Origin of the sequence: Aeromonas sp. MR19 (assembly GCF_963899305.1) — a bacterium.
In the GTDB taxonomy this organism is placed as follows: Bacteria; Pseudomonadota; Gammaproteobacteria; order Enterobacterales; family Aeromonadaceae; genus Aeromonas; species Aeromonas bestiarum.
In genome coordinates this window covers 230686-272101 of the sequence record NZ_CAWQWZ010000043.1, presented here as the reverse complement: position 1 = coordinate 272101, position 41416 = coordinate 230686, and the positions used below count along the sequence as shown (strand labels likewise).

Here is a 41416-nt window from a genome sequence, read left to right as displayed (position 1 = left end):
TGCGGGGGCCAGATTTGAACTGACGACCTTCGGGTTATGAGCCCGACGAGCTACCGAGCTGCTCCACCCCGCGTCCGAATTGTACTGCCTTCATCACCACACACTACCGAGCAGAAGTAGCGTGCTGTCTTTACGTTCACCGCTTGGCATCAGCCTCGCCATGAACACAAATAGTTGGTTGCGGGGGCCAGATTTGAACTGACGACCTTCGGGTTATGAGCCCGACGAGCTACCGAGCTGCTCCACCCCGCGTCCGTATTTTTTCCGAAGTGGCCGAGCAGTAGCCAGTTCGAATTCTCTTTATCTTCAATGCCTTAATTGGCGTTGTCGACTAGGAAACTCAGATGGTTGCGGGGGCCGGATTTGAACCGACGACCTTCGGGTTATGAGCCCGACGAGCTACCGAGCTGCTCCACCCCGCGTCTGAGGTCGCCAATAATAGGCGCCAGCGCTCAGATTGCAAGTAAATATCCTAAAAAAACTTCATTCGTAGGTTAAAGCGGCACAAATTGAAGGAATTTGCAACAGGGCGCTGTTTTTTCAGACAAGCAGGTTTGGGGCCAGCTTGGCGCACTACACTGAATTGGATTGTCACTCCTCGTTTTGGGTAGGTTTATCATGCGCATATCCGCCGGTCATTGCCGTCAATTGGGGGCCACACCCGAGCACGACGGCGTCAACTTTGCCATCTGGGCCCGCCTGGCCAGTCGGGTCGAACTGCTGCTGTTCGCCAGTGCCGACGATACCACCCCTGAGGTGATCCCTTTGTCACCCCGTCTCAACCGCACCGCTTACTACTGGCACATCCATATAGAAGGCCTGCCACTGGGTCAGCGCTACGCCTATCGCATTCAGGGCCCCTGGCGCCCCTACTACGGCACCCGCTTCGATGCGGACAAGGTGCTGCTGGATCCCTATGGTCGCAGCATTGAGCTGGGGCCGACTTACGACCGCTGGGCCGCGGCCCGCCCCGGCAGCAACCTGGCTGTATGTGCCAAGAACCGGGTGGTGGATACCCGCGACTACGACTGGGAAGGGGACAAACTGCCCGCCCACTCACTCTCCCGCTCGGTGATCTACGAGCTGCATCTGGGGGGATTTACCAAGTCGCCAAGCTCAGGGGTGGATCCCGCCCTGCGCGGCACCTATCTTGGCCTCATCGACAAGATCCCCTATCTGCAATCCCTCGGCGTCACCGCCGTCGAGCTGCTGCCGGTGTTCCAGTTCGATCCCCAGGATGCCCCCAAGAGGCTCTCCAACTACTGGGGTTACAGCCCCATGTCGTTTTTTGCCCCCCACGCCCAATATGCCAGCGGCCCCGATCCGCTCACCGAGTTTCGCGACATGGTCAAGGCGCTGCACAGGGCCAATATCGAGGTGATCCTGGACGTGGTTTACAACCACACCGCCGAGGGGGGCGATGATGGCCCCACCTTCTCGTTTCGCGGCATAGACAACGAGGCCTACTACATACTCGACAGCAACCAGAAGGACACCAACTACTCGGGCTGCGGCAACACCTTCAACGGCGCCCATCCGGTGGTGCTGCGCATGATCATGGACAGCCTCCACTTCTGGCGCCAGGAGATGCACGTGGACGGCTTTCGATTCGATCTGGCCGCCATCTTGTCGCGGGACGAGTCCGGCATGCCCCAGGCCAATGCACCGACCCTGCGCACCATAGACACGGATCCCCGCATCGCCGACATCAAGCTCATCGCCGAGGCCTGGGATGCCGGGGGCCTCTATCAGGTGGGCAGCCTGGCCGGCGCGCGCTGGCGTGAATGGAACGGCCAGTTCAGGGACGATGTGCGCCACTTCCTGCGCGGGGATGACAACGCAGTCGCCACCTTCGTGGAGCGACTGTGCGGCAGCCCGGACATCTACCACTATCACCACGCCGATCCGGAGAAGAGCATCAACTTCGTCACCTGCCACGACGGCTTCACCCTGTGGGACTGGGCCAGCCATGATCACAAGCACAACGAGGCCAACGGTGAAGAGAACCGGGACGGCTGCGATCACAACTTCAGCTGGAACCATGGCCAGGAGGGGCCGACCGAGGATCCCCAGATCAATGCCCTGCGGGTGCGTCAGGCCAAGAACATGATGGTGGCGACCCTGCTGTCGGTGGGATCTCCCATGCTGCTGATGGGGGACGAGGTGCTGCGCACCCAGCACGGCAACAACAACGGCTACTGCCAGGACAACGAGACCTGCTGGATGAACTGGCAGCCCAGCGTCATGGGGCAGGAGATGTTCCGCTTCATGAAGGAGCTGATCCAGTATCGCAAGCACCTGTTCCAGCGACCCGAGCAGGAGAGCATGCCGCTGTCGCTGACCGAGATCCTGCGTCACAGCGAGATCTGCTGGCACGGGGTCAATGCCGCCCAGCCGGACTTCAGCCCCCACTCCCACGCCATCGCCATGTCGGCGCTCTCCAGCGAAACCAAACTGGCGCTCTATGTGCTGTTCAACGCCTACTGGGAGCCGCTCACCTTCAACCTGCCAAGCCCGCCCAAGGGGGTCGGCGGCTACTGGCGCCGGATCCTGGATACCGCCCTGCCCTCACCCCATGACATCTGTACCTTCGGCATGCCGCTGGAGGGGCTGACCCGGGAATACCTGGCCCAGCCACGCAGCAGCTGCCTCTTTATCTGCGGGGCCGACGACTTCTACTAGGCCCGGGTTGCGGCCAGCAAAAAGCCCACCCCGGGCAACCGGGGTGGGCTTTTTCATGACGCAAGTCGATCAGGCCAGCTGGTGCAGCACGCTGGTCGCCGCTATCTGGGCGATGATGAGGCCGCACAGGGCGGTGGAGACCACCACGGGCGCCGTCTCCCGCTGTTGATAGATGGGGCTGAACCAGAGCAGCAGGGCCGCAATCAGCAAGCTGGCCTGGGTCAGCACGCCGGGGATCAGGGCATCCAGCTCAGCGCCACTGCCCTGCCAGCCCACCAGCACCGCCAGCCAGAGCAGGCTCAGGATGGCAGCCACCAGCCCGGCCACCGGCAGCAACAGATTGAAGGCCTGCAGGCGGTGACGCGCCCGCAGCAGCATCAGGTGCGCGAAGGCCGCCCCCAGCAAGGTCATCTGCAGCAGGCCGCTCAGCCAGCCCTGGATTTGCAGCAAGCCGACGCCATAGACCAGCAGCGGCATGGCAGGCAACCAGAGCAGGGTGGACGGGATGGCCCGCTTGCCCTCCAGCCGGGACTGGGCCAGCGACAGCACTATCCCCAGGATCAGGGCGGCCCCCCCGCTCCAGATCAACCAGCTCGCCACCCTGGCCTCCACCGCCAGCATCAGGGAGAGGCCGGTGATCACCCAGATGGAGAAGAGCTGGGCCGTGATCCGCGAGCGCTGGCCCGGGCAGATGTCACCGCGCCACAGCACTATGCCGAGGGCGATGAGCGCCCCCAGCGCCATCAATCCGGTCAGGGGAAAGAGCCAAAAAGGGAGTTGGACGAACATGACGCCTCCAGCAGCAAGGATTCGGGATGCGCCTATGGGGCGCCAAGAAGGGGCCGAGTATACCCAAACCGACTCCCAACCCCAATCCCTGCCACCGGCGAGGGAGTGGGTGGCCGGCGCCCCGTCAGCCTGCCGGGACAACAGGGGCGATTCCCCTGGCCTGCATTCTCCTGCGTCAGGGTGCAGACGGGCGGATCAGCCCTGACCGCGCGCCAGCGCCACCACCTTGGCAAACATCTGGCGGATCACAGGCGGAATGTGCTCACCGCCGAGGCGCTCCGCCTCCTCCACCACCGCCAGCGCCATGCCCGGCTTGCTGCGGTGATGAATCGCCTTGTTGATGATGCGCCCGGCATTGAGGGTCGAGCGGCCACCGACGCCGGCCTCGCGCCTGAACACCGCCTCGAAGCCATTGTGATAGAGGTAGTGCTCTATGTCCGCCGCCGGCAGCTGGGTCAACCGATCCCGCTCCCGCTCCCCCTTGAGCAACGCCCGGGCCGAGGTGGCGTATTTGATCCCCGCCTCGTCGCCATCGGTGAGCAGATGCCACTCTATGCCAAAGTCGCGCGCCACCTTGATGAGGGGCGACTGGCCGCACTGGGCGAACTCTATGATACGCACCCCTTCCGCCCGCAGGCTGTAACCGCAGATCTGGGCCAGCTCGGAGAGCAGCCAGATCTCTGTCTCCCCCTCCACCAGCAACCAGCAGCGGGCAAACATCGACATGGGGCGGTTGATGCGCACGTGAAAGGCAATCTTGCGCAAGTCATCGCTGCTGTAACGCTCGCCACCGAGCTGATGGCAGACGATGTCCTGCTGGCGACGCACCAGACGGCGCACCTGATTCAGGGGCAGGGAGGAGAGCAAGTCTCCCGAGTTGGTGGTGAGCAATTTCTGGCCAGGCAATTGTTCGAGCAGGCCCCAGGCCAGAGCCAGCATGGTGGGGTGCAGACGACTCTCGGGATCTTCCAGGATCATGATGGGGCGCGCGCCCTGCTCCAGCTCGCGGTTGCCACGGGCGTTGAGCAGGGTGGCTGCCATGCCCGCCATCGCCAGCTGCAGCGCCCGGTTGTCGGCATTGCGCAGCAGTGCCTGCAGATTGCCGGGGTTGCGCAGCGTCATGGGGCGATTGACTATGTCCCGCTGGCTGCGGGGCTTGTTCTTGATGGGGGCAAGGGCATTGAAGTAGTGATCCATCAGCTGGCGCACCGCCTGCAATGCCTCTTTGAGCTCGGGCTCGCCGATGCGCTGGGGCTCGTCGATCAGCTTGTTGGCCAGCTGGCTCAGCCGGTTCTGCGACAGATCGCTCCACTTAAGCACCTCCACCCCGCTGCGGGCGGTGCGGGCATCCCGCAGCCGGAATACCGGGTTCATGGTGATCAGCAGGCAGACCAGTTCATGGGCATTGTCGATGGGCAGGCTCTTGCCGATGCCGTCGAGAAAGTCATGGGTGGTGGTCACGGAGCCGTCGGCCTCCAGCTCGGCGCTGGCGCGATAGTGGATGCGGTGGAATTTGTCTTTGTGCTTGACCCAGGAGGCGCCCAGCCGGGCCAGACGATGGGAGTGCAGGCACATCTGGGGTCTGTGCTCACTGAAGGTGAGCACCAGTTGCAGATTGCGGGCGGGTGCGAGTTCGGGGTCTTCCGGCTGGTGAAAATCGTCGGCCTCGAACTGATAGGGTTCGGCATCCTGCCCCAACAGGCACCAGAGGGCGCGCAGCAGACTGGACTTGCCCCAGGCGTTCTCACCGATGAGAACCGTGGTGTTATCCAGCCCGAGCGAGAGGCGATTTATCCCGCGAAAACCTTTGACTTCAATGCGTTCCAGAAACATGCGGCCATATCCAGTCCATCCTGATGGCGCAATAGTGGCAAAGTTGCCGGAAAAATCCTATCGGGTCGTGTCGATTTTCAGCGGGAACTGTGAGGCACTACGGGTTCGGGAGGGGTGGGAATACAGGTGCGATCTTGGGGGGCATTCCAGTGGCTGAACCACAGGTGGCGGGTACGGGTCTGACGTTTGCGATAATTCAATGGGCATTCCTTTCAATGGGTAAGTGGTAGATGGTACACCTGTTTTACCCAGAGTCTCAGCGTTATCTGTGACGATAGGATGACAATTGCGCGCGCCACTGGCCCGGCGTGAGGCCAAATGCCTCGCGAAAACGGTTGCCAAAGTGGGCCTGGGAAGAGAATCCGCACAAGATGGCGATGCTGGCCAGGGGCTCGGGGCCCGCCAGCAGCTGCTTGGCCCGTTTGAGGCGCAGCCCCTGCAGGTAGCGATGGGGCGGACACCCCAGACTCTGGCCGAACATGCGGGCGAAGTGGTATTCGCTCAGACCCGCCTCCTGCGCCAGCTGGGCCAGGGTGACGGGCTCGGCCAGATGGGCCAGCAGGTACTCCTGCACCCGCCGGATCACCCCGGGTGCCAGGCCGCCACGCACCTCGGGCAGGCTCGGCGCCTCCCGGGTGTGGTGGCGATAGGCGTGCAGCATCAGCATCCAGGCGCCGTGGGAGAGCGCCATGCGATCGACGCCGTGCTGCCACTCCAGCTTCATCAGCTGGGCCTGCACCAGTGCCGCCTGCGGGTCGTCGATGAAGGTCTTGTCTTCCAGCAGCAGATGGCGCCCCTCCTTGTCGCAGGCCTGTTCGGCGATGCGGGTGAGGTGGGCCGGAGTAAAATAGAGGTGGAAGAAGCGGAACTCTTCGCGCACCAGCCATTCAGATCTGTGGTGATCCGGCATGATGCACACCTTGCCGGTGCCGCCATGACCGCCGGGGCCATCGAGGCGCTCGGTCTGCTCGCCCCCCTGCAGATAGACGCTCAGGGTGTGGTGGCCCGGCTTGTGGTAGCGGGTCTGATCGTAGCGGTTGCGCCAGCTGGCCACCCCAAGGCCGGGCTCCAGCCAGCAGGAGTCTTCCAGCCGCGCCCCCGTGCTGACCAGTGCATCGAATACCCCTGCCCCTCTCATCTGCTGCACCCTTTATGCCCCGCCCTTCATGCCTGATGGCCATCTTACCGCGCCGCTGGACCAAACGCTGCGGCCCTGCGGAAAAAACCGCAAGATGGTGCAAGCCAGTCGCTCCGGCCCGCGCCATGCTGATCCTCATGCCCTCTTCACGTCAACGGATCCCTCATGAACCTACTGCTCTACCTTGCCACCGTCCTTATCTGGGGCAGCACCTGGATCGCCATCGCCTGGCAGCTCGGCCCCATTCCCATCGAGGTCTCAGTGCTCTATCGCTTCCTGCTGGCGGCGCTGGCGCTGTTTGCCCTGCTCACCGTCAGCGGCCGTTTCCCGCGTCTGCCCTGGGCGGGCCAGCGCTACGCAGCCCTGCTCGGCGCCCTGCTCTTTTCCACCAACTTCCTCTGCTTCTATCACGCCACCCTCTATATCCCGAGTGGCCTGTCGGCGGTGATCTTCGCCAGTGCCAGCATCTTCAACGGTCTCAATCTCTGGCTGTTCGAGGGCAAACGCCCCAACCTGCGCTGGCTGCAAGGATCCTTGCTGGGACTGCTTGGCACCCTGTTGCTGTTCTGGCCCGTGCTGGCGGATGCGCAACTGGGTGCAAACGGCTGGAAGGGGTTGCTGCTGGCCTGTGGCGGAACCCTTTGCTTCTCGCTCGGCAATCTGGTCTCTGCCCGTGGCCAGCGCCACGGCTATCACGTGCTGCAACTGGTGCCCTGGGGCATGGTGTACGGGGTCGTGCTGTTGCTGGGCTGGGTCACCCTGCTAGGCCAGTCCCTCACCATACCGACCGACGGTCACTATCTGGCGGCCATGGTCTATCTCGCCCTGTTCGGCTCTGTCATCGCCTTCACCGCCTACCTCACACTGGTGGGCCGGATTGGTGCCAGCAAGGCCTCCTACGCCACTGTGCTGTTTCCCCTGGTGGCCCTCAGCCTCTCCACCCTGTATGAGGGATTCGTCTGGCAGACTGTCTCTGTGGTGGGGGTGGTGATCAGCCTGCTCGGCAACCTGGTGATCTTCGCCCCGCCCGTGCGGGATTGGCGCTGGTGGCCAGCCAAGGCAGCGAACGACACTTGCTCCTGAGGCCGTCAGCCCCTAAGGTAGCGCCATTCGATCTGCGTGATGGCAACACTAGGGGGCAGGATGTTACTGGAAGGGCTGGAGACACTCAGTCTGCTGGCAAGCGAAGGCACCATGGCCAAGGTGGCCAGTCGCCTCTACATCAGCCAGTCGGCGGTGAGCAAGCGCATTGCCCAGCTGGAGCAGCGCCTCGGCAAGAAGTTGATCGAGCCGGATGGCCGCCAGATCCGGCTCACCCCGCAGGCGCAGGAGCTGCTCGACCGGGTGGCCCCGAGCCTCGCCGAGATGAAGGGGGTGCTGGCCGACAGCCAGACCCTCACCGATCTGACTCCCCTGCCCGTCGCCTGCTCCGAAACCCTGTTGGCGGGCTACCTCGCCCGCTTCATGCACGACTACCTCGGCCGCGATCCTCATATTGCCCTCTCTACCCATCACACCCCGGTGATCCTGGCGCGGGTGCGCAGTGGCGACGCCCTGCTCGGCATCTGTGCCGGACGCCTGCCTCCCGGCCATGGCCTGGGAGCCGAGCTGCTGCTGGAGGAGCCTTTCTATCTGGTGGGAAACGATCAGGATGAGGGGGTGCCGGCAGATCAGCGGCCGTTCGAGCAGGGGCACAGGCGCAAGATCCTGACCATGGATCTGGATAACCCCTCCAACCGCTACCTGCGTGAACCCCTGGCGCAATTGGGCATGGTGCCCGCCATGGAGCTGGACTCCTATCTGGCATTGATCGAACTGGCCAAGGCGGGCATAGGGCCGGTGCTGCTGCCGGCCGGTCTGCTGGCACTGGTGGGGGAACAGGGAGAGAAGGCGCGTCCCTTGCCCGGGCTCGCCCGCCCGCTGCACCTGGTCTACCGGCCAAACAGCCTCAAGCGCGCACGGATTGCCCATCTGGTGCAGGCCCTGCAGGCCCATTTCCGCCAGCTGACCGTATGAGCGCCACCAAGCAACAGGGCCCGATCCAGCGGATCGGGCCCTGTTGGCTGACTCATGCCACGAAGCGGCCGTTACACCAGCCAGGCAAACAGCTCAGGATATTGGCTCCACACCAGAATGCTGTAACAGACATCAGCAGGTGACATCACCTAGCCGACCCAGGCAAACAGCTCGGGATACTGGCTCCACACCAGCTTGGCGGACATCAGCAGGGAGACGGTCACCAGCAGCGGCTTGATGAGCTTGACCCCTTTCTTCAACACCAGCTTGGAGCCAGCACGAGCGCCGATAAACTGGCCCAGCGCCATGCAGAATCCCACGCTCCACACCACCTTGCCGCCGAGGGCGAAGAACAGCAGGGAGGCGATGTTGGAGGTCAAGTTGAGCAACTTGGTGTGAGCCGTGGCCCGCGCCATGCCAAAGCCCGCCAGGGCCACAAAGCCGATGGCAAAGAACGACCCTGTGCCCGGCCCGAAGAAGCCGTCATAAAAGCCCACCCCGCCGCCCACCAGCAAGGCGAACAGCATGGGGGTGAGGCGGCGCTGGCTCTCGGCATCGCTTACCCGGGGGGAGAAGAAGAAGTAGCAGGCAAACGCCATCAGCAGGAAGGGCAGCAGCCGCTCCAGAATGGCGGCATCTATGGTCTGCACCGCCAGGGTGCCGATGGCCGCCCCGATGAAGGTGCAGATCACCGCTGGCCAGATCATGTCCCACTCCAGCAGCCCCTTGCGGGCATAGAACCAGGTGGCGGAGAAGGAGCCAAAACTGCTCTGCAGCTTGTTGGTGCCGAGCACCAGGGCCGGCGGCATGCCGGTAGCCAGCAGGGCCGGCACCGTCAGGAGGCCGCCGCCGCCGGCGATGGCGTCGATAAAGCCGGCGATGAGCGCCACCCCGAACAGGGCGACAAGCGTGTACAGTTCCAATTCCATCCATAGACCTCGTGTGATTGTGGTGCCCGCCGCACCCGCGCCGGGAACCTGAATGAGTCAAGCTGGTCGCTATCCTAGCGGGCTCTCGCTCATGAGGCTAACGAAACGATGGCAGCCAATTGATTCCTGATTTTCATCAGTTTTGTTGATCTCTCCTCGTCAGTCCCTTACCCCCATTAGGCGGCGCTATCGGCCAACGCCTCAGCGAGTATGTCTTCCTTTATCGCCGCCAGCGCCTGTTGCAGTTGCACTTCATCCTCACCGGGCGCCCGGCTTACGCGACCGGCCATGTAGCGGCAGCTGAACAGATTGAACCAGAGCTGCAACGCCTGGCCTGCCTGCAGCTCGCCAGCCACCTCCAGCACGCAGGCCGCCACCTCGGCGGTGCAGAGGTGCTCGTCGCAGTTGGCGACCCGCATACCGTAGGTGGAGAGCGCATCCGGCTTGACCGCCAGCACGGGGAAGCCATCCAGATAAGGGCTCATGTTGAACATCTTGCGCGCCTCGGGCCAGGTGCCGTCCAGCAGGATGAAGAGCGGCTTCTTGCCGGGGGCGAGCGTGACCCGTTCGGTCACGCGTGCAGGGTTTTTCTCGCAGGCGGGAAAGACCACATAGGGCTGCCAGGCAGGATCGGCCAGCAGTGCCAACAACTCGGGATGGGGCTGGGTGCGCTTCCAGAGGAAGGCCCAGGTGGTATCAGGCAAGACGTCGGCGATCAGGCGGCCCGTGTTGGAAGGCTTCATCGGCTCGCTGTCATACATCAGCAGGCAGAAGCCGGCCTCGGCCTTGAGCTCGGGGCGCCATTCGCAGGCGCACCAGTCGCGGCGCAGTTGGCACGCCTCGCAGCGTGGCACTGTGCCACCACGGGCGAGAAAAGGACGGGTGGAGATGCTCTTGCGCCATACGCGCAGGCGATTGACGGCGTGATCTGGGATTGGCTTCATGGGGCGCGGCTCTGGCGGTGCACGTTGCGGGAAAAAAGGGGGCAGATTGTAACGAGCCGTCCGCCGCGCAGCAAGGCCCCCCATCCGGGGCAAGCCGGGGCACCACGCCTCTCTATACTTGGTCGTCAACCCATGCACCCACGCATGGGACACAGGAGGACGACGATGGCAGAACAAGACATTGCCCGCGAGCACGCCCTGGCCGAAGGCACTACCTTCACCTGGCACGAGCTCTATCTCCCCGACGCCGAGGCCGGGATCCGTTTCTACACTGAGGTGCTCGGCTGGGAGAGCCAGACCATGGCGATGGAAGGCGGCAACTACCCCATGCTGGTTGCCAATGGCAGGCCAATCGCCGGCGTGCAGGCCACCCGGGGCAATCCCGAGATGGCCGGCGTACCGCCCCACTGGGCAACCTATATCGCAGTGGATGACGTGGATGCCAGGGTACTCAGGGTCAATCAGCACGGCGGCACCCTGGTGGTGCCTGCCATGAATATCCCGGGGGTCGGGCGCATGGCCCTGATTGCAGATCCACAAGGGGCGCATATCTGGCTGTTCACCCCTGAATCCATGTGACATCGCCAATCGCAAAAACAACAGAGGGGCCCGCGGGCCCCTCTGTTGTTTTCGGCAAACCGTCAGGCGGGCTTGCGCAGGATCTGCTCGAGGTAGCGGGCAAAGCTGTGGCCGTGATGCTCCAGCAGTTTCGGGAACATGGAGATGGAGGTCATGCCGGGGAAGGTATTGATCTCGTTCAGCAGGATCTCGCCCTCTTCGGTCAGGAAGAAGTCGATGCGCGACAGGTGGGTCAGTTTGAGCTGACGGAACGCCTTGAGGGCATACTCGTGGATCGCATCGGCCTGCGCCTGGGTCAGGCCTTCGGCCTTGAGGCTGGTCGCCGTGTGGCTGGCGCTGCTGTACTTCTCTTCATAGGTGTAGAACTTGTCCTGCGGCACGCAGATCTCGCCAGGATAGGTGGCAATCAGCTCGTCACCGTACTGGTAGACAGCCACTTCCAGCTCGCGGGGCTTGACCGCTTTTTCGATCAACACCTGCTCGGAGTAACCGAAGGCATCCTTGATGCCCTGCACCAGGTCGGCTTCGTTGCTGGCGGAGTAGCAGCCCACGGAGGAGCCCTGGGAGGCGGCCTTGATGAAGACCTTGCCCCACTTGGCCAGGGCGGCTTTTGCCTCGGTCAGGGCGGCGTCGTTCTGTTCGGTCAGGAACAGATAGGGGGTGTTGGGAATGCCGATGGCGGAGAGCCACAGCTTGGTGCTGATCTTGTTGAAGCAGATCTTGCTCGCCTCGGCATCGCAACCGAGATAAGGCAGGCCCGCCAGCTCGAGGAAGGATTGCAGATCGCCGGTCTCACCCGGGTAGCCGTGGATGCAGGGCACCACGTAGTCCACCGGACGGGCCACGCTGTCAAACGAGAGCAGCTTGTCCAGCCCCAGCTTGCACTCGCGGCCGTCGGCAGAGAGCCAGCGATCGGCGAACATCTCGACCCGGGTCACTTCGACGCCGGGCAGGAAACCGAGTTGTTGCTCGAGGAAATTGGCGCTGCGCAGAGAGACTTCGTGTTCTGAGCCACCGCCGCCGCACAGCAGCAAGACATGCATGTTCTTCATTAGATGTGATCCCTTGGGAAAAGCGGCCTCGTCATGACCATCTGATAATCCAACCGTACTGAAAAACCGGACGAAGCCAAGTGCGGGCCAGTGTAGCAAGGGAAATCAAGCCTTGTCAGCCGATGGGAGCCCCATCCGCCGACAACAGCCTGAAAAATTCCTGCCTGTGTCAGAAATTGGACGAAAAGGCGTCAGCGGGGCGGATCCAGCCGTCCCACGCCGTTGCCATTGACCCTAAACCAGCCGGCTATGCTGTAACGCTCCCGATTGGCGGGCAGCACCTCGTGGGGAAACTCCTCCGACAGGAACAATACCAGCCGCCCCCCTTTGGGAGAGACATCCATCAGCAGCTGCTCGTCGTTGTCGTAGACCCTGAGCACACCGCCCGCCTCCGGTTGCCAGTCGTTGTTGAGATAGAAGACAGAGGTGAGACGGCGGTTGGAGCGACCGGCGAAGGCATCGCGGTGGGTGGCATAGAAGTCCCCGCTGCGATAGCGGGCAAAATGCGCCTCGTAATCGAACAGCCCCAGCATCAGCAGGCGGTTGGCGGCGAGGCGCAGGGATTCCATGCGGGCCAGATAGGCTGCCACAGGTGCGCCAAGATCGGGCTCCAGCCAGTGGATCTGATCACGGCGAATGTCAGGGTTGCCCTGATGCAGCGCGGCGCGTCCGATCCCGGCCGGTTGCCACTCCCCTGGCAGGCAGGCTTTCAGCTCATCCACCTCGGCGGCGGTTAAAAAATCATCCACTATCACCCATCCCCGGGTGTAAATGGCATCCATGACGGCTTGATAGTCCAAGAGTGACTCACAATAAGTGGAGAGAGGGCGCTTTTTAGCGACTTCCCGGCCTGGGCACAAACCAGATTGCTTCTCCTGAGAAGTCCCACCATCAATACGCTATTCCGCCACAGAAGGCGCCCTTTATCGTACCGGCCTGGTCACCCTGTGATCCGGCTCCCCAAAAGGTGGGGCATGTCGCACGAGAGCCATGGCACAAACGGGGCACATGCCCCTTGCCCCCGACGCCCTGGCCCGTTAACGTGCATGATAACCGCCCTGAATGGGCCCCATCCTCCCAGGAGTGCTCCATGCCTTTGCCCGACCTCACCCTGCAACATCTCGATGGTTCCGAACTCTCGCTCACCGCCCTGCAAGGCCAGGTCATCCTGGTGGTCAACGTGGCCAGCCGCTGCGGTTTTACCCCCCAATACACGGGGCTGGAGGCGCTCTACCAGCAGCTGGGACCCAAAGGGCTGGTGATCCTCGGCTTTCCCTGCGATCAATTCGGCCATCAGGAGCCGGGGGATGCGGACGAGATAGCCCGCTTCTGCTCGCTGGATTACCCGGTGAGCTTCCCCATCATGGCCAAGTGCGAGGTCAACGGCGAGCACGCCCACCCCTTCTATCGCTGGCTGAAACAGCAAAAACCCGGGCTGCTGGGGCTGGAAAACGTCAAATGGAACTTCACCAAGTTCCTCATCAACCGCGACGGCGAGGTGGTGGATCGTTTCGCCCCCCAGACCAAGCCAGAGAGCCTGCTGGACGAGATAAGCGCCCTGCTCTGAGCCTCGCCAGGGAACCAGCCTCGCACCCCGGCCCGGGCAAGCGACACGGCTGCTGCGTGCAGGTCGCACATCTGCTATATTACGCCCCCATTATCTTTTCTATGTTGTGGCTGGCTGCCAAGGTGGCCCGCCGCACCTTATGTTGTGGCAGAGCAGGCGTCAGCGCATGTCTGTCACGCGTTGAGCCCAAGGCTCACCTCAGGAGTCTCTCTCGAACATGTCATTTAACGAACTGGGTCTGTCACCGCATATTCTGCGGGCCGTCAAGGAATTGGGTTACGAACAGCCAACCCCCATCCAGCAGCAAGCCATTCCGGCCGTGCTGGCAGGTCAGGATGTGCTGGGCGGCGCCCAGACAGGCACAGGCAAAACGGCCGGTTTCACCCTGCCCATGTTGCACCGTCTGCTGGCCAACCATGGCCGTGGCGGCCGTCGTCAGGTACGCGCCCTGGTGCTGACCCCGACCCGTGAACTGGCCGCCCAGGTGGGCGAAAGCATCATCAAATACGCCCATCACCTGCCGTTTCGCACCCTGATCGCCTACGGCGGCGTCAGCATCAAGCCCAACCTGGACGCCATCAAGCTCGGCGTCGACATCCTGGTCGCGACCCCGGGCCGGCTGCTGGATCTGCTGACCCAGCGCGCCCTCACCCTGACCGAGTTGGAAGTGCTGGTGCTGGATGAGGCGGATCGCATGCTGGACATGGGCTTCATCACCGACATTCGCCGCATCATGAAGGCGCTGCCGGAAGAGCGGCAGACCCTGCTGTTCTCTGCCACCTTCTCCAACGAGATCAAGGAGCTGGCCGACGATCTGCTGAAGAGCCCGACCCTGATCGAGGTGAGCCCGAGCAACAGCACGGCCGAGCAGGTCAATCAGCGCATCATCAAGGTCGACCGCGAGCGCAAGCGCGAGCTGCTCTCCCACATGATCGGCCGCAATAACTGGCAACGGGTGCTGGTGTTCGTGCGCACCAAGCAGATCGCCGACCGCCTCGCCCACCAGATGGAAAAAGACGGCCTCAATACCGTCGCCATCCACGGTGACAAGAGCCAGGGTGCCCGCAACCGGGCGCTGGCGGATTTTCGGGAAGGCAAGGTGCGGGTGCTGGTCGCCACCGACATCGCCGCCCGTGGTCTCGATATCGATCAACTGCCCCATGTGATCAACTTCGAGCTGCCCCAGGTGGCCGAGGATTATATCCACCGCATCGGCCGTACCGGCCGTGCCGGTCGTGGCGGCGAAGCCATCTCCCTGGTCAGCCAGGATGAACAGGATCAGCTCAAGGCCATCGAGTCCCTGATCGGCCTCAGCATACCGAGCGAGATCCAGGCAGGCTACGAGCCGAGCGGCAAACCGACTCGCCAGACCCTGCCAGGCAGCAAGCCGGTACAAAACCCGCCGCGGGATCGCGGCCATGCCAACGCCAAGCACAATGCCAAGGCGCCCGCCAAGGGCAAAGGCAAGCCGGGAGCCGGCAAGCCCAAAGCCGATGGCAGCAAGCAACCGGCGCCGGCGCGCCAGAAGGATCGCGGTGGCGTGGACGCAGGGCTCACCCCTATGCGCCGCCTGCCCCGGGCCCAGCGCGACAGCTATCAGGACAACTCCAACGAGGAGTAAGGCCAGCCGTGAGCTGCCCGCACTGAAAAACAAAAAACCGCCTTTCGGCGGTTTTTTTATTGGCGGGATAGATCACACCGTTTCGACACCCGCCAGCACCATATGCAGCAGTGGATAGGGTTTGCCCTGGCCATCCAGCGGCGAGCGCCCCGTCACGACGAAGCCCATGCGCTGGTAGAAGCCAAGCGCCTGCCCATTCTGCTCGTTGACGTCCACCCGGGTCGCTCCTTGGCGGCTGATGGCATGGGCCACCAGCTGGCGGCCAACACCGCAGCCCCTCGCCTCGGGGGCGATAAACAGCATCTCGATATTGCCATCGTGTACCCCGCAAAAGCCGACGATGCCAGCGGCCTCATCCCTGCCACAGACCAGATCGACGGCGGCGAAATAGTGCTCCAGGATCAGCGGCTTGAGGACATCTATCTCAGCTTCTGGCAGAAAGTGGTGAGTGGCGCGCACCGAGGCTTCCCAGAGGGCGATCAGGGTCGGATAATCCTGCGTCTTTGCTTGTTCAATCTTCATGCTCTGACTCTTGTTGGCTGGAGTGGATAGTCTCATCAAAGAGGCTCGGCTGTGCCTTTGGCATCCGCTTGCTTGATGACGAATCCCTTCTCGATGCCGGCCTTGAAACCCAGTTTTTCATACAGGCGGTGGGCCGCCTCGCGCCCTTCCCCCGACAACAGCATCACCTTGTAGCAATCCTGCTGCCAGGCGAGGGCCAGCGCCTGCTCGAGCACTTGCTGGCTCAGCCCCTGGCGCCGAAAGCGGGCCGCCGTGATCACGTGCTCTATGATGCCAAAGGGCCGGCCACCATTGGTGAGCGTGGGGATCACCCCCAGCTGGCAGGTGGCGGCAAGCTGCCCCTCCACCTCGGCGACGATAAGCCGCACATGGGATTGGGCCAGCAAGGCGGCAAGAGCCGCCTCGGCTTCAACCAGCGGCGGATCATGGGGCCTCAGCTCCCGATAAAGGGTCAGCAAACCGGCTATGTCTTGTTCATTGCACGCTCTGATCACCACCATGGCACTCCTCCTGATCTGATTGCCGACACGGCTTCCCCCACGAGCCCTAAGCGGGCCTTGGCGCAAACATGATGATGGCCATGCCGAGCAGGGCCACCAGCGAACCCACCAGATCCCACAGCGTGGGCCTGATGCCATCCACCAACCAGAGCCAGAGGATGGCCACGAAGATATAGACGCCACCATAGGCGGCATAGACGCGACCGGCGGTGGTAGGATGCAGTGACAACAGCCAGGCAAACAGCACCAGACTCAAGCCCGCGGGCAGCAGCAGCCAGATGCTCCGGCCCTGTGTCAGCCAGAGATAGGGCAGATAACAGCCGACGATTTCGGCCACCGCCGTGATCAGAAACAGTCCGATCGTTTTGAGTTCCACCATGATGCGCCTCTATCACCCCCCGTTAAACAGGCTGAATGTTAAAGCAAATCATCGCGTTATGTAAGCGCAGCAGGAGGGAGCCGAGTGGCGGGAGGACCCGGCTTCCCCCGCGGGTGCAGGGGAAGCCGGGGTGGCATCAGCGGGTCTTGACCGCCTGCAGCAGGACAGACAGATCCGGCCCGAACTGGCGGGTGCGAATGGCTTCGCGGATGTCACTGTCGCTATAGCGGCTGGCCGGATAGACCAGCACGCAGGACGTATCACCGGGCTTGAGGAAGTGGGTCTCGCCAAAATGGGTATAACGGGTGGCCCCTATGCTGATGAGCGCATGGGACGGGTAGCCAGCCTGGGCCAGCAGCCCCTGGATATGCTCCGCCGGGCCCTCGTCCTGCTGATGGTTGAACTTGTCGATGGCCCAGTCCAGCAGTTGTCGATGAAAATAGCTGTAATCGACGGCGGCGCTGTCTACCCCGTAAGCATGCAGCTCGCCGTCACGCTCCAGGTAACAGGCGATGCGATAGTCATCGAGCTCACAGCCGGCTGCAAAATGAGACAGTGGCAGCAGAGTGGCCGCCAGCCCCTTGCTCTCTTCCCCCCAGTTCTTCTTCTCGCTGATCTTCTTGGCATTGGGACGACGGATGGAACAGTCGTTGTAGGCCCCAAAGGCGCGGGGATGGATGGCCACCACCTGGGTGCCTGCGTATTCCAGCTCGCACCAGAGTGCCACTTCCGGCTCGATCTGCACCTTCTCGTCACCGCTGACCGCCGCCTCTGGCAGGAAGATCGCCTTCTCGCTCAGGGGGAAGACACCGAGCTGGCCCGGATGACTCGGCACATAGAAGGGGAACAGCGCCTTGGGGGCGTTGGTGTCACGCACCACCACAGCCACGAAATCCGAGGCCTCTCCCGCCTGCTCCAGATGACCGGCGAAGTTGCCCGCCACCCCGAGTCCGATAAATTTGCTCTCTGCTGTCACTTGCATCTGATCACCTGCATCTTGCCAAAGCGGGGGCAGCCGATCCACCAGACGGGATCCGCTACCGCGAAAGTGGCAAGGATTAAACCACAGGGACCCGCCCCCGCCCAGCCCGGGCGCCCCATCCTGTGCGCCAGCCCGAACTTTTCGGCATCCGCCGGCGCGTCTGTGGGCAGAGGCTCACGGCCAGTTGACGGCCCCCTTGCCTCACGCAAACAAGGTCATAGATCAAGAATAAATGCACCCAGCTGATCAACCTGAGCACAGGGAGAGGATGCACTGAGAGCGAATGCAGCGAGAAACAGATCGTTTCCACAGAGTGCACGGCTGCCCCTTGGGCCTGCCGGTCAACTTTGCTAGGCTGCCTGCCATGCAAAACAGCACACTCAAGGATGCCTGCCGATGTCATCACAACACTTTCAGGGCCGCTTCGAGGTCGAGTTCAAGTACCGGCTGAGCGATGTCGATGCCTTCACCACCGCCCTCGCCGCCCTCAACCCCGAGGTGATGCTGGAAGACAACCAGGAACAGGATAGCTACTTCGACACGCCAGAACATAGCCTGGCCGCAGAGGGCAAGAGCCTGGTGCTCCGCACCATGCAGCCTTCCGGCATCCAGCTCTGGATAGTGAAGGGACCCGAAGCCGATCGCTGCGAGGCCGTCAATATCACGGACGCCGACAAGGCGGCCAGCATGTTACGCACCCTGGGCTACCGGCAGGTACTGGCCATCAGCAAGCGGCGCAGCATCTACTTTGTCGGCCCCTTCCATGTCACCCGGGATCATCTCGAGGGGATCGGTGATTTTGCCGAGCTGGCCATCATGACCGACGATGAAGATCGGTTGGAGGAATACAGAACCGAGTTGGAGCATCTGGCGATAAAGCTGGGCTTGAAGCAGCGAGAATATCGATCATATAAAAAATTATGTGAGCTTAATCAATAAGTTACATCTTTACCTCTGGTATAAAAATCACGCTTTTATCTAAAAATCAAAAAACAACTCATTAAACAAAGGAATGTATTTTGAAGCCCTATCTCAGTGCCCTTTTCTCCTTGCTTGCTGTCGGCTGTAGCTCGACCTATCAACAAGCCGATGTACAAACGATGACCAATAAACTCGATGCCAGTCAGGGGGTACTCATTTCTCAACCCCAAGATGGGTCATATGAAACTACGCAGTATCAGAATTCGGGGCAAATGACGGCCCAGGCAATCTATGCGGCATTTTCCAAGAAGGCTCACAGAGTCGAGATCACGACCCGTTGTCATGGAGACCCTTGCCTGAACACCATTGAACCGACTCAGTTCAGATATTATGTGAAACCCGTCATTCTACATTGGGAGGAACGGGCAACAGAATGGTCTGGAAAACCAGATGTGATTGAAATTCAGGTAGTTATATACGACACCCTGAGCAAGAAGAGCATAGCCAATAGCTCATTCAAGGGAGCAAGCAAATGGGCTACGTTTGGTGGCGATCATCCGCAAGATCTACTGCCGGAACCGACTGAAAAATACGTAAAGGCTCTCTACTGACCATTTTCACCACCGGGACACAACCATGATCGACAAACTCGCCTGGCTGACCTTCCAGGATCAGCAACTGCTCTGTGCCCGCTCCCACGGCAAGGCCATCTACTACATCCCCGGTGGCAAACGTGAGGCAGGAGAGAGCGATGAAGCGGCGCTGGTGCGGGAAATCGAGGAGGAGCTGAGCGTGACCCTGCAAGCCGACACCTTGCGCCTTGCCTGCGAATTCAGCGCCCAGGCCGATGGCAAGCCTGAAGGCGTGCAGGTACGCTTGCGCTGTTACACCGGCGAGGCCAGCGGTACGCCCGTTGCCTCGGCCGAGATCGCCGAGCTGCGCTGGCTGGACAGCCGCCATCTGGCCGAGATCTCCCCCGTCTCCCGCCTGCTGTTTGCCTGGCTGGCAGAGCAGCGTCTCATCCGCTGAGGCATAGCGCAGCGGTGCAAGCGTGATCCGGCGCAACCAACGGGGGCCTTCGGCTTGAAATCGGCGTCAGAAACGGCGAGGCTAACCAGTCATGCGGCAAAACACGGATTCCTTATCTCTGTTTGCCGCACAGCGGCGCAGCCCGCTGTCGTGACCACGTTTGACAAGGACTCTCGATGGACATAGTTGAGGTTGATACCACCCTGGGCATCAAGCCTGCGCTCATCACCCTGCTGCAAGACAGCGTGACCAGCGGCGCCTCCGTGGGATTTTTGCCGCCGCTGACGGAAGAGCAGGGGCTGGGATACTGGCAAGGGATAGAGACGGAGCTGGCGGCAGGCAACCGCCGGCTCTGGGTCGCCTTCGAGCAGCATCAGCTGGTCGGCGCCCTGCAACTGGCGCTCTGTACCAAGGCCAACGGCCGCCACCGGGCCGAGGTGGAGAAACTGATGGTACACAGTCACGCCCGTGGCAAGGGGGTCGGCCGCGCCCTGATGGCGGCCATGGAGCAAGGGGCCAGTGACGCCGGGCGTACCCTGCTGGTGCTCGATACCCGGGTCGGCGACGTGGCATCCAGCCTCTATCGCCAGCTGGGCTATCAGGAGGCAGGCCAGATCCCGGGTTTTGCCCGCAGTGCCGACGGCACCCTGGCGGCTACCCTCTTCTTCTACAAGCAGCTCTGAGTTTCCCCTGCAAAGATGGTCTACGCCCGGCTTCCATAGCGGGCGCATACTGGCCATCGGCACCTCGCAGCCCGCATCTCTTTGCCCCAGACAAACCATCCAACAGGCGATTTGATTAATTTAATCGAGGGATGAACCCCACTCTCCCTTCACCTGATGGCGGACCAGGCGTATGGTGTGGCAGGAAGACCCGTTTGCATACCAACCGGGTGCCACTCACTGCCTTGAGGAATCCTGCATGCCTATCCTGCCTCGTACCGTCACCTCCCCCAAAAAGTTCATCATCGGCCACGACCTTCTGCCCCAACTCCATGATCATGTGAAAGATTTTGGCGACAACGCCCTGCTCGTCAGCGACGAGTTCATCCTGGAGCGGGTGCGCGAAGAGGCGCTGGCCGGCCTGCTGCAAGCGGGCCTGAAGGGGGCGGTCGAGAAGTTCAACTACGAGTGTACCGACATCGAGATCCGCCGCCTTCTGGATATCGCCGAACAGCAGGGCGCCAACGTGATCGTCGGGATCGGTGGCGGCAAGACCCTGGACGTGGCCAAGGCGGTCGCCTTCTACCTGCGCCGCCCCGTGGTGCTGTTCCCCACCATAGCCTCCACCGATGCCCCCTGTACCGCGCTGGCGGTCATTTACAACCAGGCGGGCGAGTTCGAGCGCTATCTGTTCCTGCCCCAGAACCCGGACGTGGTGATCGCCGACACCGCCATCATAGCCGCAGCCCCTACCCGCTTCTTCGCCGCCGGCGTGGGGGATGCGCTGGCCACCTATTTCGAGGCCCGCGCCTGCTATCGGGCCGATGGCATCAACCTGGTGGGCAAGCGCCCCTCCCGCACCGGGCTCGGTCTGGCCCGGCTCTGCTATGAGCTGCTGGGGGAGAACATCGACATGGCGATGGACGCGGTGCGCCATCACGTCACCACACCGGCGCTGGAGCAGATCATCGAGGCCACCATCTACCTGAGCGGGGTCGGCGCCGAGGCCGGTGGTCTGGCGGCGGCCCATGCGGTCAACAACGGCATGTCTGTGGTGCCCGACCTGCACAGGGCCCAGCATGGAGAGAAGGTGGTGTTCGGCCTGCTGACCCAGCTGGTGCTGGAGCGCGCCCCCCAGGCCGAGCTCGACGAGGTGATGCGCATCATCCATGTCGCCGGTCTGCCCATGACGCTGCAGGAGATGGGGCTGACCCGCTTTGTCGAGAGCGAGTGGCGCAAGGTGGCAGCACTTGCCTGCGATCCCCTCGACACCATGGGCAACATGCCCATGGCCGTGAACGAGCAGGATGTCTACGGCGCCATGATCGCGGCCAACGCCATGGCAGAGCGCTATCGGGCCCGCCATCCCCACCATTGATCAATGGATAAAACGCACCCTTGATCAACAACGACAAGGCCAGCCGTGCGGCTGGCCTTGTCTATTGCGTCCCGAACTGCTGGAATGCCCCTTTCCCTCTCAGGACAAGGAGTCACCATGATATTGGAAGTCGCTCATCTGCAGGTCATTCCGGGCCAGGCTGCCGCCTTCGAGCAGGCCTTTGGCCAAGCCCAGGCCATCATCAGCGCCATGCCGGGTTACGCCGGGCACCAGTTGCAGCACTCGCTGACCGATCCCCACCGCTATCTGCTGCTGGTCAGCTGGCAGCGGCTCGAAGATCATACCCAGGGCTTTCGCGGCTCGGTCCAGTACCAGCAATGGAAGGCCCTGCTGCATCACTTCTACGACCCTTTCCCCACGGTGGAACACTATCAGGCGGTGGCACAGTGCCAGGGGACCGGACCAAGACAGGGCGCCGGGATCTCGTAGCAAACCGCCAGGGCCCGCAAGTCACGCTTCCATCCCTCGCAGGGCCTGGCAATGACATGACCAGCTGGCCCAGGCGTGATCACTGGATGGAGAATTATGATGATCACACCACCCTGCTCGCACAGGGAGGCCGCATCAGGCCAGCCGTTCGGCGCGCGCGCTGATCACGGGCTCGGCAAATGCCGACTGCGCCGAAATCAGCTGCAACTCGTAAGCCTGCGCCTGCCAGGTGTGCAGCAGCACAGTGTCCACAGCCGCATTGGTGCGCTCAAACGCCGTCACGGCATCAAAGCCCGCCTGCAGGTTGGCCAGCATCAGGGCACTGATGAGATCCCCCACCCCCACCGGCTGACGGGCAAATTCGTAGAGCGGACGGGCGATCAGGTAATCCCCATCCGGGGTAGCCAAGAGCATCTCGAAGCGACCCGGCTCGCGAGCGGCGCGACCCAGATGCTTGACCAGCACCATCTTCACACCCCGGGCCAGCAACTGATGCGCCGCGGCGCGGGTCTGGGCCAGATCCGCCAGGTGGGTATCGCACAGGGTCTCCAGCTCCAGTAGGTTCGGCGCCATGATATCCGCCGCCGGCAGCGCTTGCTCGGTCAGGAAACGGGTCACGCCAGGGGCAACTATGCAGCCCTTCTCCGGGTGGCCCATGACGGGATCACAGAAATAGATGGCGTCAGGATTGGCCGCCTTGACCGCAGCCACCACGGTCAGGATCTCGTCCCCCTGCTCGGCCGAGCCCAGATAGCCGCTCAGCACGGCGTCGCACCGGCCCAGCACCTCTATATCCCCCAGCCCCTTGCACAGGGCGCTGATGTGACCGGCGGGCATCGCCATCCCCTGCCAGCCTGCCGCGTACTGGGTGTGGTTGGAAAACTGCACCGTGTTGACGGGCCACACCTCCATGCCGAGACGGCGCATGGGAAACACGGCGGCGCTGTTACCGGCACAGCCAAACACCACGTGGGACTGGATAGAGAGAATGCGTTTCATCGACATCACCGCAGAGAAGAGTCAGGGGAAAGGCGCAATATATCGGATGAAGATATTGAACTTCCACTTTTGTGCAGCACAAACCCGTATTTGGTCTTAAAAACTGCCGATCTAAGCTCCATTTGCCAGACCTGCCTCTTTAGCCACCATCGCCCCCGTTTTCCTGCCTTGCCAGATGTTGATTGGATGAGGGGTCGCAGCTTCTGCTTATAAGGTGGCTTCAGCTTCTTGTTTGATGGCATATGAAAACAATAAATCAGCACATGGCGAGGCAAGTGCTGAGGGGAAGAAAATGGGAGCCCGGTGGGCAATCAGTCGATATCAGCGCCCGCCAGCAAGGCATGGCGGGCGCAAAATGGGAAGAGGGCGAGATCCGCTGGAACCATCAGGTCCGCCTTCTGCTCAAGGGCGCGCGAAGTGATAGATCCAACCTTCATCCAGTGTCATGTCGGCAGGCGGCTGTACCAGGGTTGGCAGCAGGGAGACACCCCCTTTGGCGGCGTATTGCAATGCCATCAGGGCGCAGATGGCGGCATCGTAGCGATCCGTGCCCGCCGTCACATCAGCCGGCAGATGGGGTTGCAGCTCGGCCCTGACCGCAGACGCCTTGCCACCCACCTTGGCCAGGGCGGGATAGACCTCCAGCACGGCGCGATCGGCCTCTGGCTGCAGCCTGGGTACCAGTTGCAAGTCCGCCAGCCGGGGCAGCATGGCGAGCGCCAGGGTGGCGTTGTTGCCGAGCCGGTCGAAGGTGGCCGAGAGCGGCTTCTTGCCATATTGCCGGTGCAGCCAGCGCTCGCAGTTGCGATAGGCATAAGGGTTGTCTATCTCCCGCTGGGGCACGACGCACTCGGACGCCCTCCCCGCCAGCAGATCGCCCAGGGCGCGTGGAAATGCCAGCGGCGCATCGATGCCCAACGCCAGTTGCGGGCAAGCCAGCACCTGCATCAGGTTCATCTCGTCCTGCAACGCCGGGCGCAGCAGGGCATCCAGATCCGGCGCCACCCGCGAACTCAGCCGGAACAGGGGTGACACCCCAAACCAGTGCAGGCGCTGCTCGCGCGCCTGCCAGCCCACCACGGCCACCGCCTGGGCATTGCCCTGCCAGCCCCTCACATCCCAGCCGATACCGATGGCGTCCATGTGTTCCATTGTCATGCCCGTGTCACCTCTGCGCGCTATCAATGGAGCACAGGGTAATGGCTGCGTCCCCTAAAGCAAGGCCGGGAGCGCGCCTTAGAAGGATTTCTTGAAATTGATCAGCGGCAGTATGGGGAAAATGCCGTTCTCGGCGTAGTTGGCAAGGCCTATCTGCAACCCGTCCAGATGCTTGGTGGCGTTGATGAAACCCAGCTGGAAGGTGGTGCGCTCGGCATAGTTGACGAAGCCCACGTTGGCCAGGGCATTGCCCTTGGCGATGTTGACGGCGCCCCAGTTCAGGCCCTGCACATTGTTGGTCAGGTTGACGAAGCCAAGGTTGATCCCCTTGTCCTGTCCCTCGTGCCAGTTGACGGCGTTGATGGCTACCCCGTTGAACTGGTGGCGTACCCGTCCGGCGCCGAGGAAGACGCCAAGCTGCAGGCCGCTGAACTGATCCACGTCGGAGAGGGCCAGGATAGGCAGATCTATTCCCTTCACCTGACCGGTGCGGCCGTAGAGAAAGGAGGCTCTGGCGCCTTCGACCTGATGGGAGGCGGGCAGATTGACGCCGGGCAGCGATACCTGGATGGGTGTACTGGCATAGGCGACACCACCCAGGGCAAGGGAGCCGCAGGCAAGCAGCAGGTGGGCAGGTTTCATCGGGGCTTTCCTTAACAATCAGGGAGGGAGCCAGCCTATCAGCACTCGCGTGCGGGAACGAGGCCGGGCAGGCGCTGCTGCGTCATCCCCCGTCTGAATTCATTCGCACAAACTGGACAGACCAGAATCAAACTTTAAGCAAAAATTAACATTTATATTATTTACATCAAGCCTCATTTGGTAACACAATGCCTAAACGTGCGTTTGAACAGAGCAAACGACACGTAACGACTTAAGGATGTAGTCGAACGGATGTAACCGAAGAATGGGCCCATCGGCCTTTTGCAATACCCTTCTGCCAACCACGGAGACACGCGATGAATATGGACGTAATCAAGACCTTTACCGAGCAGATGCAAGGCTTTGCTGCCCCCCTCACCCGTTATAACCAGCTGCTGGCCAGCAACATCGAACAGCTGACCCGGTTGCAGCTGGCCTCCGCCAATGCCTATGCCGAACTGGGATTGAGCCAGTTGCAGGCCGCCGGCAAGGTGCAGGATGCCCAGAGCCTGGCGGCCCTTGGCACAGTGCAGCTGGAGACCGCCAGCCAGCTCTCCCGCCAGATGCTGGATGACATCCAGAAGCTCAATGCGCTGGGTCTGCAGTTCAAGGAAGAGCTGGATACCCTGGCGGCCGACGGCATCAAAAAGAGCACGGGCAAGGCCTGATATCCCCCTGGCTGCCCGCTAAGGGCAGCCACATCTCCCCATGACCCGACACGACAGGCTCGCCCTGTCACGGGTGTGGGTGAAGGAGAGAACATGAGCCAATCATCTTACGGCCCGCTGTTCGAGGCCCTGGCCCACTATAACGACAAGTTGCTGGACATGGCCAAGGCACAGACGGAGCGCACGGCGCAGGCGCTGCTGCAGACCAATCTGGACGATCTGGGCCAGGTACTGGAACAGGGCAGCCAGCAACCCTGGCAACTGATCAATGCCCAGATGAACTGGTGGCAGGATCAGCTCAAGCTGATGCAGCACACCCTGCTCAAAAGCGCAGGCCAGGAGAGCGAGCCGGTGATCACGCCGGAACGCAGCGATCGCCGCTTCAAGGACGACGCCTGGCGCGATCAGCCCCTGTATGACTACCTCAAGCAATCCTATCTGCTGACCGCCAGGCACCTGCTGGCCTCGGTGGATGCGCTGGAAGGGGTACCCCAGAAGAGCCGGGAACGGCTGCGATTTTTCACCCGCCAATACCTCAACGCCATGGCGCCCAGCAATTTTCTGGCCACCAACCCCGAACTGCTCAGACTCACTCTGGAATCCGACGGCCAGAATCTGGTGCGCGGACTGGCCCTGCTGGCCGAGGATCTGGAGCGCAGCGCCGATCAGCTCAACATCCGCCTGACCGACGAGTCCGCCTTCGAACTGGGGCGGGATCTGGCGCTGACGCCGGGCCGGGTGGTGCAGCGCACCGAGCTCTACGAGCTTATCCAGTACAGTCCGACCACGGAGACGGTGGCCAGGACGCCGGTGCTGATAGTGCCGCCCTTCATCAACAAGTACTACATCATGGACATGCGGCCCCAGAACTCCCTGGTCGCCTGGCTGGTCACCCAGGGCCAGACGGTCTTCATGATCTCCTGGCGCAACCCGGGTGTGGAGCAGGCCGATATCGATCTCGACGACTACGTGGTCGATGGGGTGATCGCCGCGCTGGACGGCGTAGAAGCGGCCACCGGTGAACGCGAAGTGCACGGCATAGGTTACTGCATCGGCGGTACAGCCCTCTCCTTGGCCATGGGCTGGCTGGCGGCCCGCCGTCAGAAGCAGCGGGTTCGCTCCGCCACCCTGTTCACCACACTGCTCGATTTCTCCCAGCCGGGAGAACTCGGCATCTTCATCCACGAGCCCATCATAGCGGCGCTGGAGGCCCAGAATGAGGCCAAGGGCATCATGGACGGGCGCCAGCTGGCCGTCTCCTTCAGCCTGCTGCGGGAAAACAGCCTCTACTGGAATTACTACATCGACAGCTACCTCAAGGGCCAGAGCCCGGTGGCGTTCGATCTGCTGCACTGGAACAGCGACAGCACCAACGTGGCCGGCAAGACCCACAACAGCCTGTTGCGTCGCCTCTATCTGGAGAACCAGCTGGTGAAGGGGGAGCTCAAGATCCGCCACACCCGCATCGATCTCGCCAAGGTGAAGACGCCTGTGCTGCTGGTCTCGGCCATGGACGATCACATCGCCCTCTGGCAGGGCACCTGGCAGGGCATGAAGCTGTTTGGCGGCGAACAGCGCTTCATTCTGGCCGAATCGGGTCACATCGCCGGCATCATCAACCCGCCAGCGGCCAACAAGTACGGCTTCTGGCACAGCGATGCGAGCAGTGACACGCCAGCGGCCTGGCTCGAACAGGCCACCCATCAGAGCGGCTCCTGGTGGCCCCAGATGACAGCCTTCATCCAGGCGCGAGAGGAAGAGGCCACGCCCGTGCCCGCCCGCATCCCGAGCGAGGGACTGGAGGCGGCCCCCGGCGGCTACGTCAAGGTGCGGCTCAACCCTGTCTTTGCCAAGACCCCGGAGGAGGAGCCCGCATGAGCACACTCCCCTTTGAGATTGGGCAAAAGGCCAGCCTGACCAAACGATTCGGTGCGACCGAGGTCGAGGCCTTCGCCGGCTTGTCGGAGGATTTCAATCCCCTGCACCTGGACCCGGCCTTTGCCGCCACCACGCCGTTCGAGCGACCCATAGTGCACGGCATGTTGCTGGCCAGCCTCTTCTCTGGGCTGCTGGGCCAGCAGTTGCCCGGCAAGGGCGCCGTCTACCTGGGGCAGAGCCTCGCCTTCAAGCAGCCAGTGTTTGTGGGGGATGAGGTGACGGCCGAGGTGGAGATCATCGCCCTGCGCAGCGACAAGCCCATCATCACCCTGGCCACCCGCATAGTGACGGCGGCCGGGGCCCTCGCCGTGACTGGCGAGGCTGTGGTAAAAGTTGGCTAAGCGCTGATCACCGACCCTCCTTCAGCCCGGCCCCGCCGGGCTGACTTTTATGGTGCAGCCTCATGTTCCACCGCGATGACGGCTGCGGTTGCTGGCCTTGAGCCCTGCCTGCACGTCCAGAAAGAGGTCCAGACGCTCAGTTGCTACCACAATTGCCCTCAGACAGGCTCCCTTGCCCTTTCATTGACGGCCCGAACTGCCTAGAATAACCGCCCTGCTGTTTCAGCCATTCATCCATCTAGAGGATTTCCCATGGAGACGTTTCTGCTCGAAGGCCACCCCTTCGTTGCCTTGTGTGACCTTATCAAGCATCAGGGTTGGGCCGATTGTGGCGGCGCGGCCAAGGCGCTCGTCGCCGACGGTCTGGTGGAAGTGGACGGTCAGGTCGAGACCCGCAAGCGCTGCAAGATAGTCGCCGAGCAAGTGGTCAACTTCAACGGCATGAAGGTGGTGGTGAAAGAAGGCATCAGCCCCGAGATCCTCTGATCCCTGCTTGAATAAGGGCGCCGACGCGCCCTCTCGCATTCAGCTGGCCTTGATCGACAGGGTCAGCACGAAGCGCGCCATCGCCTCATCCCCGTTCAATGACGGGCAGGTGGCCACCACCTGGATGGGGCGATTGATGCGCTGACCGCTCGCCAGCGACTCGTCTATCATGGCGTCGATCTCCTCCCCGGCGGCGCAGTCAAATTGCACGTCCCCCTCGGGCCGCTTCAGAAACTCCCCCTGCACATCCTTGAAGGCGAAGTGCACCTTCTTGCCCCTCGTCCGTCCCTTCTCCATCACCAGCAGGCCGCCCACCAGATCGGCGCCGGTCGCCAATGCGCCAAAATACATGCTGCCCAGGTGGTTGCGGGTGCGCCAGCCAAGGGGAATGCGAATGCGCAGCGCCTTGGCGTCCATCCGTTCGATGACGGGGGCACAAAAGCCGATGACGGGAATATAACGCCAGGCAAACAGCCGCAGCGCCAGATTGGCTTTGAAACGTTGCAAGTCCATATGCGAACTGATCCGATGAGTTGATGTAAACAGCATGTTGCCACGCAACCACCCTGCTCTACAAGGTTGCCGATCACGCTTCTGCTGCTTGTCGGCCAACACAAAAAAGAGGGAACCTCAAGGCTCCCTCTTTTTTGTACGACGGGCCTCTCGATCAGGCCCGCTTCTCTTCCAGCCAGGCCCCCTGGCTCTGCATCTCGAACAGCTGGGCGTAGTGCCCTCCCTGCACCATCAGCTCGCCATGAGTGCCCCGCTCATTCACCTGGCCACGGGAGAGCAGCAGGATCTCGTCGGCATCGACTATGGTCGAGAGCCGGTGGGCAATGGCGATGGTGGTACGGCCACGGCGGGCAGCCGAGAGCGCCTGGGAGAGCGCCAGCTCGGTCTGGGAGTCCACGCTGGCGGTGGCCTCATCCAGAATGAGGATGCGCGGATCCCCTACCAGAGCGCGGGCAAAGGAGAGCAGCTGACGTTGACCGGCGGAAAGGTTCTTGCCCCCCTCCTCCATCAGGGTGCTCAGGCCCTCCGGCAGGCTCAGCACGAAATCGGCCAGCTGTACTTCGGTCAGCGCCTGCCAGAGGCGCGCCTCGTCGATGCCGTCACGGCCGAGCCGCAGGTTCTCCGCCAAAGTCCCAACGAAGATAAAGGGATCCTGCTGCACCAAGCCTATGCTGCGCCGCACCGCCGAGAGCGACAGGCCCTCCATGGGGTGATCATCGAAACGAATGGTGCCCTGATCCAGCGGATAGAAGCCCATCAGCAGGCTGATGATGGTGGACTTGCCACTGCCGGTGTGGCCCACCAGCGCCAGCATCTGGCCGGGGTGCACGGCAAAGCTCACCTCGCGCAGCACCTGTTGCTGGCCATCGTAGGAGAAGCTCACCTTGTCAAAGCTGACCCGCCCCTGCAAAGACTGGCTCTCGCCCTCCGTGCTCTCGCGGGGCTCGTCGAGCAGGGCAAATACCCGCTCCCCGGCCACCATGGCCTGTTGCAACTGGTTGAGCTGGTTGGTCATCTCGATCAGCGGCTCTATCATGCGCCCCAGATAGCTGATGAAGGCATAGAGCACCCCCACCTGGATGGCGCCACTTGCACTCAAGCCCTCGCGGGCAAACAGGGCCAACAAGCCGATCAGCACCATCATGTAGAACAAGTCGATGAGGGGGCGCAGCAGAATGCCGTTGATCTTGAGGCTCTTGAGCCGCGCCGACCAGTGCTGCTGATTCACCTCGGCAAAGGCGTTGGCGAAGTGGCGCTCCTGCACCATGGCCTGGATCACCGGCATCCCCTGCAGCGATTCGTTGAGACGGCTGTTGATCTCGGACAGCAGGCTGCGGGTCGCCCGCACCACGGGCACGCTCAGTTTCTGGTAGAGCCACATCACAGCCGCCACTGCCGGCAACAGGCAGGCGCACACCAGCATCAGCCGCAGATCCAGCAGGGCCATGGAGATGAGGATGCCGCACAGCAGCACCACCTTTTGCACCAGCAGGCCTATCACCTGCACGTAGAGGTTCATGATTGCCTCGGTGTCGTTGGTGATGCGGGAGATGAGCGAGCCCGAGCGATGCTGGTCAAAATAACGGGCCGGCAACCGGATGGCGGTGGCAAACACCTGCTCACGCAAGCGCTGCACCACAGCCTGGGCAATGCGGTTGAAGCGCAGGGATTGCAGGTAGAAACCCGCCGCCGAGAGCACCTGCAGGCCGAGATACCCGGCCGCGATGGCGGCGATGGCGGGCCACACCAGCTGGCGCGGCGCCAGGTAGTCATCGATGAAGAGCTTGATGAGCAGGGGGCCCGCCACTTCGGCACCTGTCGCCAGCAGTAGACAGATCCCGGCCTGGATCAGCCAGCGCGGGTAACGGGCGCAATAAGCGAGCAGGCGTTTAATCGTTGGATTCACAGACTTGCCTCCAGTGCAGCGCTTTTGCTCCCTTCTCCCCTTGCGGGAGAAGGGTTGGGGATGAGGGGAACCACTCGTCTAATCATCACACTCACAGGCTCTCCTCCACGTCTTGTTCCAGCCGCTGATAGCGAACCATGTCTGCGTACCAGCCGTTGTGAGCCATCAGGGCGCCATGGCGACCCCGCTCGCTGACGCGCCCCTGCTCCAGCACCAGGATCTCGTCGGCCTGCTCCACCGCCGTCATGCGGTGGCTGACCAGGATAAGCGTCCGTCTATGGGTCTTGAGGGCCTGCAGTATCTGCTGCTCGGTATGGGCATCCACCGCCGACAGGGCATCGTCCAGCACCAGGATAGGTCCCTCCAGCAGCAGGGCGCGGGCAATGGCGAGCCGCTGCTTCTGGCCGCCGGAAAGGGTCACCCCCTTCTCCCCCACTTCGGTCTCATAGCCCCTGGGGAAGCGGCTGATATCGTCATGCACACAGGCAATGCGCGCCACCTGCTCTATCTCCTCCGAACTGGCGTCTGGCCGGCCTAGGGCTATGTTGGCGGCTATGGTGGTGGAGAACAAAAACGGCTCCTGCGGCACATAGGCAAACTGGCCACGCAGCTCGCCAAGGGCCAGCTGCGCTATGGGCACGGCGCCCATGCTGAGCTCGCCTGCAGTGGGGTTGGCGAGGCGCATCAGCAACTTGAGCAAGGAACTTTTGCCCGCCCCCGTGCGACCCACCACCCCCAGCATGCCGCCGCTGTGCAGGGTGAAATCGATATTGCGCAACAGGGTGCGCTGCTCCAGCTGGTAGCTCACCCCCTTGGCCTGGAGCGGGAAGGCGGAGACAAACACCGCTGGCTCAGCCGGTTCTTCGATGTCGCTGCGCTCAGCCAGCAGGCTCTCGATGCGCGAGTAGGCGGCGCTGCCCCGCTCTATGATGTTGAACAGCCAGGCGATGGCAAACATGGGCCAGATGAGCTGGCCCAGATACATGGTGAAACTGGTGAGCTCCCCCAGGGTCAGCTCGCCACGCACCACCAGCACGCTGCCACCGGCAACGGCGAGAAAGTAGGAGCAACCGATACAGAGATAGATGACGGGGTCAAACTTGGCATCGATGCGGGCCACCGCCATGTTGCACGCCCCCGCCTGCCGGGTCAGCTCGGCAAAGCCCTTGTCCTCCAGGGATTCAACCGCATAGGACTTGAGCACCCGCACGCCGGAGAGCGCCTCCTGGGTCTTGTTGTTGAGACGGGAGAAGGCCCCCTGCGCCGCCTTGAACTCCTTGTAGATCTGGGTGCCAAAGCGGTTCATGAAGAACGCCATCACCGGCAGGGGCAGCAGGGAGAGCAGCGTCAGCTGCCAGGAGTACTGGCTGCACATGATGGAGAGCACCAGCACCCCGACTATGATGGAGTCCACCAGGGTCAACACCCCTTCCCCGGCCGTCATCTCCACCGCCTGGATGTCGTTGGTGGCGTGGGCCATCAGATCGCCGGTGCGGTGACGCTGATAAAAATCGGGGCTCATGCGGGTAAAGTGGCTGAACAGGCGATTGCGCAGCACATAGGCCAGCCGGTAAGAGGCGCCAAACAGCATGACCCGCCACACGTAGCGCAGCAGATAGATGAGCAGACCCAGCACAAACAACCCCGCCAGATAGCCTATCAGGGTGTCGTTGTCGAGAGAGCCTTTGGCAATGCCATCCACCACCCAGCCCACCACCTTGGGCGGGATCACGGTCAACAGGGCCACCATCATCAGCAGCGAGATGGCGACCAGATAACGCCGCCACTGCTCCTTGAAGAACCAGCCCAGCCTTGAGAATACGCTCACGTAGATATCCTTTGTCGCGATCAGCCAGAAGCTGCCGCCCGTCACGGGGTAACGCAATGCAATCGCCCCCAGAAGGGGGCGATACGAGATGGCCATGATAGCCTGAAGTGGCTGGCTTGAGAATAATTGCTATTTATCCCGTCACAATAAGCGATCGTCTCGCTGTGCAAAGGGAGTGTATGGCGTTTCCTGCTGTTCACCGGTCAACAAGAAGTGGGACACCTCATCCCGAGTCAGACTGAATACACGCTGCAATTGCTCCAGATCCGGCTCGGTCAGCTCTTCATTCTGGCGCAGGCGCCACTCCAGATCACCCGCCATGATCTGCAGGCGGGAGGCCGAAATATTGGCCGACACCCCCTTCAGGGTATGCAGCAACCGGCAGGCGATGTCGGGCTGCTGGCGGCGCAGGGCGGAGCGGATCTCCCACAAGTCATCCTTGTGCTCGGACATGAACAGCTTGAACAGGATCTGCAGCGCCTCCTTGTCCTGCTCCAGCCGTTTGAGGGCATCCTCCAGATCCAGCACCCCCATCAAATCCGGCGGCTTCACCTCCAGCGGTACCCGGCATTCGCCGCTGGCACTCTTCACCCACTGCAGCAGGTTGTTGTAGAGATCCAGCTTGCTGACCGGCTTGGTGACATAGCCATTCATGCCGACCCCGAGACAACGCTCACGATCACCGGGCATGGCGCTGGCGGTGAGCGCTATGATGGGAACGTCGTGCTTGTCCACCATCTTGCGGATCTGGCGGGTCGCATCCAGGCCGTCGAGCACCGGCATCTGCAAGTCCATCAGGATCACGTCGAACGGCTGCTCGGAGACCCGCTCGACCGCCTCGCGGCCATTGCCGACCACGGTCACCACGGCATCCACCCGGCGCAGGTATTCGATGATGAGCTGCTGATTGACCCGATTGTCCTCCGCCAGCAAGACCCGGACGCCTTGCAACAGCTCACGGAAGTGTTGCTGATCCCCCTGGGCTTCTGCCTGGCGGATCTGCTGATCGTGGGAGCTGCCATTGAGCAGCTCGTCCACCTTGGCCAGCAGGGCATTCTCCGTCATGGGTTTGGCCAGGAAGTGGGTCAGCCCCATGCTCTCCATGCGCCCGTGCAGCCCCTCCTTGGCCCAGGCGCTGGTCATCAGTATGGGCAGGCGCCGCCACTGGCTGTGCTGGTACATCTCGAGGGCCAGATCCAGGCCATCCTCCTGCCCCATACGCCAGTCCAGAATGGCCAGCCGTATGCTCTGGCCCTCCTCGCGCAGCACCTGACGAGCCCGGGAGAGGCTGTTGACCGCCACCACCCGGACACCGGCACGGCCGAGAATGTCCTTGGCCAGATCCAGCACAAGTTCATTGTCATCCATCACCAGAATGAGCGGTTGATGCTCGAAGAAGACCCGACGACCGGACACCCCATAGACGGCCTTGGTCATGGGGATCTCGAACTGGAACACTGAGCCGGAGCCCGGCTTGCTCTGTACCGTGATCCGCCCCCCCATCAGCTCGACCAGACGCTGGGAGATGTTGAGACCAAGGCCGGATCCCCCGTATTTTCGGGTGTTGCCCGCCTCCAGCTGGGTGAAGGGCTGGAACAGCTGGGCCTGTTTCTCCTCGGCGATGCCGATCCCGGTATCCCGCACGCTGAAACGCACCCGCATGGGGTGCTGGTTGACCAGGGTGATGGCCACTTCCACCTCTCCCCGCTCGGTAAACTTGATGGCGTTGTTGACCAGATTGACCAGCACCTGACCGAGTCGCAGCGGATCGCCGCGCAGGAAGTCGGGCACGGCCGGTGACTTGTTGATGATGACCTCGACCTGCTTGCGCTCGGCCAGATCGGCAAACATGCCGGCGAGCGAATCTATCTGCTCGCTCAGATCAAAGTCGATCTCTTCCAGGGTCAGCTTGCCGGACTCGACCTTGGTCAGATCCAGAATGTCGTTGATAAGCAGCAACAGGGTGTCTGACGAAGACTTGATCTTGCTGAGGTAATCCCGCTGCTGCTGATCCAGCTCGGTCTGCAGCGCCAGCGAACTGAAGCCTATGATGGCGTTCATGGGGGTGCGGATCTCGTGGCTCATGTTGGCCAGAAAATCGCTTTTCGCCTGGGCCAGCAAGCCGGTCTGACGCGACAGCTCGCTCAGCTTCTGGTTGCGACGCCACAGGGTGACGGCCACCAGTGCGAAACAGAGCATGGCGCCCCCCAGCACGATCAGATAGAAACGGCTCTTGAGGGAGGAGGCCTGGTCCATCTTGCTCTGCTTCCAGACCGACAAGCCATCGAGCTCATGCATGTCGATGACCTGGTTGCGCAGCACGTGGTAGTCCACCACCTGGTGGCTGACGTCTTCGCTCAACTGGGCGAGACCGGCCACCTCGGGGTGTGACGGATAGGCCGTCTTGAGCCGTTGTTGCAGTTTTTGCAGCTGCTTCTGCTCGCCCTTGTCCCAGCTGCGCTTGAGGTAGTGGCTGAGTTGCGCCAGCTCGGTCAGGTCGATGGCCAGGGGGGCATCGGCCGGCAGGGTCGCCAGCAAGGCATTGAGCTGTTTTTGAAACGGCTGCTCTATGTACTCGATGGCCATCTCCATGGAGTAGAGTTTGGCCAAGTCCAGCAGGTAGCTGTCGATGTCGTGCAGCAGGGATTGGGAGTGGGGATTCTCAGCGGCGTCGGGGTCATTGCGCACCTGGCGCACGAAGCTGTCGAGGTTGCTCGACAGCTGGTTGAGACGCTGCTGAACATTGCCATCATTGGCCTTCTCCCGCCCCAGCAGATAGACGGTATCCGTGTTGACCCGGTTGAGGATCAACTCCGCCGCCACGCTGAGTTCGGAGGCCTTCTGCTGCTGACTGAGCAGTTGCCAGCAATAACCGGAGAATGCCAGCAGCGATACGATGATCAGGCTCAGGACAACACGATTGACCCGTGTCACATTATTCATCCCGTCTCGATTCTCATGTCATGGCCGTGTATCCGCCGACAGAATGCCGAAACCGGATCACTGGCTGTGAAAGATAACTGACTGCTATGTTACCGTTACTCGGCCCTGTCAGTGCAATAAAGATGTTGCAGGGCTTATGCATACAGGAATCAATTATGTCATTTATCACTACCTATTGTAGTCATTGCTTCACCAGGAACCGCCTGCCTGACGAAAAATTGGATTCAAACGCGAAGTGTGGCCGCTGCAAGGCACCGCTGTTTGGCATCACGCCCGTCACGGGTCGCGAGCAACAGTTCGATACCCTGATCCAATCTGACCTTCCGGTCGTGGTCGACTTCTGGGCCAGCTGGTGCGGACCATGCATACAATTTTCACCCATTTTTCAACAAGTTGCCAGTGAGCTTGAACCAAATATTCGCTTTGTCAAAGTCGATACCGAGCAGCAGCAAGCCATCGCGGCCCGCTACGCCATCCGCAGCATCCCCACCCTGATGGTGTTCAAGCAGGGCAAGATGGTGGCGCAGCGCAGCGGCTCCCTGCCCAAGAGCCTGTTCAAGGAGTGGCTGGCCTCCTTCATTCCCCCCGCCAAATGATGCCCAGATGTTTAATTTGTGTTTATTTAATGTTTTTATTTGCCTTGACTCTGTGAGTTCCGGCATGCTTTGACGACTTCCCCCTGTTTCAAACAGGGGGATAAATGTAATCTCGGCAACACAACAACAACCATAAATTAACCGAGAGAACATTATGCACACATCTGCTGTACCCTCCGCTCCCTCATCTCGCTGGCTCGACATCAAATCCGGGATCGTCATCCTGGATGTGCTGCTGCTCTGCGCCATGCTGGCCTGGCTGCCGTTTGATCCCATGGTCAACAAGGGGCTGGGCATTCTGGTCTTCATCGCCATTCTCTGGCTGACCGAAGCCCTGCACGTGACCATCACGGCCCTGCTGGTGCCCCTGCTGGCAACCGTGCTCGGGGTGTTTGACATGAGCAAGTCCCTCACCGACTTTGCCAACCCCATCCTGTTCCTGTTCTTCGGGGGCTTCGCCCTCGCGGCGGCCCTCTCCAAACAGGGGCTGGACACCCTGATGGCGGGCAAGGTAATGCACCTGGCCAACGGCCATCTGGGCTGGGGCGTCATACTGTTGTTCACCATCACGGCCGCCATGTCCATGTGGATCAGCAACACCGCCACCACCGCCATGATGCTGCCACTGGCCATCGGCATGCTGACGCGGCTCGACAGCCAGAAAGATCGCGCCACTTTCGTCTTCGTGCTGCTGGGGATTGCCTACAGCGCCAGCATTGGCGGCATAGGCACCCTGGTCGGCAGCCCGCCCAACGCCATCGCTGCCGCCCAGATGGGCATTGGCTTCACCGACTGGATGAAATTCGGCATCCCTGTGGTGCTGATCCTGATGCCCTGCGGCATTGCCCTCCTCTATCTGGTCACCCGCCCGCAGCTCAACCACAGGGTCGAGATCCAGGATGTCACCATCAACTGGACTCGTGAACGCAAGGTCACGCTGGCCATCTTCCTGACCACAGTGGTGCTCTGGATCGGCTCGCAGCCCATCTCCAACGCCTTTGGCGGCATACCTCAACTCGATACACTGATCGCCATGGGTGCCATCATCGCCATCGTGGTCAGCCGCGTCGCCAGCTGGGATGACGTCAACCAGAACACCGACTGGGGCGTGCTGATGCTGTTTGGCGGCGGCCTGACTCTGAGCGCCATCCTCAAGGCCACCGGTACCAGCGCCTTCCTGGCCAGCCACTTGTCGGCCGTGCTCTCCCATGCCGACATCTTCATCGTTTTGCTGATGCTGGCGGCCTTCGTGGTATTCCTGACCGAGCTGGTCTCCAATACCGCCACCGCCGCCCTGCTGATCCCGCTGTTTGCCGGGGTGGCCGAGGCGCTGGGCGTCTCCCCCATCGTCATGGCGGTGCTGATCGCCATCGGTGCCTCCTGCGCCTTCATGCTGCCGGTGGCCACCCCGCCCAACGCCATCGTCTTCGCCAGCGGCCATATCCGCCAGCGTGAGATGATGCGGGCCGGGATGGCACTGAACGTCGTGTTCACCGTGCTGCTGGCCGGGCTTGCCTACTTTGTCGGCGACATTCTCTGATCCGCTGACTCGCCCCCAGCAAAAAGCCCTCGCAATGCGAGGGCTTTTTCATATCCAGAGGGGGATCAACCCGCGATGTTGCAGCTCTTGAGGTTCCAGATCCGATCCACGTAATCCTGGATGGAGCGGTCGGAGTTGAACTTGCCCATGGTGGCCGAGTTGATGATGGCCTTCTTGGCCCAGAGCGCCGGATCCCGATACCAGGTATCGATCAGCTTGTGCGCTTCGGAGTAGGAGGCAAAATCGGCCAGGGTCAGGTAGGGATCGCCCCCTTCCAGCAAGGAGCGCTTGATGGAGGAGAGTTCGCCCGGACGACCCGGCGTGAAGTAATCGGTATCGAACCAGTCCAGCACGGCCTTGAGCTCGGAGTTGGCATAGTAGAAGTCATACGGGTTGTAGCCGCGCCCCTTCAATGCCTTCACCTCGTCCACGTTCAGACCGAAGATGGCGCAGTTTTCGGCACCTGCCTCTTCCGCTATCTCTATGTTGGCCCCATCCAGCGTGCCTATGGTGATGGCGCCGTTCAGTGCCATCTTCATGTTGCCGGTACCGGAGGCTTCGTAACCGGCGGTGGAGATCTGCTCGGACACATCGGCGGCCGGGATCAGCTTCTCGGCCAGGCTGACGCGGTAGTTCGGCATGAACACCACCTTCAGCTTGCCCTGGATGCGGGCATCGTTGTTGACCCGCTCCGCCAGCTTGTTGATGGCGTAGATGATGTCTTTGGCCAGCTTGTAACCGGGCGCCGCCTTGGAGCCGAAGATGAACACACGCGGGTGCATGTCATAATCGGGGTTCGCCAGCAGGCGACGGTAGAGCGCCATGATGTGGATGAGGTTCAGCTGTTGACGCTTGTATTCGTGCAGACGCTTGATCTGGACGTCAAAGATCGCCTCGGCGCTCACATCAATACCGGTTTCGGCCTTGATGACCTTGACCAGCTTCTCCTTGTTATGACGCTTGATGGTCATGAACTGCTGCTGGAACGCCTTGTCGTCGGCAAACTTGGTGACGGCGCGCAGCTTGTCGAGCTGCAGCGGCCACTCCTTGCCCACCACTTCGTTGTAGAGCTCGGCCAGCTCGGGGTTGCAGGCCAGCAGCCAGCGACGGGGGGTCACGCCGTTGGTGACGTTGCACATCTTCTCTGGCCACAGCTCGGCATACTCGGGGAAGAGATCCTCTTTCACCAGCTTGGAGTGGATCTCGGCCACGCCGTTCACCTTGGAAGAGCCGACCACGCACAGGTTGCCCATGCGTACCTTGCGCACGTCCCCTTCTTCTATGATGGAGAGCTTGGCCTTGATGGCATCGTTGCCTGGCCACTTGGGTTCGACCAGCTCGCTCAGGAAGCGGGCGTTGATCTCGTAGATCACCTCAAGGTGACGGGGCAGCACCTTCTCGAACAGGCTGACGGACCACTTCTCCAGCGCTTCCGGCAGCAGGGTGTGGTTGGTGTAGGAGAAGACCCGATAGCAGATGGCCCAGGCGGCATCCCAGTTCAAGTCTTCCTCATCCACCAGCACTCGCATCAGCTCGGGGATGGCCACGGTCGGGTGGGTATCGTTGAGCTGAATGGCGATCTGGGCGGCAAAGTTGCTGAAATCCGAGCCATGCACCCGCTTGTAGCGACGCATGATGTCCTTGATGGAGCAGGCGCAGAAGAAGTACTGCTGGATCAGGCGCAGCTCTTTACCTGCATCTGTCTCATCGTTCGGATAGAGCACCTTGGAGATGGTCTCGGCCTGGGCTTTCTCGGCCTGGGAGTCGATGTAACCACCGGCGTTGAACACGTCCCAGTCAAAAAACTCGGAGGCGCGAGATTCCCACAGGCGCAGTATGTTGACGGTATGGCCACCAAAGCCCACCACAGGGATATCCCAAGGCACCCCTTTGATCTTGCGCCCGGCGTGCCATACCTTCTTCAGGCCGCCGTTGTCACCAAACACGGTTTCCACATAACCGTAGAGCGGTATCTCCTGCACGGATTCCGGACGGCAGATCTCCCAGGGGTTGCCATATTCGCGCCAGGAGTCCGGACGCTCTATCTGACGACCATCCTGGATCTCCTGACGGAACAGGCCGTGCTCGTAATGGATGCCGTAACCGACGGCCGGGTAGTTCAGGGTCGCCAGCGAATCGATGAAGCAGGCGGCCAGGCGGCCAAGGCCACCGTTGCCGAGCGCCATGTCCGGCTCTTGTTCACACAGGTCGGTCAGTTCCAGACCGAGTTCACCCAACGCCTCTTCACACACTTTGTACAAGGAGAGGTTGTGCAGGTTGTTGGAGGTCAAACGCCCCATCAGGAATTCAGCAGAGAGATAGTGAATCGCACGAGTATCTTTCTTGAAATGAGTCTGCTGAGTGCGGGTCAGGCGCTCGTACACCTGTTCGTTGACGGCGGCTGCGGTCGCTTTCCACCACGCTTCTGGCGAGGCTTTCTGTTCGCTTGTACCCAAGGTAGAACGCAGGTGACGCACGATACTCGCCTTGAGCTGATCTTTATCCAGTTGGAGATCCTGGTCTGTCTTCTTCTTGGTAGCCATAAACCATTTCCTTCGTTACAGAATAATAAAATTGTTATCCCATCAGGGACCGGTGCTGTTGTTATCTCAGAATATGTTCCGGCGTGGGCATACTAGCTAAAGCCGATGGTTGAAAAGTTAACGCAAGTCACACTTTAACGCATAAAAATGACAGTTCAAGCTTGAAAACCCTTTCCTGAAACTTATTAAGCAAGAACACTCATTCCATTTAAAATCAGCAACTTAACAAACTCATGCAAATATAAATCCGTGAATAGGTTTTCAATCATTGCCAAGTACTGAAAATCCATGAAAATAACTGAAAATACAGCGCACATTGAAATCGTTTTCAATGTGCGCTGTTCATGGGACCAGACTGACGATGTCCTGTGATGGCTATATCCCCTTTAACCATGCGCCTTGAACTGATTGCTCATGGGGTCGTAGTGATAGCCTATCTGCAATAAACGGGTCGCGAGCTGATCCTCCGTCATGTCGTAATAGGCCAATAACTCCTCCAGACCATCGCACTCCAGCCGCAGCTTCTCATTGATGATCCCGAGCAGGATATTGGCATCCAGTCGTTGCAAGGTGCTGACGTCCATCCTCATCTCTCCTCTTCACAAACCGACTGTATAACCATGAGCGCCTGCTCCCGCTTTGTCCATAGCCTAAAAAACACCCACACCCAGATACAAGTAAATATTCATTAAAATCAATATGATGAACATTAACCCTGTCGATCAGATCACATTTTTGACCATAAATGGCTTGTCACTGGTGTGAGTTACAACTACTGTATACACATACAGCATGGTTATTCATACAGGACAAGCATATGAGCCAGCCCATGAGTCATCCCCCTTTCGCCGCCTCTGTCAGCATGAGCAATCCCTGGCCCACCCGGCATCAGGGAAAGATGGAAGATGAACGCCTCATCGCATCTGCCAGCCAGGAACCGCCGCTGCTCGACGAGCTGGTGAGACTGAGCCACGGCGACACGGGCTGGATCCTGCTGATTGCCCCGCCTGGCCTGCCGGTAGCCAAACAGCTGCAGGCACAGGGGATCAATCCCGATCGGGTGCTGGTGGTACACAGCCCCAAGATCAAGAACTGGCAACGCATGCTGGAGCAGAGTCTGGGCAATGGCCACTGTGCGGCCGTCCTGACCTGGCTGCCTGAGCAGATCTCGCTGGATCGCGCCAAGCTGAGCAAGCTGGGGCAACGCTTCGGGGTGCTGACTCGCTTCTTCGAACCGGCAGGGACTGCCCTCCCCGTTCACAACGGCGCACTGGCCTATGGCGGACAGGATATCTACCTCAACCATTGATGCCGGCGAGAGGATGAAACCGTGCAGAGGCTG

The 41416-nt window shown here is 61.4% G+C and carries 39 protein-coding genes and 3 tRNA genes; 19 read left to right on the top strand and 23 right to left on the bottom strand.

The window, feature by feature from the left end; all coding sequences use genetic code 11:
- The 3 genes from AACQ95_RS17115 to AACQ95_RS17105 form a co-directional block, all read right to left on the bottom strand.
- Positions 1-73, bottom strand: a tRNA-Met gene (locus tag AACQ95_RS17115).
- A 102-nt stretch (positions 74-175) separates the two neighbouring features.
- Positions 176-252: transfer RNA gene (locus AACQ95_RS17110), tRNA-Met, on the bottom strand.
- A gap of 93 nt (positions 253-345) precedes the next feature.
- A tRNA-Met gene (locus tag AACQ95_RS17105) sits at positions 346-422 on the bottom strand.
- A gap of 196 nt (positions 423-618) precedes the next feature.
- Here AACQ95_RS17105 and glgX point away from each other — a divergent pair.
- On the top strand, positions 619-2682 hold the full coding sequence (glgX, locus tag AACQ95_RS17100) for a glycogen debranching protein GlgX (protein WP_241279151.1): 2064 nt from the start codon (positions 619-621) through the stop codon (positions 2680-2682).
- A 69-nt stretch (positions 2683-2751) separates the two neighbouring features.
- On the opposite strand, the gene AACQ95_RS17095 is transcribed toward glgX, so the two are convergent.
- The 3 genes from AACQ95_RS17095 to AACQ95_RS17085 all read right to left on the bottom strand — a co-directional run bounded on the left by AACQ95_RS17095 (position 2752) and on the right by AACQ95_RS17085 (position 6442).
- Positions 2752-3471: a hypothetical protein gene (locus AACQ95_RS17095; RefSeq protein WP_241279150.1), complete on the bottom strand. Its 720-nt coding sequence runs from the start codon at positions 3469-3471 to the stop codon at positions 2752-2754.
- A 195-nt stretch (positions 3472-3666) separates the two neighbouring features.
- Positions 3667-5304, bottom strand: coding sequence for an ATP-dependent endonuclease (locus tag AACQ95_RS17090; RefSeq protein ID WP_043141992.1), 1638 nt, complete (start codon positions 5302-5304; stop codon positions 3667-3669).
- A gap of 262 nt (positions 5305-5566) precedes the next feature.
- On the bottom strand, positions 5567-6442 hold the full coding sequence (locus AACQ95_RS17085) for a helix-turn-helix domain-containing protein (RefSeq protein WP_277604382.1): 876 nt from the start codon (positions 6440-6442) through the stop codon (positions 5567-5569).
- Between the two features lie 165 nt (positions 6443-6607).
- Here AACQ95_RS17085 and AACQ95_RS17080 point away from each other — a divergent pair, with 165 nt between their 5' ends.
- Positions 6608-7525, top strand: a complete 918-nt coding sequence (locus AACQ95_RS17080) for a DMT family transporter (RefSeq protein ID WP_241279148.1) — start codon at positions 6608-6610, stop codon at positions 7523-7525.
- 60 nt (positions 7526-7585) lie between these two features.
- Positions 7586-8458, top strand: a complete 873-nt coding sequence (locus AACQ95_RS17075; protein WP_241279147.1) for a LysR family transcriptional regulator — start codon at positions 7586-7588, stop codon at positions 8456-8458.
- Between the two features lie 149 nt (positions 8459-8607).
- Here AACQ95_RS17075 and AACQ95_RS17070 read toward each other — a convergent pair whose 3' ends face one another.
- Positions 8608-9387 carry a TSUP family transporter gene (locus tag AACQ95_RS17070; RefSeq protein ID WP_241279146.1) on the bottom strand — a complete coding sequence of 260 codons (780 nt, stop codon included), beginning with the start codon at positions 9385-9387 and terminating at the stop codon, positions 8608-8610.
- A 176-nt stretch (positions 9388-9563) separates the two neighbouring features.
- Complete coding sequence (locus tag AACQ95_RS17065; protein WP_241279145.1) at positions 9564-10331, bottom strand: tRNA-uridine aminocarboxypropyltransferase; 768 nt, start codon at positions 10329-10331, stop codon at positions 9564-9566.
- Between the two features lie 165 nt (positions 10332-10496).
- Here AACQ95_RS17065 and AACQ95_RS17060 point away from each other — a divergent pair, with 165 nt between their 5' ends.
- Positions 10497-10910: a VOC family protein gene (locus tag AACQ95_RS17060; RefSeq protein ID WP_241279144.1), complete on the top strand. Its 414-nt coding sequence runs from the start codon at positions 10497-10499 to the stop codon at positions 10908-10910.
- Positions 10911-10972: 62 nt separating this feature from the next.
- Here AACQ95_RS17060 and AACQ95_RS17055 read toward each other — a convergent pair whose 3' ends face one another.
- Both AACQ95_RS17055 and AACQ95_RS17050 read right to left on the bottom strand, forming a co-directional pair.
- The gene (locus AACQ95_RS17055; RefSeq protein ID WP_043142008.1) at positions 10973-11962 is read right to left on the bottom strand and encodes a D-alanine--D-alanine ligase; all 990 of its coding nucleotides are present in this window, start codon (positions 11960-11962) and stop codon (positions 10973-10975) included.
- Between the two features lie 191 nt (positions 11963-12153).
- Positions 12154-12762 (bottom strand): 2OG-Fe(II) oxygenase, encoded by a 609-nt coding sequence (locus tag AACQ95_RS17050; protein ID WP_043142009.1) that lies wholly within the window; start codon positions 12760-12762, stop codon positions 12154-12156.
- A gap of 290 nt (positions 12763-13052) precedes the next feature.
- On the opposite strand from AACQ95_RS17050, the gene AACQ95_RS17045 reads away from it, so the two are divergent.
- Together AACQ95_RS17045 and AACQ95_RS17040 are read left to right on the top strand one after the other, a co-directional pair.
- On the top strand, positions 13053-13529 hold the full coding sequence (locus tag AACQ95_RS17045) for a glutathione peroxidase (protein WP_043142011.1): 477 nt from the start codon (positions 13053-13055) through the stop codon (positions 13527-13529).
- Positions 13530-13746: 217 nt separating this feature from the next.
- On the top strand, positions 13747-15150 hold the full coding sequence (locus tag AACQ95_RS17040) for a DEAD/DEAH box helicase (protein WP_043142014.1): 1404 nt from the start codon (positions 13747-13749) through the stop codon (positions 15148-15150).
- A 72-nt stretch (positions 15151-15222) separates the two neighbouring features.
- Here AACQ95_RS17040 and AACQ95_RS17035 read toward each other — a convergent pair whose 3' ends face one another.
- The 4 genes from AACQ95_RS17035 to AACQ95_RS17020 form a co-directional block, all read right to left on the bottom strand.
- Positions 15223-15672: an acetyltransferase gene (locus tag AACQ95_RS17035; RefSeq protein WP_098983969.1), complete on the bottom strand. Its 450-nt coding sequence runs from the start codon at positions 15670-15672 to the stop codon at positions 15223-15225.
- Positions 15673-15707: 35 nt separating this feature from the next.
- Positions 15708-16172, bottom strand: a complete 465-nt coding sequence (locus AACQ95_RS17030; protein WP_172955339.1) for a GNAT family N-acetyltransferase — start codon at positions 16170-16172, stop codon at positions 15708-15710.
- Positions 16173-16218: 46 nt separating this feature from the next.
- A complete protein-coding gene (locus tag AACQ95_RS17025) occupies positions 16219-16551 on the bottom strand; it encodes a YnfA family protein (protein WP_098983968.1) in 333 nt (110 codons plus the stop codon).
- A gap of 136 nt (positions 16552-16687) precedes the next feature.
- Positions 16688-17533, bottom strand: a complete 846-nt coding sequence (locus AACQ95_RS17020) for a DUF5718 family protein (RefSeq protein ID WP_098983967.1) — start codon at positions 17531-17533, stop codon at positions 16688-16690.
- Positions 17534-17929: 396 nt separating this feature from the next.
- Here AACQ95_RS17020 and cyaB point away from each other — a divergent pair, with 396 nt between their 5' ends.
- From cyaB to AACQ95_RS16990, 6 genes are all read left to right on the top strand, one after another.
- A complete protein-coding gene (gene cyaB, locus AACQ95_RS17015) occupies positions 17930-18472 on the top strand; it encodes a class IV adenylate cyclase (RefSeq protein ID WP_098983966.1) in 543 nt (180 codons plus the stop codon).
- An 80-nt stretch (positions 18473-18552) separates the two neighbouring features.
- Positions 18553-19065 carry a DUF4823 domain-containing protein gene (locus AACQ95_RS17010; RefSeq protein WP_098983965.1) on the top strand — a complete coding sequence of 171 codons (513 nt, stop codon included), beginning with the start codon at positions 18553-18555 and terminating at the stop codon, positions 19063-19065.
- 25 nt (positions 19066-19090) lie between these two features.
- Entirely contained in the window at positions 19091-19483 is a 393-nt protein-coding gene (locus tag AACQ95_RS17005; RefSeq protein ID WP_043139146.1) for an NUDIX hydrolase, read from the top strand.
- 176 nt (positions 19484-19659) lie between these two features.
- Positions 19660-20166, top strand: coding sequence for a GNAT family N-acetyltransferase (locus AACQ95_RS17000; RefSeq protein WP_241279143.1), 507 nt, complete (start codon positions 19660-19662; stop codon positions 20164-20166).
- A gap of 238 nt (positions 20167-20404) precedes the next feature.
- Positions 20405-21523 (top strand): glycerol dehydrogenase, encoded by a 1119-nt coding sequence (locus tag AACQ95_RS16995; RefSeq protein WP_241279142.1) that lies wholly within the window; start codon positions 20405-20407, stop codon positions 21521-21523.
- Positions 21524-21640: 117 nt separating this feature from the next.
- On the top strand, positions 21641-21973 hold the full coding sequence (locus tag AACQ95_RS16990) for an antibiotic biosynthesis monooxygenase family protein (RefSeq protein ID WP_241279141.1): 333 nt from the start codon (positions 21641-21643) through the stop codon (positions 21971-21973).
- Between the two features lie 135 nt (positions 21974-22108).
- Here the strand turns inward: AACQ95_RS16990 and pdxY are convergent, their stop codons facing one another.
- The 3 genes from pdxY to AACQ95_RS16975 form a co-directional block, all read right to left on the bottom strand.
- Positions 22109-22972 carry a pyridoxal kinase PdxY gene (gene pdxY, locus AACQ95_RS16985; RefSeq protein ID WP_241279140.1) on the bottom strand — a complete coding sequence of 288 codons (864 nt, stop codon included), beginning with the start codon at positions 22970-22972 and terminating at the stop codon, positions 22109-22111.
- Between the two features lie 402 nt (positions 22973-23374).
- A complete protein-coding gene (locus AACQ95_RS16980) occupies positions 23375-24130 on the bottom strand; it encodes a DUF429 domain-containing protein (RefSeq protein WP_241279139.1) in 756 nt (251 codons plus the stop codon).
- Positions 24131-24208: 78 nt separating this feature from the next.
- Positions 24209-24772 carry a VC2662 family protein gene (locus tag AACQ95_RS16975; RefSeq protein WP_241279138.1) on the bottom strand — a complete coding sequence of 188 codons (564 nt, stop codon included), beginning with the start codon at positions 24770-24772 and terminating at the stop codon, positions 24209-24211.
- Positions 24773-25089: 317 nt separating this feature from the next.
- On the opposite strand from AACQ95_RS16975, the gene AACQ95_RS16970 reads away from it, so the two are divergent.
- The 4 genes from AACQ95_RS16970 to ybcJ all read left to right on the top strand — a co-directional run bounded on the left by AACQ95_RS16970 (position 25090) and on the right by ybcJ (position 28205).
- Positions 25090-25440 carry a phasin family protein gene (locus AACQ95_RS16970; protein WP_043139134.1) on the top strand — a complete coding sequence of 117 codons (351 nt, stop codon included), beginning with the start codon at positions 25090-25092 and terminating at the stop codon, positions 25438-25440.
- Between the two features lie 93 nt (positions 25441-25533).
- Positions 25534-27318, top strand: coding sequence for a class I poly(R)-hydroxyalkanoic acid synthase (locus AACQ95_RS16965; RefSeq protein WP_241279137.1), 1785 nt, complete (start codon positions 25534-25536; stop codon positions 27316-27318).
- Complete coding sequence (locus AACQ95_RS16960) at positions 27315-27719, top strand: MaoC family dehydratase (protein ID WP_103470672.1); 405 nt, start codon at positions 27315-27317, stop codon at positions 27717-27719. The genes AACQ95_RS16965 and AACQ95_RS16960 overlap by 4 nt, the downstream gene beginning before the upstream one ends.
- 252 nt (positions 27720-27971) lie before the next feature.
- A complete protein-coding gene (gene ybcJ / locus AACQ95_RS16955; protein WP_043557754.1) occupies positions 27972-28205 on the top strand; it encodes a ribosome-associated protein YbcJ in 234 nt (77 codons plus the stop codon).
- 39 nt (positions 28206-28244) lie between these two features.
- Here the strand turns inward: ybcJ and AACQ95_RS16950 are convergent, their stop codons facing one another.
- The 4 genes from AACQ95_RS16950 to AACQ95_RS16935 form a co-directional block, all read right to left on the bottom strand.
- Entirely contained in the window at positions 28245-28718 is a 474-nt protein-coding gene (locus tag AACQ95_RS16950) for a DUF4442 domain-containing protein (protein WP_043557753.1), read from the bottom strand.
- 154 nt (positions 28719-28872) lie between these two features.
- Entirely contained in the window at positions 28873-30624 is a 1752-nt protein-coding gene (locus AACQ95_RS16945; RefSeq protein WP_241279136.1) for an ABC transporter transmembrane domain-containing protein, read from the bottom strand.
- Between the two features lie 91 nt (positions 30625-30715).
- Complete coding sequence (locus AACQ95_RS16940) at positions 30716-32452, bottom strand: ABC transporter transmembrane domain-containing protein (RefSeq protein WP_241279135.1); 1737 nt, start codon at positions 32450-32452, stop codon at positions 30716-30718.
- 141 nt (positions 32453-32593) lie between these two features.
- Entirely contained in the window at positions 32594-35395 is a 2802-nt protein-coding gene (locus tag AACQ95_RS16935; protein ID WP_241279134.1) for a response regulator, read from the bottom strand.
- Between the two features lie 155 nt (positions 35396-35550).
- Here AACQ95_RS16935 and trxC point away from each other — a divergent pair, with 155 nt between their 5' ends.
- Both trxC and AACQ95_RS16925 read left to right on the top strand, forming a co-directional pair.
- Positions 35551-35991 carry a thioredoxin TrxC gene (gene trxC / locus AACQ95_RS16930; protein WP_098983954.1) on the top strand — a complete coding sequence of 147 codons (441 nt, stop codon included), beginning with the start codon at positions 35551-35553 and terminating at the stop codon, positions 35989-35991.
- Positions 35992-36145: 154 nt separating this feature from the next.
- Entirely contained in the window at positions 36146-37531 is a 1386-nt protein-coding gene (locus tag AACQ95_RS16925) for an SLC13 family permease (RefSeq protein WP_043139114.1), read from the top strand.
- A 65-nt stretch (positions 37532-37596) separates the two neighbouring features.
- Here the strand turns inward: AACQ95_RS16925 and AACQ95_RS16920 are convergent, their stop codons facing one another.
- Positions 37597-40074 (bottom strand): glycogen/starch/alpha-glucan phosphorylase, encoded by a 2478-nt coding sequence (locus tag AACQ95_RS16920; RefSeq protein WP_043139112.1) that lies wholly within the window; start codon positions 40072-40074, stop codon positions 37597-37599.
- Positions 40075-40460: 386 nt separating this feature from the next.
- The gene (locus AACQ95_RS16915) at positions 40461-40658 is read right to left on the bottom strand and encodes a DUF4250 domain-containing protein (protein WP_005300391.1); all 198 of its coding nucleotides are present in this window, start codon (positions 40656-40658) and stop codon (positions 40461-40463) included.
- A gap of 233 nt (positions 40659-40891) precedes the next feature.
- Here AACQ95_RS16915 and AACQ95_RS16910 point away from each other — a divergent pair, with 233 nt between their 5' ends.
- On the top strand, positions 40892-41383 hold the full coding sequence (locus AACQ95_RS16910) for a cell division inhibitor SulA (RefSeq protein WP_043139110.1): 492 nt from the start codon (positions 40892-40894) through the stop codon (positions 41381-41383).
- Positions 41384-41416: the final 33 nt, after the last annotated feature.

Excerpts from the sequence above, each read along its gene's own strand:
- AACQ95_RS17000 (WP_241279143.1), top strand. The coding sequence starts at position 19,660 with ATGGACATAGTTGAGGTTGATACCACCCTGGGCATCAAGCCTGCGCTC.
- AACQ95_RS17005 (WP_043139146.1), top strand. The coding sequence starts at position 19,091 with ATGATCGACAAACTCGCCTGGCTGACCTTCCAGGATCAGCAACTGCTC.
- cyaB (WP_098983966.1), top strand. The coding sequence starts at position 17,930 with ATGTCATCACAACACTTTCAGGGCCGCTTCGAGGTCGAGTTCAAGTAC.
- AACQ95_RS17075 (WP_241279147.1), top strand. The coding sequence starts at position 7,586 with ATGTTACTGGAAGGGCTGGAGACACTCAGTCTGCTGGCAAGCGAAGGC.
- AACQ95_RS17060 (WP_241279144.1), top strand. The coding sequence starts at position 10,497 with ATGGCAGAACAAGACATTGCCCGCGAGCACGCCCTGGCCGAAGGCACT.
- AACQ95_RS17025 (WP_098983968.1), bottom strand. The coding sequence starts at position 16,551 with ATGGTGGAACTCAAAACGATCGGACTGTTTCTGATCACGGCGGTGGCC.
- AACQ95_RS17035 (WP_098983969.1), bottom strand. The coding sequence starts at position 15,672 with ATGAAGATTGAACAAGCAAAGACGCAGGATTATCCGACCCTGATCGCC.
- AACQ95_RS16925 (WP_043139114.1), top strand. The coding sequence starts at position 36,146 with ATGCACACATCTGCTGTACCCTCCGCTCCCTCATCTCGCTGGCTCGAC.
- pdxY (WP_241279140.1), bottom strand. The coding sequence starts at position 22,972 with ATGAAACGCATTCTCTCTATCCAGTCCCACGTGGTGTTTGGCTGTGCC.
- AACQ95_RS17070 (WP_241279146.1), bottom strand. The coding sequence starts at position 9,387 with ATGGAATTGGAACTGTACACGCTTGTCGCCCTGTTCGGGGTGGCGCTC.
- AACQ95_RS16990 (WP_241279141.1), top strand. The coding sequence starts at position 21,641 with ATGATATTGGAAGTCGCTCATCTGCAGGTCATTCCGGGCCAGGCTGCC.
- glgX (WP_241279151.1), top strand. The coding sequence starts at position 619 with ATGCGCATATCCGCCGGTCATTGCCGTCAATTGGGGGCCACACCCGAG.
- AACQ95_RS16915 (WP_005300391.1), bottom strand. The coding sequence starts at position 40,658 with ATGGACGTCAGCACCTTGCAACGACTGGATGCCAATATCCTGCTCGGG.
- ybcJ (WP_043557754.1), top strand. The coding sequence starts at position 27,972 with ATGGAGACGTTTCTGCTCGAAGGCCACCCCTTCGTTGCCTTGTGTGAC.
- AACQ95_RS17045 (WP_043142011.1), top strand. The coding sequence starts at position 13,053 with ATGCCTTTGCCCGACCTCACCCTGCAACATCTCGATGGTTCCGAACTC.
- AACQ95_RS16975 (WP_241279138.1), bottom strand. The coding sequence starts at position 24,772 with ATGAAACCTGCCCACCTGCTGCTTGCCTGCGGCTCCCTTGCCCTGGGT.
- AACQ95_RS16950 (WP_043557753.1), bottom strand. The coding sequence starts at position 28,718 with ATGGACTTGCAACGTTTCAAAGCCAATCTGGCGCTGCGGCTGTTTGCC.
- AACQ95_RS17030 (WP_172955339.1), bottom strand. The coding sequence starts at position 16,172 with ATGGTGGTGATCAGAGCGTGCAATGAACAAGACATAGCCGGTTTGCTG.
- AACQ95_RS17055 (WP_043142008.1), bottom strand. The coding sequence starts at position 11,962 with ATGAAGAACATGCATGTCTTGCTGCTGTGCGGCGGCGGTGGCTCAGAA.
- trxC (WP_098983954.1), top strand. The coding sequence starts at position 35,551 with ATGTCATTTATCACTACCTATTGTAGTCATTGCTTCACCAGGAACCGC.
- AACQ95_RS17065 (WP_241279145.1), bottom strand. The coding sequence starts at position 10,331 with ATGAAGCCAATCCCAGATCACGCCGTCAATCGCCTGCGCGTATGGCGC.
- AACQ95_RS17080 (WP_241279148.1), top strand. The coding sequence starts at position 6,608 with ATGAACCTACTGCTCTACCTTGCCACCGTCCTTATCTGGGGCAGCACC.
- AACQ95_RS17095 (WP_241279150.1), bottom strand. The coding sequence starts at position 3,471 with ATGTTCGTCCAACTCCCTTTTTGGCTCTTTCCCCTGACCGGATTGATG.
- AACQ95_RS16920 (WP_043139112.1), bottom strand. The coding sequence starts at position 40,074 with ATGGCTACCAAGAAGAAGACAGACCAGGATCTCCAACTGGATAAAGAT.
- AACQ95_RS16980 (WP_241279139.1), bottom strand. The coding sequence starts at position 24,130 with ATGACAATGGAACACATGGACGCCATCGGTATCGGCTGGGATGTGAGG.
- AACQ95_RS16965 (WP_241279137.1), top strand. The coding sequence starts at position 25,534 with ATGAGCCAATCATCTTACGGCCCGCTGTTCGAGGCCCTGGCCCACTAT.
- AACQ95_RS16970 (WP_043139134.1), top strand. The coding sequence starts at position 25,090 with ATGAATATGGACGTAATCAAGACCTTTACCGAGCAGATGCAAGGCTTT.
- AACQ95_RS16935 (WP_241279134.1), bottom strand. The coding sequence starts at position 35,395 with ATGAATAATGTGACACGGGTCAATCGTGTTGTCCTGAGCCTGATCATC.
- AACQ95_RS17090 (WP_043141992.1), bottom strand. The coding sequence starts at position 5,304 with ATGTTTCTGGAACGCATTGAAGTCAAAGGTTTTCGCGGGATAAATCGC.
- AACQ95_RS16960 (WP_103470672.1), top strand. The coding sequence starts at position 27,315 with ATGAGCACACTCCCCTTTGAGATTGGGCAAAAGGCCAGCCTGACCAAA.
- AACQ95_RS17085 (WP_277604382.1), bottom strand. The coding sequence starts at position 6,442 with ATGAGAGGGGCAGGGGTATTCGATGCACTGGTCAGCACGGGGGCGCGG.
- AACQ95_RS17040 (WP_043142014.1), top strand. The coding sequence starts at position 13,747 with ATGTCATTTAACGAACTGGGTCTGTCACCGCATATTCTGCGGGCCGTC.
- AACQ95_RS16995 (WP_241279142.1), top strand. The coding sequence starts at position 20,405 with ATGCCTATCCTGCCTCGTACCGTCACCTCCCCCAAAAAGTTCATCATC.
- AACQ95_RS16910 (WP_043139110.1), top strand. The coding sequence starts at position 40,892 with ATGAGCCAGCCCATGAGTCATCCCCCTTTCGCCGCCTCTGTCAGCATG.
- AACQ95_RS17020 (WP_098983967.1), bottom strand. The coding sequence starts at position 17,533 with ATGCAAGTGACAGCAGAGAGCAAATTTATCGGACTCGGGGTGGCGGGC.